Below are 57,671 nucleotides of genomic sequence, written 5' to 3'. Positions count from 1 at the left end.
TCCAGGATTTCGAGACCTGCGTCCTGCGACCGAATGGCAACATCGGCCTGTGGCTGGAGGACTGCCAGTTCGAGGATGCCGCCTATCATATCCGCGGGACCAGCGCCGCATGGAATGGCCAGGTGATGCACGGTGGCGTGCTCATCGCGCGTCAATGCCATTTCCAGCGCGCTACGGCGGCGGTCGTGCGCCTGCGCAGCGAAGTCGCCGGATCGGGGCAGGTGACGTTCGAGGAATGCCTGTTCGAGAACAACCCCGGGTCGGTTATCGTCCTCGAACGTTTCGAGGGTCGTGAAGGTGTTCCCGGCGTCACGTTGCGATCGTGCTGGAACGAAGCCAATGCGACTGGCGCGCGCGATCACCGGCTGGCGATCGATGGTCGGGCATATGATCCGGTATTCCTGTTCGCCCGGGATGTCGCTGCGATCGAACTGCACGACACGCCGCCCGGCAAGACCGTCCTGATCGGTGAAACCAGCCTCACCACCCGCGCCTCGGCGCTCGACCTGTTCGAGGTGGTTCTGGCAGATCGTTCGGCGACGATCGCGCACCATGAGGCGCGCCTTTTCGGAGGTCGCACCATCGAGGGGACGACCCACAGCCTCACCAACGCCAACTTGAAGAACGAGGGGCCGACGGGGGGGGTCTTCCACCTGCTTCCCCGGGCCATGGTATCGCGGACGGCCGTTGCCAGCGCGAACGACACGAATGCCTGTCGCGCGCCGATCCTGTTGCGGGGTACGCGCAACCTGCAGACGCGTCCCGCTGCCGACGCCATCCTTCCGGGAGAGGGACGCAGTCAGGACATCCTGCTGGATGCGAAGGATCACGTCTTCCTCAATGCGCTCGACACGCTGGCACCCGACCAGTTCGTGCTCTGGACCTTCGCCTATCGTCGGCTCGGCGGCGATGCGCCCGAACTTCAGGTAACCGGGGATGCAGCGATTTCCACGGTCACCTCGCTCGACCGTACGGACTGGACTACGCTGGGCGGCATCGCACTTGCACGAAACCGGATCAAGAGCCTCGGCTTCTGGTTACGGGCCGAACGCGCGGGACAGATCCGTATCGGCGGGTACCAGCTGCTTTGTTTCCCGACACGACAGGCCGCAACCGACATGCTGAACGCACGCCTGTTCGTGGAACGGCCCGTCGGTGGTTGATCCTCGAGGATCGAAGGACAGAGGCCGGTGCTTTTGGCGGGTTTCGTTCGGTGGACCAATCGCGTAGTCCGCAACCGCTATGATATCCCGTGCCCGCCCCGCCGCTTTCCCCCGACCAGGGATCGGCTTTGTCCTGCTGGCGATCCTGCTCGGCTTCCTATGGTTGGCGGGCGGGGCATCGCGTGCGGATGCGTTGGGCCAGATCGTCGTCCGCACCGTCGCATGGCTGTCGCTCATCGTACTGGCGTTGTTCGGACCTCGTCCCGCCTTGCGGGACGTCAAACCCGTCGCGCTGCTGTTGTCGGCAGCCCTGCTACTCGTTCTGGTCCAGCTCGTCCCCTTGCCTCCTGCGATCTGGCAGTCATTACCGGGCCGCGCGATGCTGAGCGGCGCGACGGACATCGTCGGGGAGGCGCAGCCTTGGCGGCCATGGTCGATGGTGCCCGGAGCGACATGGAACGCCGCGGGGTCGCTGATCGTGCCGATCGCGGTGCTGCTGCTGATCGCGGCTAGCTCTCCCCAAGAGCGCAAATGGCTGCCATCCATCCTGCTCGTCTTCGTCACACTATCCGCCCTGACGGGGTTGATCCAGTTCTCCGGGGCCAGCTTTAACAATCCCTTCGTCAACGACACGCCGGGACAGGTGAGCGGGAATTTTGCGAACCGGAACCACCTCTCGCTGTTCCTGGCGATAGGATGCGTGCTGGCGCCGGCATGGGTGTTCCTGGATGGAAGGCGACCGCATTGGCGTGGTCCGGTCGCGATCGGCTTGTTGCTGCTGTTCATCCTGACAATCCTGGCGACCGGATCGCGGGCGGGTATGATCGTCGGGATGTCCGGGACGCTGCTGGGGCTGCTGATCGCCAACGTGCCCTTGCGGCGCGAACTACAGCGGTATCCACGCTGGGTCTTGCCGGTGCTGCTGGCCGGTATCCTTGTCGCGATCGGCGGCATGGTCCTTCTCAGCGTCGCCGCGGACCGTGCCGAAAGCATCAACCGGGCCATTGTCACCGAAGGTGACGCGGAGATACGCGCCCGGGCGTTGCCCGTCGTTCTCTCGATGGAACGGACCTACTGGCCCGCAGGAACGGGATTTGGGAGTTTCGATCCGGTATTCCGGATCAACGAGCCGCTGGACCTGTTGAAGCCTACTTATTTCAACCACGCCCATAACGACTTCCTCGAGATCGCGCTCGATGGCGGTGTCGCTGGACTGGCACTGATGATCGCCGCCCTTCTGTGGTGGGCAGGCGTCAGCCTGCGTGCATGGCGCCAGGGGAAAGATATGGTGCGGTCGCGCCTGGGGTCGGCGATCCTGCTGCTGACACTGATCGCCAGCGCGTTCGACTATCCCGCGCGGACTCCCATGATGATGGCGACCATCGTCGTCGCGGCGATCTGGCTCGCGGAGGTCCGCAAGGGATCACGGTCGTCGGCTTTACCCAACTCCGACCAGCAACTATAGGCTGCTGTCTCTTCCTGTACCCATCGCGGATTTCCTATCGCATGCGCAAGCTTTGTATCGCCTTCCTGATGGCAAGCGCCCTTGCTGGCTGCGCGCGCCAGGCGCCGTTGCAGACGACAGCGGGACTGACGGTGGTCGAGGGAAGTTCGGTACTGCCGCCCCCCAATCGTGGCGATCTGACCGCTGCCGACCGTCCCGCGCTGATCGGTCCGCTGGATACGATCCAGGTCGATGTCTTCACCGTTCCCGAACTCAGCCGGGAGATGCAGGTAGACGCCAGCGGTCGCATCGCGATGCCGCTTGCCGGCACGATCGATGCGCGCGGCAAGACGGCGGAGGAACTGGCGAGCGCAATCGATACGGCACTCAGGGCGCGGTACGTCCGCAACCCCGGGGTGACGGTCAACATCAAGAGTTCGGTCAGCCAGGTCGTGACCATCGACGGGCAAGTCGTCGAACCGGGCTTGTATCCGGTGACGAACCAGATGACGCTCATGCGCGTGATCGCGTCCGCCAAGGGTCTGTCGGAATTCGCAAGGCAGGAAGACGTCGTGATCCTGCGGACCGTGGGCAACCAGCGAATGGCGGGACTGTACAACGTCGCGGCCATCCGGCGCGGCAGCTACGACGATCCCCCCGTGTTCGCGAACGATGTCATCGTCGTCGGTGATTCGCCGCAGCGCCGTCTGTTCCGCGATTTCGTATCGCTCTCACCGCTACTCGCCGGCCCGTTGATCGCGGTACTGCAATAAGGCTCCTGCACGACATGAATTCCATCGTCTCCAGCCCGTCCAGCAGCGGTATCGCTCCGGTCGCGCCGTCATCGAACGCCGTCGGCATGTCGGCTATTCGCCAGTATCTGCGGATCGCGGTGCGCTGGCGCTATGTCATCCTCGGCACCGTGGCAGTCTGTATTCTGCTCAGTCTGATCGTGACGTTGCTGATGACGCCAAAGTACACGGCGAGTGCGACGATCGAGATTTCCCGCGAAGCCAACCAGGTAACGAACTTCCAGGGGGTCGAGCGTGAAACCAGCGTTGCGGACCAGGAATTCTACCAGACCCAATATGGACTGCTGCAATCGCGCTCGTTGTCCGAGCGCGTCGCTACGCAGCTGCGTCTGGTCGACGACCCCAAATTCTACGAGCGCTTCGGGGTTTCGTCCGACGAGCCCGCGTTCCAGTTGATGAACGGTCGCTATCCCGCAGCGGGGCGTGCCACTCGACAACGGATCGCCGGCGAGGTCCTGCGCGAACATCTGAGTGTCGTTCCGACCCGCCTGTCGCGTCTGGTCAATATCCGCTTCACCAGTTCGGATGCCGAATTCTCGGCAAAGGTCGTGAATGCCTGGTCGGATGCGTTCATCCAGACCAATCTCGAACGCAAGGTGCAGGCGACGTCCTATGGGCGCAACCTGTTGCAACGCCAGCTGGCGCAACAGAAGGAACGTCTGGATGAAAGCCAGCGTCAGCTGGTCGCCTATGCCTCGCAGGAACGCATCATCAACCTTCCCGCGCAACAGAACGGCGACGGTTCGACGTCCGAACGTTCAATCGTCGCGGACGAGCTCGCATCGCTCAATGCCGCGCTCAGCCAGGCGACCGCCGAACGCATTGCCGCCGAAGCACGGTATCGCGAAGGTGGCGCCCGCGGCGCGTCTTCCGAAGCACTGCGTAATCAGGCGATCAATACGCTGCGTCAGCGGCGTGCGGAACTGGCGGCCGAATATCAGAAGTTGATGACCCAGTTCGAGCCGCAATATCCCGCGGCACGGGCGCTGAAGTCGCAGATCGATCAACTGGATCGCAGTATCTCCAGCGAAGAGCGTCGCGTGTCCGGTTCGATCGAGACGGATTATCGTGGCGCGGTAGAGCGCGAGCGGGCGCTCAAGGAACGTGTCGAACAACTGAAGGGCAGCTACCTCGACCTGCGTCGTCGATCGATCCAGTACAATATCTTCCAGCAGGAAGTGGATACCAACCGCGCGCTGTACGAAGGCCTTCTGCAACGCTTCAAGGAAATAGGCGTCGCGGGCGGTGTCGGCGTGAACAACGTGTCGGTCGTCGATCAGGCCGACGTGCCGCAGCGGCCGTCCTCGCCGCGACTGATACTGAACCTCGCGATCGCCCTTCTGGCGGGTCTTGGTCTGGGCGCCGCGCTGGCTCTCGCACTGGAGCAGATGGACGAAGCCATCGCCGATCCGGACGAGATCGAACGCCGTCTCGGTCTGCCGTTGCTGGGATCGGTTCCCAAGGTCGAGGGTGTCACGCCGCGTGCGGCGTTGCTCGATCGCAAGTCGGAACTGGTCGATGCCTATCTGGCGATTCAGACCAACCTGGCGTTCACCACCGAACATGGCGTGCCACGTTCTCTGTCGGTCACGTCGACACGTCCTGCAGAGGGCAAGTCCACGACGTCGCTCGCACTGGCGACGATGCTGGCACGCAGCGGAAAGCGCGTGATCCTGATCGACGGCGACATGCGGTCGCCTTCGGTCCATCATCTGGGCGGCGTCGCCAATGATCGCGGATTGAGCAATTTCCTTGCCGGACAGGATGATATCCATTCGCTCATCTTCGAAATGGACGATCTCAAACTGGCGGCGATGGCGGCGGGTCCCGTTCCCCCCAATGCCGCTGAATTGTTGACCGGCCATCGGTTGTCGCTGTTGATCGAGCGGTTACACGAACATTTCGACCACATCGTGATCGACAGCCCGCCGGTTATGGGGCTGGCCGACGCGCCGCTGATCGCGAGCCGGGTCGAAGGGATTGTCTATACAGTCGAATCCCATGGTATTCGCTCGACGCTGGTCAAGACGGCACTGGCCCGACTGGCCGCAGCGAACGCACATATCTTCGGCGGCGTCTTGACCAAGTTCGAAGCACGCAAGTCCCATTTCGGCTACGGCTATGATTATGGATACGGCTATGGCCGTGATGGTGGTGCCGAGTCCAAGGGACAGCGGTAATGGCCAAGCGTGGTGCCCTCGCCCGGCGCCCGGTCGGTGAATGGGGTGTGCGCCTGGCGTTGGCGGCTGTCGCTACCGGGATCGCTTACGGGTCGATCAGCCGTTCGACGGCGTATATGCTGCGTGGCAAGGCACCGGAACAGGCTTATGCCCTTGCGCCGGAGGATGGCCGGATCGGTGCGATACTGTCGGAAAAGCTGTCCGGTGCCGAAGCCGATAGCGCGGAACGGAACCGCAGCGACATGTTGGCGCGCCAGGCGTTGCGTCATGATCCGACGGCGGTATCGGCCGTAGCGACGCTTGGAATAAACGCCCAGATCCGTGAAAATACGGCCGCCGCCCGCCGTATCTTCGCCTATGCTGACAAATTGTCGCGCCGTGATCTTCGTACCCGGCTCTGGGCGATCGAGGACGCGGTCGCGCGCAACGACATCGCCGGGGCGTTACGCAATTACGATACGGCATTGCGGACCTCTCGCGTTGCCGCTGACTTGCTCTTCCCGGTGCTGGCGTCGGCCATCACCAACAGCGATATCCGTAGCGATCTGATCCGTCTGCTGGGAACCCGACCGATCTGGGGTGACCATTTCGTCACCTATCTGGCGGTGAACGGTCCGGATACGCGAGCGACGGCCAGCGTTCTGGCGACGCTGCGATCGCGGGGAATGAACCTTCCCGAAGGTACGGAAGCCTTGTTGATCCCGCGTCTGCTTGCCGCGGGGCAGACCGATGACGCATGGACCTACTACAGGTCCATGCGGCGCGGCGTCGATCGACAGATGTCGCGCGATGCGAACTTCGAGGCGAATCTGACGTTGCCTTCGCCGTTCGACTGGACGCCGATTACCGACAGCGGCATCTCGACTACGATTCAGCATGGCGAGAACAGCGGTCTGGTCGATATCTCGGTGCCACCCAATCTGGGTGGGCCGCTGTTGCGTCAGACCCAGGTTCTGTCGCCCGGAAACTACGTGATCGAAGGCCATAGCATCGCCGTTGAAGGGCCGAATAGCGATTATTTCTACTGGACGCTGACCTGCGGCGATGGTCGTGAACTGGGAAGAGTGCCCGTTCCGGCTTCTTCGAGACAGGGTGGTCGCTTCACGGGGCAAATCACCGTGCCAACGGCATGCCCCGTCCAGCAGTTCATGCTCGTCGCCAAGCCGACCGATCAGATGTCGGGCCTGACCGGACAGATCGATTTCGTCCGGTTGCGTCCAGCAGGTCGTTGATGCCTATCGACGGCAGGTCTTTGGAAGGTATGAACAGAACATGCGTTTTCTGCTATTCCTAATGCTGCTGTCGTCTGTCGCCTCCGAAGCGGCAGCCCAGGACCGTGCCGATCCGGAGGCGCAGGACGTCGCGGTCCCCTCGCCCACGCCGGCACCTGGCATCGTTGCCCGCTCGGTGGTCGGTCAGGCGGGACAGCGTCAGAACCGGGATCAGGTGGAGCAGGACACGGGTATCGCGCCGATGGCGCGCATCGCGAACCGCATACAAAATCGAGCGCAAACGCGGATTCGTAACCGGATCGATCGTTATTATGATCCGCAAGCCAATGCGGCGTCACCGTTCGTAGTGGCAGGTGAACAGGCGCGTGTCGCCGGACGTCGACGGCGCTGATCCGTCGCAGCTATATACCCCCCCCCGGCACGGTCCTTCCATTCCGTAACGCTATTGTTGCTAATCGCACCGCTGCCGCTATCGAGCGAAGCGAGCGGAAGGATACGATCGTGTCCTTCGCAGAGCGGATCGGGAAGCGCCTCGGATCGCGCGGATACGAAGGGAAAGAACGTTGAGCGGTAAGAAGGTCGCGTTGATCACGGGCATTACGGGCCAGGATGGTTCGTATCTGGCGGAGTTGCTGCTGGAGAAGGGCTATGAGGTGCACGGGATCAAGCGGCGTGCGTCGCTGTTCAACACCCAGCGCATCGACCATATCTACCAAGACCCGCACGCGCCTTCGCCCGACCTGAAGCTGCACTATGGCGATCTGTCGGACACGTCGAACCTGACGCGGATCATCCAAGAGATCCAGCCCGACGAGGTCTACAACCTCGGCGCGCAGAGCCATGTCGCGGTGAGCTTCGAGGCACCCGAATATACCGCCGACGTCGATGGGCTGGGCACGCTGCGCCTGCTCGAGGCGATCCGCTTCCTCGGGCTCGAGAAGAAGACACGCTTCTACCAGGCGTCGACCTCGGAACTCTACGGGCTGGTGCAGGAGATCCCGCAGCGCGAGACGACGCCCTTCTACCCGCGCTCGCCCTATGCGGTGGCCAAGCTCTATGCCTACTGGATCACGGTAAACTACCGCGAGGCGTATGGCATGTATGCCTGCAACGGCGTGCTCTTCAACCATGAGAGCCCGCGGCGCGGCGAGACGTTCGTGACCCGCAAGATCACCCGTGGCCTCGCCAACATCGCGCAGGGGCTCGAGCCCTGCCTGTACATGGGCAACATCGATTCCCTGCGCGACTGGGGCCACGCCAAGGACTATGTCCGCATGCAGTGGATGATGCTGCAGCAGGAGACGGCGGAAGACTTCGTCATCGCCACCGGCGTGCAATATTCGGTGCGCGAGTTCATCAGCTGGTCGGCGGCACACCTCGGCATCAGCTTGCGCTTCGAGGGCGAAGGTGTCGACGAGATCGGTATCGTCGACAAGGTCGAGGGCGAGGATGCGCCGTCGGTGAAGGCAGGCGACGTAATCGTGCGGATCGACCCGCGCTATTTCCGCCCGGCAGAAGTCGACACGCTGCTCGGCGACCCGACACGCGCCAAGGACAAGCTTGGCTGGGTGCCCGAGATCAGCGTGCAGGAGATGTGCGAGGAAATGGTTGCCGAGGACCTGAAGTCGGCCAAGCGCCATGCGCTGCTGAAGCAGCACGGCTATGCGCTGCCCGTGTCGCTTGAATCGTAAGGACGGCCAGATGCGGATCTTCGTGGCAGGGCACCGCGGCATGGTGGGCGGCGCGATCGCGCGCAAGCTTGCGACACGTGGTGCCGAGGTGGTGACGCGCACCCGCGCTGAGCTCGACCTGACCGACCAGCAGGCGGTGCGCGGCTTCTTCGCCGAGGCCGGGGTCGACGGTGTGGTGCTGGCGGCGGCCAAGGTGGGGGGCATCCACGCCAACAACACCTATCCGGCCGACTTCATCTACGAAAACCTGATGATCGAATGTAACGTCATCCATCAGGCGTTCGCGAGCGGGGTCCGCCGGCTGCTGTTCCTGGGGTCATCGTGCATCTATCCGCGTGCGGTCGCGCAGCCGATGCGCGAGGATGCGTTGCTGACGGGTGTGCTCGAGCCGACCAACGAGCCATACGCGGTCGCCAAGATCGCAGGGATCAAGCTGTGCGAGAGCTACAACCGGCAGCACGGCACCGACTATCGCAGCGTCATGCCGACCAACCTCTATGGTCCGGGGGACAATTTCCACCCCGAGAACAGCCATGTGATGCCCGCCCTCATCCGCCGTTTCCACGAGGCGGTCCAGTCGAGTGCGGACCAGGTGGTAATCTGGGGTACGGGTACGCCCAAGCGCGAGTTCCTCCATGTCGACGATATGGCGGAGGCGTCACTGTTCGTGTTCGACCTCGACAAGGCGACCTATGACGCCAACACCGAGCCGATGCTGAGCCATATCAACGTGGGCTACGGCGAGGACGTGACCATCGGTGAACTCGCGCATCTGGTGGCACAGGTGACGGGCTTTGGCGGCGAGATCGTGTTCGACACGAGTAAGCCCGATGGGACGATGCGCAAGCTGATGGATTCGAGCCGGCTCGGCGCGATGGGCTTCAAGCCGTCAGTCGCGCTGGCCGATGGCGTGCGCGAAACCTACCAGTGGTTCCTCGAACAACACTCCGTCGCCGAACGGTGAACCATAGGACGTCGCCTGCCTGTTTGAGCAGGCGACGCCATACTGCTAGCCTGACGGATATGATCCAGTCACAGCAGTCTTCCTTGACGATCCACCATCATCCGCGAAAGCACGAATTGACGGTGTCCGGGACGCTCCGATCGCCGCTTTCCGCCCCCCCGCCCCAGTGGATTCGTGCTTTCGCGGATGATGGTCGCTCCACAACTCGTGCTTTCGCGGATGATGCCGTACCCGAGGTTCGAGCATGACCCCGCCTCGGACTCAGCGCGATCTGTTCGTGCTCGACAGCCCGCTTCTGGCCGATGTGCGCGGTGAGCGGTCGCTGATGGCGTTTCCGTTCTTTGCGCTCAGCAAGGGCAAGTGGACGCGGCCGCTGTCGTACGACAACGGCACCGTCTCGATCGAGATCGTGCCGACCGCCAAGGGGGCCGCCACGATCTACGACAAGGAGATCGTGCTCTATATCGCCAGCCTGATGATCGCGCGGCTCGAAGCCGGGGAAGAGGTGAACCAGGAATTCCACTTCACCGCGCACGACCTGTTCTGCGTGACCGGCAACAACCCCTCGGCGCGCTCCTATGGCCGGTTGTCGCAGGCGCTGGAGCGATTGCAGGGTACGCAGATCAAGACCAATATCGAGGCGGGCGGCGAAGGCGAGGAAGGCTATTTCTCGTGGCTGTCCGAAGCGAAGCTCTACTATACCCGGTCGAAGGACGCCGGCGGTGACGCACGGCGACTGAAGGCGATCCGGGTTCGACTGTGCGACTGGCTGTACCGCGCGATCCTGCACGACGGACAGATCCTCGATTACGCCAGCGGCTATTTCCAGCTGGGGCCGGTCGAGCGGCGATTGTACGAGATCGCGCGCTCGTCGTGCAGCGAGGGGCCGTGCGAAATGGAGCTCGACGAGCTGCGCCGGCAATTGGGCTATCAGAATTCGCTGCCGCACTTCCGCCATGCGCTCAAAGCCATCGTCGAGGCGGATGCGATCCCCGATTTCCGCCTCGTGCTGATCGGCGCGACCACCCCGGCCAAGGGCACGCGGACGCCGGGGTACAGCCGGGTACGGATCGAACCGCGCCTGCCCGAACTCGAGCACGACGGCGAATCGGACGATATCGAACCCGCCGAATCGGTAACCGACTGATCCGACTCGACCGCGCGGTGCATCCGCTAAAGCACGAATCCAGCGCGGTTTCGCGTCCGCGAAAGCACGAACCGGGCCCGCTTCATCCGCGATAGCACGAACGATTTTCGAGCATCATCCGCGAAAGCACGAACCGGGAACACTTTCGTTGTTGGAAATCATCTGCGACAGTCGGCGCATTCAAGCCGGCAATGGGGTCGGCAGAGGAGGAAGCGGCCGTGACCACATAAAGGAAAGCCCGGCACGAAGGCCGGGCGTCCCAGGGGTATTTGGAGTGACGTCGCCAAACGTCGAACTCAGCATCACAGTGCGTTCCAGATACCCCCGATCGCTTGCCGGTTCAAGGACGCGCGTTTCGCGCCACGCCTCTTTTTTGCAAAAATGGTCCCGGCCCCCAACAAGGGGACGATGATGGCGCTCATCCTGAGCGAAGCAATCGCACGCATGCTGGATCCAGCGCGCGCACATCCGGCGCGGGCGGCACGGCCACGCAGTAGCGGGGTGCATCGCACCGGCGCCCCGGTACGCCGCGGCAGCGTCGAGGCGGGCAGCGTCGAGGACAGTTTCTTCGCGGTTCCGGCCAAGGGCGAGACCGACCGGCTGCTGCGCACCGCGCGCGCCGCGCTCGATGCCGGGCGGCGGGTGCGCCGCGATGCACGTGCCGAAGGGCGGATGCTGCGTGCCGACGAGGCGGTGCTGGCAGGCCTCACCGCCGGCGCCGTGCGCGTGTTCGAGGAGATTTGCACCCTCGCCCGGCTGAATACCGGTCGGGTGTTCCCGACTTATGACCATCTGGCGAAGGCGACCGCGCTTGGCCGCGCCACCGTCGCCCGTGCGCTCGCCACACTGGAGGCGGCGGGGTTTCTAGTCCGCCAGCGGCGCTTCTGCCGCACCACCGGCGCGGGCCCCCGCTATCGGCAGACGTCGAATATCTATCGCCCGCTGCTGCCGGCTAAGCTGCTGCGCTTCCTGCCGCGGCGGTTCCGCCCGGCGCCGCTGCCGTGCGACGCCATCGTCCACCACGCCGAACAGTCCGCCGAGCTGGTGGCGATGCGCGCGACGCTCAGCTGTCGCGAGCTGGCTGAGGTGACGCTGGGCGGCGCGCTCGGCCAGGTCCTCGCCTCGCTGGGCGCAGCGATCGATAATGCCGCGTGCGAGTCTCATGACGATCCGCAACCGTTCCTAGAATCATTTGAACACACAACGGATGTCGCTGGCCTAGCCGGCCGACGGCATCCAACCTGACGGCTAGCCTCGAGGAAACCGGAACCACACTCATCACCACCACCCCCGCCGCCCCTGCGGGACGCACCGGCTCACGCCGGCGCGATGCTCTCCGACGAGAGCAGGCGGAACCGTGGGTGGCAGATGCGACGGCAGCATGGGGGAAAGCACGGATTTGCCTCGGATTACCGCTTCGTATAACGCGTACAACAAGAGGATTCGCTGCGCAGGCCGAACCGAAACGGCGTATCCGCGCACCCATCTTCATGACGGATATCTCCATGCAACCTCCCTCCGCACCGCGTCCGCAGCGCCGACGCAAGACCAAGATCGTGCTCGGCATCCTCGGTCTGCTGCTGTTCTGTATCGTCGCTTTCCTGTTCCGCCCGATGGCCTCGTCGCCCGGCCCCGCGCCGGCGCAGGATCAACCGCTCGACATGGCGGTGATCGGCGGCGGGGTGATGAGCGTCACGCTCGCCACCTACCTCCAGGAGCTGGAGCCCAATTGGCGCGTCGCGATGTTCGAACGCCTGGGCGGAGTAGCCGAGGAAAGCTCGAACGGGTGGAACAATGCCGGCACCGGCCATTCGGGCTTTGCCGAGCTGGAACTACACGCCCGAGAACGCGGACGGATCGATCGACACGACCAAGGCGGTGCAGATCGCCGAACAGTTCGAGGTCGCGCGCCAGTTCTGGGCGCATGAGGTGAAGACCGGGCGCCTCGGCGCGCCGAACGGCTTCATCAACCCGACGCCGCATATGAGCTTTGTCTGGGGCGATGCGAACATCGACTATCTGCGCAAGCGGCAGGCGGCGCTGGTCCGGAACCCGCTGTTCTACGGCATGGAGTTCACCCAGGACCGGTCGCGCATCGCCGCATGGGCGCCGCTGGTGATGGAGGGCCGCGATCCGGCACAGAAGGTCGCTGCGACCTATATGCCGATTGGCACCGACGTGAACTGGGGGGTGATCACCAACCAGCTCGCCAACGCACTGACCAAAAACCCCAATTTCAGCCTGCAGCTGCGCCACGAGGTGCGGGGCATCCGCCGCGGCGACGACGGCATCTGGAACGTGACCGTCCGCAACCTCTCCGACAATAAAGACCGCACGGTGCGCGCGCGCTTCGTGTTCATCGGCGCCGGCGGCGCGGCGCTGAAGCTGCTGCAAATGTCAGGCATCCCCGAGGCCCGCGACTATGGCGGCTTCCCGGTCGGCGGCCAGTTCCTCGCCTTTCAGAATCCCGCGATCACCGCGCGCCACGACGTGAAGGTCTATGGCAAGGCCGAGGCCGGATCGCCGCCGATGTCGGTGCCGCATCTCGACGCGCGCAAGCTCGACGGCAAATCGGTGATCCTGTTCGGGCCGTTCGCGCTGCAAAGCACGAAGTTCCTGAAGAACGGGTCGTGGCAGGACCTGTTCAACAGCGTGTACAAGGACAATGTCGGGCCGATGATGGCGGTCGGCGCGGAAAATGCCGAACTGGTGAAGTATCTGGTCAGCCAGGCGATGCTGACCGACAAGGATCGCCACTCCGAACTGGTGAAGTATTTCCCGAACGCCAAACAGGGCGACTGGAAGCTGGTCACCGCCGGACAGCGGGTGCAGATCATCAAGCGCGACCCGAAAAAGGGTCCGGTGCTGCAATTCGGGACCGAGATCGTCACCGACAAGCAGGGCAGCATCGCCGCGCTGCTGGGTGCCTCGCCCGGTGCCTCGACCTCGCCCGCCATCATGCTCGACGTGCTGAAAAAGGCGTTCCCACAACGCTTCGCGAGCATCTGGACCCCGAAGATCGAGACGATGATCCCGTCCTATGGTCGCACGCTCAACGACGATCCGGGCTTCACCAACCAAATCCGGCGGATGACCAGCGAGACGCTGAAACTACCGTTCGTCGAGGTACCGGCCGATATCCGTGCCACCCCGGCGGGCGCGCCGGCACCGGCCGCGACCCAGCCCGGTCGCAGCCTGAACCGCGAACAGCAGGCGATGTGAGGGCTGCGGGGCGTGGGGGAAGTCCTGGCGCCCCGCAAAACCGTACCCCGGCGAAGGCCGGGGCCCAGTAGGGGGGGACGTCGGTAACTCACGGAAAAGGCGTCACAACCGGACCATGGTCTTTGCGAGACCTCTGCGAACGTCGCACCTTTCCCCCGAGTTCGCCGTACCCCCGCCTGCGCGGGGGCACGTTACGGAACCCGCACAGCGGTTTCACTCGGGGGGAGACTCCCCCTCAATGCGGCACGACGCCCAACTCGACCCCGGTCTTGTCGTGCAACGCAAACCGGTCGACCAGATCGGCACTCGCCCGGTTATAGCCGATGACGGTCACCACCGCGCCGCCCTGGCGCAGCCGCGCGACGATCTTGTCGAGCGCGTCAACGCCGGAAATGTCCCAGAAATGCGCCGCGGCGACGTCGATCGTCACCGGCGCCGCCTCAAGCGCGAAGGCGCGGCGGAAGCGGTCGACCGAAGCGAAGAAGATCTGACCCGTAACCCGGTAGGTGACGCCGCCGTCGTCCACGATCCGATCGACCGCGAACATCCGCTGGACTTTCCCTGCGAAGAACACGCCCGACAGCAGCACGCCGGCGAGGACGCCCAGCGACAGGTCGTGCGTCGCGACGACCACGACGACGGTCGTCAGCATGACGATCGAGGAGGTCGGCGGGTGGCGCCGCAGATTGGCGATCGAGTTCCAGCTGAACGTGCCGATCGACACCATGATCATCACCGCGACCAGCGCCGGCATCGGCACCCGACCGACCCACGGGCCGAGCACGGCGAGCAGGAACAGCAGGAAGGCGCCGGCGACGAACGTCGACAACCGCCCGCGTCCGCCCGAGGTGACGTTGATGACCGACTGGCCGATCATCGCGCAGCCGCCCATGCCGCCGAATAGCGCGGCGACGATGTTCGCGCCGCCTTGCCCGGCGCATTCCTGCGCCTTGTCGCTGTCGGTATCGGTCATGTCGTCTACGATCTGCGCGGTCAGCAGCGATTCCAGCAGGCCGACGGCGGCCATGGTCAGCGACGTCGGCAGGATGATCCGGAGCGTCTCCAGCGTCAGCGGTACCTGCGGCAGCGCGAAGCTCGGCAGGCCCTCGGGCAGTTGCCCCATGTCGCCGACGGTGTTGACCGGCAGGCCCATCGCGATGCTGATGATGCTCAGCACGAGGATCGCGACCAAGGGCGACGGCACCGCCCTGGTGACGCGCGGCAACAGGTAGATGATGGCGAGGCCGAGCGCGATCAGCGCATAGCTGTGCCAGCTGACCCCGGTCAGCTGCGGCAGCTGCGCCATGAAGATCAGGATGGCGAGCGCGTTGACGAAGCCGGTGATGACCGACCGCGACACGAACTGCATCACCCGGTCGAGCCGGAGCAGCCCGGCGGCGATCTGGATCAGCCCCATCAGGATGGTGGCGGCGAACAGATACTCGACGCCGTGGTCGCGGACCAGCGGCCCCACCAGCACCGCGACGGCGGCGGTCGCGGCGGAGACCATGCCCGGCCGCCCGCCCAGAAACGCGATCGTCATCGCGATCGCGACCGAGGCGTACAGGCCGATGCGCGGGTCGACCCCGGCAATGATCGAAAAGCCGATCGCTTCGGGGATCAGCGCCAGCGCGACGACGATCCCGGCGAGGACGTCGCGGCGGATCTGGACGGCGCCGCCGAACCATTGGCGGCGGTAGGTTGCAAAATCGAACGTCATGGAAATTCCACATCGGGCCGCAGCGCGCATCTCTTGGGCGCGGATCATGGCTGCGGGGATGTTGTCCGGCGGATCGGCGGCCGGAATAGCCACCCGGAATTGCACCGGGTCCTTGCGAATGCTGCGGCCCATAGCCGCAAGCGGGCGGTCGGGGCAAGCTGTCCCGTTGGTCCGCCGCTATCCGCAACCCGCGCGGGCTCCACACGTTCTGCGGAGCGGTCGACCTTATACGCCCCGCCGCCGTGGTCCCACGGTCCGGGTCGCCCCCTATCCGACAAGCGCCCGCGACCATGGCGAGAACGAGGCCCAAGATGCAGGATTACAAGACGGTGCTGGCTGGCAAATGCCCCTTTGGCGGCGACCGCATCGGCGGCACGATGGGCACGCCGCCGACGCTGGCCGACTGGTATCCCGACCGGCTGCGGGTCGAGCTGCTGGCGCGCAGCGCGCCGTCGGCCAACCCGCTGGGCGCCGATTTCGATTATCCGGCGGCGTTCGCCAAGATCGACCTTGCGACGCTGAAGGACGAGATCAAGGGCTTCCTGACCAGCTCGGTCGACTGGTGGCCGTCCGATTACGGCAATTACGGGCCGCAGATGATCCGCATGGCGTGGCATTCGGCCGGCAGCTACCGCATCGCCGACGGGCGTGGCGGCGCGGGCGAGGCATTGCAGCGTTTCGCCCCGATCGAAAGCTGGTGGGACAACGGCAATATCGACAAGTCGCGCCGCCTGCTGTGGCCGATCAAGGCCAAGTATGGCGCGTCGCTGTCCTGGGCCGACCTGATCGTGCTGACCGGCACCTGCGCGCTCGAAATCATGGGCTTTCCGACCTACGGCTTTGCCGGCGGGCGCGAGGATGCGTGGATCGCCGACGACGCGACCTATTGGGGGCCGGAGGTGTGGGACCCGCACCATATCGAATCGTTCGATTCGATGACGATGCGCGACAAGCGCTGGCGGGGCCAGAACGGCGATGCGGACTATGACCTCGAACAGCCGCTGGCCGCGTCGAACCAGTCGCTGATCTACGTCAATCCCGAAGGGCCGTACGGCAAGGGCGATCCGGCGGCATCGGCGCGCGACATCCGCATCACCTTCACCCGGATGGCGATGAACGATGAGGAGACGGTGGCGTTGATCGCCGGCGGCCATGCGTTCGGCAAGAGCCACGGCATGGTCCCGCCCGACCGCATCGGCGCGCCGCCCGAAATGGCCCCGGTCGAAGCGATGGGGTTGGGCTGGCACAACCCCGAAGGCACCGGCAACGCCGAATTCACCATGACCAACGGCATCGAGGGCAGCTGGACCCAGGACCCGACGCGGTGGGACAACAGCTATCTCGAAAACCTGTTCGGCCATGAATGGGAACAGACGCGCAGCCCGGCGGGCTCGCTGCAATGGACCCCGGTCGACAGGCAAGCCCCCCGCACCCCCGACGCGCATATTCCGGGCAAGACGCACGCGCTGATGATGATGACCAGCGACATCGCGCTGAAGGTCGATCCGGTCTATCGCCCGATTTGCGAGCGGTTCCTGACCGACTTCGATTACTTCACCGAACAGTTTTCGAAGGCGTGGTACAAGCTGACCCACCGCGACATGGGGCCGCGCGAGCGCTATATCGGGCCGGAGGCGACGATCGCCCCCGACCTGTTGTGGCAGGACCCGATCCCCGAGCGTGACCATGCGCTGATCGATGCGGGCGATGTCGCCGCGCTGAAGCAGGCCATCGGTGCCACCGGCCTGTCGGTGTCCGACCTTTCCTATACCGCGTTGTCGGCCGCGCTCCCCTACCGCGACAGCGACAAGCGTGGTGGCGCGAACGGCGCGCGCCTCGCGCTCGCCCCGCAAAAGGACTGGGAGATCAACGCGCGCACCCGCCCGGTGATCGACGCGTTGCAGGGCGTGAAGGCGGAGTTCGACGGCAAGGCGGCGGGTGGCAAGCGCGTGTCGCTCGCCGACCTGATCGTGCTGGGCGGCGTGGTCGCTGTCGAGCGGGCGGCGGCGGACGCCGGCCATGCGGTCGACGTGCCGTTCACCGCCGGGCGGCGCGACACGACCGACGCACTGACCGACGCCGACAGCTTCGAATGGCTGCGCCCGGTGGTCGACGGCTTCCGCAACTATACCGACCCGCATTTCGCCGAGGTGACGGCGGGCCGCGTCGCGCCGGAACAGCTGTTTCTGGACAAGGCGGCGTTGCTGCGCCTGAGCGTGCCCGAATGGGCGGCGCTGACCGGCGGCCTGCGCGTGCTGGGCGCGAACTGGGACGGCGGCGATGCCGGCGTGTTCACGGATCGCCGCGAAACGCTGACCAACGACTTCTTCGTGCACGTCACCAGCATGGATCATGTGTGGGCGAAGACCGACGAGGCCGGGCATCGTTTCGCGGTCAACGACCGGGCGTCGGGGGAAAAGCGGTTCGACGCGACCCGCTACGACCTGATCTTCGGCGCGAACAACCAGCTGCGCGCGGTGAGCGAGGTCTATGCGGCGGTGGACGGGCAGGAACGCTTCGTGCGCGACTTCGTGGCCGCATGGGACAAGCTGATGACCGCCGACCTGTTCGGCGAGGCACGGGCGCACCGCATCGGGTGAGGACGCCGGTCGCGTCCGTTATTCGAGGTCCTGGACCCCCGCCTGCGCGGGGGTACGCTCTAGCAATGCTCGCAACGCAAAACGGCGGCCCTTCCCTGTCGGGAAGGACCGCCGTTTCGCTGTCGTGTGAAGTCTGATGACTTCAAAGCCACCCGTTCGTGCTGAGTAGGGGCTGAGCTTGTCGAAGACCCGTATCGAAGCACCATTGGCGGTCCTTCGATACGCCCCTTCGACAAGCTCAGTGGCTACTCAGGACGAACGGATCAGCCTGAAATCAAGAGGTTCAGAGCCAGACCGATCAGAAGCGGAAGCTGGCGCCTGCGCGGAACTGACGGCCGATCAGGCCGGCATAATGCCACGTCGTCAGGAAGTTCGGCGCGCTGGCATAGGCGGCCGGGGCCAGCGGAGCCTTCACGTCGAACAGGTTCTTCACGTTCAGGAAGAACGAGAAATTGTCGTTCACCTTGGCCGTGCCGTTCAGGTCGACGTTGATGAACGATTTGACGTAGCAGAACTGTTCGTTCTGCGGGGCCGAGCGGGTGTAGAGATTGCCCTTGGCGCAATCGCGCGGCAGGTTCTGGTCCTCCGACACCGCCTTGATCCGGCTGACATAATAGGTCGTCGCCGACAGGGCATAGGGTCCCACCTGCAACGTGTTCTGCCAGTTGCCGCGCCATGCCGGCGTGCCGTTGCCCGACGACAGGTTGTACGGCCCCATCGTCCCGGCATAGTTCTGGACGTTGCCGTTCGCCTCACCCGCATTCAGGTTGTATTCGAGGATGTGGGTCACCTCGACGCGGCTCGTGAAGGTCGCGTCGTCCGCGATCGGCGCGGTCAGCGTCGCCGCGAAATCGATGCCCGAGGTCGTCGAATAGTTCGCGTTCACATAGGGCACGTTGATGATGAGCACGCGCGGCAGCGCGTTCGGGAAGTTCGGATCGACCGCATCGACGCTGTTGACCGAATAGCCCTGCCCGATCGCCGCGACCGCGGCCTGTGCGGCGGCGAGGTTGGCCGAGTTGTAATAGGCCCGTACCGCATCGCCGACCAACGGGCCGCTGACGATCAGGTCCTTCTTGCGCACATTGTAGTAATCGACGGTGAAGCTGAACCAGCGCACGGGCTGGAAGATCATGCCGGCGGTGAAGCTGCGCGAGATTTCCGGCTTCAGGTCGGGATTGCCCGCCGACCCGCGACCCAGCGAATATTGCAGGTTGTACGGGTTGCCGTTGGCCGAACACGACGTGGTGGTGCCGGTCCCGCCATGCTGCAGGATGAAGTTGCACGGCGGCGTGGTGGTGACGAAGCCGGCATATTGGCTGCGCGCGCCCGATTCCGCAAAGGTCGGCGCGCGGAAGCCCTCGCTATAGGTGCCGCGGAACGCCAGTTCGCGGATCGGCGTGAACTTCACCCCGACCTTGGGCGAGAAGTGGCTGAACCCTTCCGAATAATGGTCGTAGCGGCCCGATGCGTTCACTTCGAGCTGCTTGACGATCGGGGCGCCCAGTTCGAAATACGCCGCCGACACGGTGTGCGCGCCGAACGCCGAGGCGGTCGTCAGGCCATAGGTGTCGAGGTTCACGTTCTGGTTGTTGTTTTCCAGCGTCTCGCGCCGCACCTGTCCGCCGATGGCGAGCTGGAGCGGGCCGCCCGGCAGGTCGAGCAGGCGCGCGCTGAGCGACGCATCGGCCGATGCCATGGTCGAGAAGGACGGCGTAACCTTGTCCGGGGCGATCAGGTCGCGCACCGCCTGGCTGTTCGCCTGCGGATTGACGAAATTGTACGAGCCGGTGTTGATCGCGCGCAGCAGCTGCTGGATGTTCAGCAGGCCGTGCTGGGTGATCTGCATCTCGTCACGGGCGTACACGCCGTCGACGCGCCAGGCGAAGCGGTCTTCGTCGAACGATCCGCTCAGGCCGGCGGCGGCGCGATACACCTCGTTCTTGCGATCGCTGCCACCGGCGATGTCGCCGAACATGTAATAGATGCGCGCGGCGCTGGCCGTCGGGTCGGCGCCGGCCACCGCGAACGGGTTGTTCGGGTTCAGCTGGCGATCGGCGGCGGTGGCGCAGTTGGTGCCGGCCGAGCAGATGTACATCGGCAGGACGATGCCGGGGTTCGCCGATGCGACCGACGGCGCGGCGCCGAAGGGCTGCGTCGCGCGGATGACCGACGGCGTGCCGTTGATGCTGACGTCGCTGCGGCTGTAGCTGGCGGTGACATAGCCTTCGGTCGTGTCGCTCAGGCGGACGCTGAGCCGCGCGTTCAGCGCATAGCGTTCCTGCAGCGGCTGAATCTGGCGATACAGGTCGACCAGATCGTACTTGCAGCCGGTGCCCTGGACCGCGGTCGTGTTCAGGGTGAAGGTGTCGCGGGCGCAGTTGCCGAGACCCAGCGCGCGATACTGGCTGGTCAGCGGCGAACCGGCCGCCCCGCTCAGCGGGTTGTTCAGGTCGCTCTGGCGAACGCGGGTGACATAGGCGGTGGGGACGTTGACCGTCAGCGAGTTGTCCGACGGGTTGTTGTCGAGACCGCCGATCGAGGTCAGGTCCTGCGTGTTGTACGGGAAGCCGCGGCTGTGGTTCGATACCCGGCCGTCGCGCTGATATTCGCCGTTGATGAAGACGTTCCAGCCATGGGCGTCGTAATCGCCGGTGCCGACCGTCAGGTGCGCGCGCTGGTGCGAGGCATCGCCGCGTTCCGCCACGCCGCCTTCGACCAGGCCGTCGATGCCGGTGAAGTGCTTCTTCAGGATCACGTTGACCACGCCGCCGATCGCATCGGCGCCATAGGTCGACGATGCGCCGTCCTTCAGCACTTCAACCTTGTCGACCAGGCTGAACGGGATCGAGTTCAGGTCGACATAGGCGTTGCGGCCGTCATCGTTCAGCGGGAAATTGGCCGAACGCAGCCCGTCGATCAGCACCAGCGTCGACGAAACGCCCAGGCCACGCAGCGAGACCGCCGAACCGCCGGCCGAAAAGCCGCTCTGGAAGCCGGTGCCGATCGACCCCGCGCCATCGGCCGAGATCGAGCGGATCGCGTCCGACACGTTGGTGATGCCGGCCTTCGCCAGCGTGTCCGACGTCAGCACGGTGACCGGCGACGGGGTTTCGCTGTCGGTGCGGCGCAGCAGCGATCCGGTGACGACGATGCTGTCGTCGGCGCCCTGATCGGCAGTGCCTTCGGTCGTCGTCGGGTTCGTCGCCTGGTCGCGCGCATCGAGGGTGCCGGGCGTGGCGGGCGTGGTCTGCGCGGCGACGGGGCCGGCGATCAACGCGGTGGCAAGCGCACAGGTGGCGGCACCCGCGACGAAGCGCGAGCGACCGAAAACGATCTTCATAGGTTGTGTTCCCTCCGGTCGAGGCGAACGATGCCCCCGCATCGCCGCGTCATGCGCGACAGATGTTCGAGTGTGCCACCCGAGTAAAGCAGGGCTATTCAGGTATTGCCATATTGTAACGATATGTTGCCCGAACGACACACCATTGTAATACATCGCGTATCGGGAGGGGGTATGGAGACACGAAGGGCAGCGATCGCGGACGCGGAAGCCATGCACCGCGTGCTGCGCGCGATCATCGCGCAGACCGGCCGCGAACGGCCGAACGACGTGGCGTTCGTCACCCGCCACTATATCGCCAACCCGGCGAGCATCGCCTGCACGGTGGCGGTCGATGCGACGGGCGCGGTCATGGGGTTCCAGTCGCTGGTCCGGGCGGAGGCGGGCAATCGCTACGCCGTGCCGCCGGGCTGGGGCATCATCGGCACCCATATCGCCCCGTCCGCGCACCGGCGGGGCGTGGGCGCCGAACTGTTCCACGCCACCCGCGCGGCGGCACAGGCGGCGGGGCTGACCAAGATCGACGCCTATATCGCGGCCGATAACGCCGGCGCGCTACGCTATTACGAGGCGATGGGCTTTCGGACGTATCGGGAGCCGGAGGGCATCGTGCAGAAGGTCTGCACGCTGGGGTAACGGCCGGGCGCTAATAATCCCGCGCGGCATCGAACCATTGCAGCGCCAGCGCGTCGGTGGTGCCCAGCGCCGTCGCCGCATCGGCACGGCCCAGCTGCCACACCGCGTCCGCCAGCGCCTCGCGCTCGGTGGTTTCGATCCCCTTCACCGTGTTGAAATGCGCGGCAAAGGCGGTGATCGCCGCCTGAACTTCAGCCAGCGACGTCGCCGCCGCGATCGCGGCCTGTGCGGTGTCGAACGCGGCATTGGCGATCTTCGCCCGGCGCGGCGGCCATGCGGCGAACGGCCGACCATATTCGCGCGCCCACCATTCGGGCTTACGCAGTTGCGCGATCCGGGTGTGATGGGCGAACGGCCGTTGCCTGGCGCGGGCGTTCAGTTCGCGGCGCAGGCGCTTGCCGACGCCATCGTCGATATCGGTCGCGACGAAGCCGTCCAGATCGGGCCAGGTGGTGAGCGGCGGCAGGCCACTGAGGTCGGGCATGTCGCGAAGCTCAAGGCCCGTCAGCCGCGGATGATCGACAAGCCGGTCGAGATCGGCGATCTCGCCCCTGAGCGTCAGCGAGCGCAGGTTCGGGAAGCGGGCAAGGCCGCGCAACGACACCGGCTGCACCAGCGGGTCGTTCCACAGCGTCAGGCGCTCGACCTGTTCCAGCGCTCCCAGAGCGGGCAGTTCGAGCGGTGGGTCGGCCGCGCGTCGCCGGGTGGCGGGGGCCAGGGTCAGATATTTCGGCGGCACCCCCTCGCACGACAACCGCGAAAGATCGCCTTCCACCCGCAGTTCGAAATGCGGCGATGCCGACCGGTCGGGCAGGATCAGGTGCAGCCGACCGCCCGGTTCGGTCAGGCGCAGCCTTAGCTTGTGGAGCCGGGAATCGCGCGCATCGATCGTCCGGTCCCCGGTCAGCAGCGGGACCCATGTCGCATCCTCGATTCTGCGGGTGCATGCCCGGTCGAACAGTCCGCCATCGCTGCCGGCATAGGTGATGAAGCGCGGCCACGGATAATCGGAGAGCGTGCGAAATGGGTCGAAGACGTGCCAGTCGATCCGATCGTCCGCCGCGACCACCAGGTCGACCCGCCGGCCGGGCGATGCCGGCCCGATCGACAGCGACCCGACCCCCGGTTCCATCACCAGCACATGGCTCTGCGGCCCGGTCAGGTCGATTACGTGGCGTTCCCAGCCCGATTGTCGCTTGCCCATTCCACCCCACTACGGTTGCCGCAGGCGCTGAACCGTCGAGGCGGGGAAGGCGTTGCGTTGGTTTCGCAACCGATCTTGCACACTTCGCACGAAGCCAATCGCGTCGTCGCCGGTTTCCCCTCCCGAACCCGTTTCGCGAAGGACCACCCATGCAGATCGCCGACCTCATCACCGACACGCTGATCGCCGCCGGCGTCGAGCGCATCTGGGGCGTGACCGGGGACAGTTTGAACGCGATCAACGACAGTCTGCGCCGCTCGGGCCAGATCGACTGGATGCACGTCCGCCACGAAGAGGTCGCCGCCTTTTCGGCGGGCGCGGAGGCCGCCGCGACGGGCAAGCTGGCGGTATGCGCGGGGAGCTGCGGGCCGGGCAATCTGCACCTCATCAACGGGCTGTTCGATTGCCAGCGCAACCGCGTGCCGGTGCTGGCCATCGCCGCGCATATCCCGTCGAGCGAGATCGGCCTGAACTATTTCCAGGAGACGCACCCGACCGAGCTGTTCCGCGAATGCAGCCATTTCTGCGAGATGGTGCAGACCCCCGAACAACTGCCCGAACTGCTCCACCGGGCGCTGCGCACCGCGATCGGGCAGCAGGGCGTGGCGGTGCTGGTGATCCCGGGCGATGTGGCGCTGAAGGACGCGCCGAAGACCGCGCGCGCCGACTTCGCCGCCCCCCTCCCCCCGCGCATCGTGCCGCAGGCCGGCGAAATCGAGCGTCTGGCCGAATTGCTGAACGGATCGCAGGCGGTGACCCTGCTGTGCGGCGCGGGGGTGGCGGGGGCGCATGACGCGGTGGTCGCGCTGGCGGCGAAGCTGAAGGCGCCGATCGTCCACGCCTATCGGGGCAAGGAATGGATCGAGTGGGACAATCCGTACGATGTCGGCATGACCGGGCTGATCGGCTTTTCGTCGGGCTATCACGCGATGATGGAGTGCGACACGCTGCTGATGCTCGGCACCGATTTCCCCTATCGCAACTTCTATCCGGACAAGGCGAAGGTCGCGCAGGTCGACCGTGACCCCTCGGCGCTGGGGCGGCGGGTGCAGATCGACATCGGCATCGTCGGCGATGTGGGCGAAGCGGCGGCGGCGCTCACCCCGCTGATCGCGCCCGGCCGCGACGAGGGTTTTCTGACCAAGGCGCGGGCGCATTATGCCGATGCGCGCAAGGGCCTCGACGACCTCGCCACCCCGCGCGACGGGGACAAGCCGCTCCACCCGCAATATGTCGCGCGGGTGATCGATGCGGTCGCGGCCGACGATGCGGCGTTCACCGTCGATGTCGGCACCCCGGCGGTATGGGCGGCGCGCTACCTGACGATGAATGGCCAGCGGCGGCTGATCGGATCGTTCAACCACGGGTCGATGGCGAACGCGATGCCGCAGGCGATGGGCGTGCAGGCGGCGTTTCCGGGGCGGCAGGTCGTGTCGCTGTCGGGCGATGGCGGGCTGACGATGTTGATGGGCGACATGCTGACCGCGGTGCAGATGGCGCTGCCGATCAAGATCGTCGTGTTCAACAATTCGACCTTGGGCTTTGTCGAGCTGGAGCAGAAGGCGGCGGGCTATGTCGACACCAATGTCGCGCTGAAAAACCCCGATTTCGGCGCGATCGCGGCGCAGATGGGCTTTTTCGGCGCCCGCGTGACGCGATCGGACGAACTGGAGGACGTGCTGCGGCAGGCTTTTGCCCATGACGGCCCGGCGCTTGTCGATGTCGTGACCGAGACGATGGAACTGGCCATGCCACCCAAGATCAAGGCGGAACAGGTCAAGGGCTTCAGCCTCTACACGCTGCGCGCGATCATGAGCGGGCGCGGGGACGAGGTGATCGAGCTGGCGCGGGCGAATTTGCTGCGATGAGGGTGGCGGGATGGCGAGGTCGGATTGGTCGACCCTAGCCGAACCGGGAAATAAAGGCCTGGGCGACGTCCGGTGCGTTGAGGTCGGCGGCAGATCGGTTCTCGATTGCCTCCGTCTCGTCGCTATCGGTTATGGTGACGAAGAGCGTAACGCCTTTCAACGCATGACCCCGCGCGTCACGCAGGTGGCGAAGTGCCTCAATCATGGCGTCGATCAATTTTTCGAAGCTGATTTCTTGCTGTTCGTCACGCAATAGAGCTTCAGTAAGCTCATTGTTCAAAGGTTGAAAAAATTCGTTGCCGACCCCTTCGAAACGCCATTCTGCCGAAGACCAGCGAAAGTAGCTTTCGTCCTGCAGCGTTATTTCCTCAATTGCCCGTTCCTCAGATATTTTTTGATTGAGGAAGGGATCGGTATTTGCATTCAGACCGATACCCATCCCATCTTCGGATACGGAGAGGCAAAGAGCATATAGTTGTTCGTGAACCGTTAGAATTCGCAAACGGTCGAATGCCTGTTGTACGGCTTGGATGAGCTCGTTTTCGATTGCGTCCCAATCCATTGATCGTCCTTCCCCAACGCCCGTTCGATCAGGAACAGGGGGCAATCACGCCTGCCGCCAATGCGTCATTATCCCAGCAGAAAGGCAAGTGCTGCACGTCGAAAATGGCACGATCAATTGTATGTTCGGGGAGAGACAAGTCGATCGCCACGCCTGCCTCCGCGCCTGCGCGGAAGAAGTTCCGGGCTACTTCGGCGTAGATCATCAGGTCGTGCCGGGTTAATGCACCATTATTGCGCTATCATATTTCATATATGATGAATTTTCCACTTGCCAGATTCATCATCTAATATTTCTCGCTTATAAAGCTTCCAGCACTCATTTTTATTGGTAAATGTGTACCGAAATGTGTCTCTGAATCCCGCATGCGTTTGAATCCTTATTGTTGCCTTGCTCCCTGATAATTCGATATCTTCGATTGTGTTGCTTTCCGGGTCGTAATCGCAGGGTTTGTGGGTGGATGGTTTATTCAACCGCTCATCCCTCCGCTTTGCGTCTTCCCAAACGTAGGTATCGAAGATCGGACTCAGTTCGCCGATCGCCTGATCCATAACAGATGCAGCATTTTCCTTCATCAGAAGATAAAATTTGTCATTCCACTCCTTCATTTCTGAAGAAAACTTGCGGTAGAGCAGGGATATTTCTTGTTCTGTCATAATTTTTCCTAATTAGGAAATATTCCTGAAAATAATGGTGATCCCTGAGTATCGTAAATATTATATTCTACAGCTGTTGGCCTGGTTCCTCCATTGCCATATTGATAATTTTGTTCGAAGTTAACCGGCTGATTAGTTTTTCTGACGTAATTAGCAATTCTTGACTCAAAGTCTCTGAACTGGCCCCGATTGTAATGGGGATCTTGCGGCCAGACATAATCCTTGCCGCCGCTGCCGCCTAAATTGCTACCGCGCGAATGTCCGGCATCATCCGTTGCGTTTCCGAGCGAGCGTGCCCAAGCGCGCGAGGAGGCATTGGTGTTGGTGCCCGTCCCGATATCTGACGGATGGATCGTTCCCTTGACGCTGGTGATCTCGTTGTTCGGCCCGCGCGTGATGACGTCGCGGGTGCTTGCGGTGCAGCGCGCCAAGCCATCGGGGTCCATCCACCGCAACGGATCATGGACATAGGCATGGGTGCGCAGCCCGCCGTCCACGCCGATCGGGTCGGGCGAGAGATACTGGCCGGTGTCGGGGTCGTAATAGCGGTTGAGGTTATAATGCAGCCCGCTTTCCGCGTCCTCCCATTGCCCCGGAAAGCGCAGCGCGCAGGGTGTCGCCTCGTCCGCATCGCCCCCCTCCCGCCGGTCGCGCAGCAGGGCGCGGGCGGTGCGGGTGCGACCCCATAATTCCGGCTCGGCGCGCCAGCGGCACGCGCCATCCTCGCCGAACAGCGCGTGCGGCGCGCCCAGCTGGTCGGCGACGATCGGGAGCCATTCGCCTTCGGCGGCAAGCGGTTGCGCATCGGCCCCGGCAGGCACCAGCTCCTTGGCGAGCGGGCGCAGGCCACCGGGTTCGAAGTGCCAGCGTTCGATCGACAGGCGGTCCTGCCCATCCTCGCCGCCCGCATGGTGCCATGCCTCGGCTAGCGAAATGCCCTGCCACACATAGTCGACCCGCCGCGTGCCCGGAGCGTCACCGCCGCCGACCAGCGCCTTGCCCACGCGCCGGCCGAACGCGTCGTAGCTGTAGCGCCAGCGCGCGCCGTCGGGCGTCTCCAGCCCGACCAACCGGTCGAACCCGTCCCAGCGATAGCGCCAGCAGCGCGGGCGAAAGCCATGTTCGGACAGGATGCGTTCGACCATCCGCCCGCGCGCGTCGTAGCGGAAGCGATTGGCGCCCGCCTCGACCACGCAATCGTGCCAGTAGCGGTGCTCGCCGGCCAATCCTTCGGCAAGGTTCATCAGCGCGTCGTAGCGATACGCCTCGCGCATCCCGCCGCGCTCGACGCCGACCGCCTGGTCGCGCAGGTCGTAGTGGAAGCGGGTCTCGCCCGTGCCCGCCACCGATCCGCCATCGGCGATCCCGGTCAGCCGCCCGGTGCGATCCCAGTCATAGCGGCGCAGCAGCGCGTCCGGCGCCGCGCGCGTGCCCGAAAAGACCGCGACGCCCCCGGCGCGCTGTTCAGCGAGGCGACCGGCCGGGTCATAGGACTGCGCCAGCTGAAACGCGGTGCGGGTGCCCAGCGCCGCCGTCTCGCGCAGCGTTTCCAGTCCACTGGGGTCATGGGCGAAGCGCAGCGTGTGGCCGTTGCTGTCGTACCGGCGCAGCAGCCCGGCATCGTCGAACTGCAGCGCGGTTTCGCCGCTGGGGCTGGTCCGGCCGATGCAGCGCCCGGCATCGTCATAGCGATAGGTGACGGCGATGCCGTTCTGCTCTTCGGCGATCAGCCGGCCCTTGCCGTCATAGCGGAGCGTGACGTCGGCGATCCGGCGGGGCGTGCCGTCCAGCTGCCATGTCGTGGCGCCGGTCAGCCGGTCGGCATCGTCATAGCGATAGGTGATCGCATCGCTGCCGGCGATCACGCGGACGATGCGGTCGCGGTCGTCCCATTCGAAATGCTGTTCGGTCGCATCCGGCATCCGCTTGGCCAGCACCCGGCCGATCGCGTCGCGGCTATACTGCGTCTCGCGCCCGGCCCAGTCGATCTGCGCCGCTAGCCGTCCGGCGGCATCGTAGCGGAAGCGCCACGCCTGCCCGGTCGCATCGGTGATCGTCGTCAGGCGGCCGGTGCCGTCATAGCCGAAGCGGGTGGTGGCCCCCATCGGATCGATCGTCTGGCGCAGCGTATCGAACGCGCCATGGACGAAGCGCGTCGTCTGTCCGTCGCCCCGGATGCGCGCGGCGAGCAGTCCTTCGCCGTCATAGGCGAAGCGGATTTCGCCGCCATCGGGCATGCGCGTGCGGCTGACCGCGCCGCGCGGATTGTCGGGCGAACGGTCATAGGACCAGCTGCTGGTGCGCCCGGCCGGATCGCTATGGTCGAGCAGCCGCCCGAACCGGTCCCAGCGATAGCGGGTGACCCGCGCCGCGCCGGTGGCGGACGGCGGGTCGTGGCGGGCGACCGGGCGACCGGCCGCATCGTTTTCATAGCGGGTGGTGCCCGCGCCGGCGACGCTCTCCTCGACCAGCGCGCCGCGTTCGTCGTAGCGGGCGGTGCCCCTGGTACCGTCGGTGCCGGTCCATGCCGTGATGTTGCCGGCGGCGTCACGGATATAGTGCGCGCTACCGTCCGGCCCGGCGAACGCCACCAGCGCCCCCCACCTATCATAGCGCCACGCCGCGCTGCGCCCGGCCCAGTCGGTCTGCGCGATCAGCCGGCCGTCGCCGTCATAGGCGAAGCGGGTTTCGCGGCCGGCGGGGTCGAGGCGGCGCTGCAGCCGCTCCAGCGCGTCCCATTCGCTGATCGTGCGCGCGCCGAGCGGATCGACCTCCTCGACCACCAGGTTGTTCGCGTCGTAACGGAAGCTGGTGACCGCGCCGGTCGCATCGACATAGCGCGAGAGGCGCTGTTCCGGGAAATAGAGGAACCGGTCGTCGAACATGCCGTCGCCGGTACGCGTGCCGGTCACCCGCCCGGCCGCGTCGTACAGGATCTCGACCCTGGTCGGGCCGCTGTCCTGCCACGCGTTCAGCCAGCCTTCGCGCGAATAGCGATAATGAAACTCGCCGGTGAACGCGCCCAGCACGTCGAGCAGTTGCCCGCCTGCGTCATAGCGATAGCGGACGACGGGTTCGCGCTCGCCCTCCATCCACAGCGCGGTGATCCAGCCCTGCGGCGTGGTGTCGATGCGAAAGCTGGTGCCGTCGGGCGCGCGCACCTCGCGCAGCCGCCCCTCGGCATCGCGGGAAAAGGCGATGCGGTTGCCGTTGCGATCCTCGATTCCGGCCAGCAACAGCATCGCGGGATCGCGGGTCGGCGCGAACCACAGGAAGTGCTGGCTGCGGCTGTCATAGAGGCGCAAGGCATCGCGCGTGCCGGTCAGGTGGTAATAGGGCGCCTTCAGGTGGCGGGCGTCGACATGGGCGTCGTTGCCGATCGCGAACAGCAGCCGCTGTCCCCCGGCATCCTCCAGCAGCGCGGTCCCCGCCGCCATGTCGAGCAGCAGCCGCTGCGACCAGTTGCAGATCCAGCGCGGGCCCAGCGCCCCTTCGACCCGCATCCTGCCGGGATAGGTGCGATCGAGGCGCAGCGGCAGCAGCCCCGGATATTCGAAATCGGTGCGCGCATCGGCATAGTCGCCGGTGACGACATCGACCGGCTCGCCGAACAGCCGGCGCAGCGGGCCATCGAGCAGCCCGCCCTTGCGCGTCGCCGACCGCATGCCCGCGACCTCGGCGACCGACAGCAGCAGCTGTTCGGCGACCGACAGCGCGGCATCGGGCGTGCCATAGCTGCCAGTGGTGTTGTCGGCGAAGATCGTCGTGCACCCTTCCTGCACCACGGCGTCGCACGACAGCTTGTGGCCGATCCGCGCCATGGGCAGGCTGTTGATGTAGATCGTCTCGCTACCCTCGATGATCGCGGAGGGCGGGGTGCCGGGATGCTTGGTACAGGCGGCGGTGTCGGTGACGCGCGCGGCCTTCTTCCCCTCGAGGAACACGTTGGGGGACCCGGTGTTGATCGGGCCGGACAGGGTGGCGGTCTTGGCACCGGCGCCGGCGATGGCGGAGGTGACGAAGCCGCCCGCCGCGCCCGCGCCGAACGCGACCGCCGCGCCCACCAGTGGCGCCGCCATGCCCGCCGTGCCGATGATCGCCGCCGCGCTGACCGCCACCACCGCGCCGACGACGATGCCGGCCGCGATCCCGGCAAGCAGGCCGTTGAAGGTGTTGTCGTGCGCGATCTGGTGTTCGATATGCGCGGGCTGTGGTCCGGGCGATGCGATGCGTTTCGCGCCGAACTGCTGCGCGACCCAGAACGCCCCTTCGTCCGCATGGACCGCTTCGGCCAGCCATGCCCCGGCCATCGCCCCCGCGATCGGTGCGGCGACGCGCCCGGCGAAGCATTTCAGCGCCGTCACGCCGCCCGATGCACCGGCCGAATAGGCACCGGCTGCAAGGATGCCGGCCGAGGCGACATGGCCGGTGGTGGCGATCGCCGAAACGGTGCCGGCGTTGCTCGACGCCGCCGTCCGGTCGCGCAGGTCGCTGAGCTTCGCGTCGGCGATGGGCGTCGGGGCGGGGGTCGCGGGTCCCGTCACGCCATCGCGTCCGTTATGCGGCGGTGAAGCTGAACGAGGTGATCGCCGCGACCAGCGCGTCGCGCGTTTCGACCTCCAGCCCACCCGGAATCGACCCGGTGAAGTTCAGGATCGCATTGTCGCTGTGCAATACCATGGCCATCACCTGATGGATCGGTTTCCCGTCGGTCTTCCAGGCAAGTTCGATGAAATGTGCCTCATGCCCGTCGATGCGACCGGGGGCGTCGGCGATCGCTTCGAACCCGGCAAGCTGCGACGCGAAATTCTGTCGCTGCTGGATCACATAGTCCTGGAACGTCATCCCCATCGGCAACCGGTCGCGGGCGATGACCAGGCTGGTGCCCATGACCTTCGCGTCGCGGGGCAGCAGCACGTTGATGCTCTGATCCTGCCACGCCATCGGCGCGGCGAGCGATCCTTCGGCAATCCGATACGCCATGCGTGGTCTCTCTCCGCTGTCGATCGTTACGCGTCTAGGTAGCGGCTCGGATCGGCTGCGCCTACCCTTGTTGCAAATAACCGCCTGATTTGGACTGGATGAACGCGCATGGAGGTTGCGGATGAGCGGTAGGGACCGGCCGGTCGTGGGGCAGATTTTCTACGTCCCCCTGTACGAAGGGGGCTATGCGTTCGGCTATGTCAGCCTGATCGACAAGCAGGCAGGGACGCTGTGCAACTTCTTCAGCCTTGTTTCAGAAAAAACCGATGTACCCGATACTATAGCAGACCATAGTATTGCCTTGTACGATCTGCTGATCGGTGTCGACCGTGCCGAAGGAACGGTGCACTGACGCGCTATTCTGGCTGACCGTTGATGAGCCGAACCCGCAACTGCCGGTAATAGCGGGCCGACGCGGCATTGCCGGCGCGGCGATGGGCCTCGGCGGCGGCGGTGGCGCCGGCTAGGCTGTTCTGGAAGGCATGTTCGAACGTATCGGCCGCCTGGTCGAGATGGGGCCGCTCCGGTTCGGGCGTCGTTGCGACCATCATCCATCCGTCCTTGTCCATCACGACGATGCCGTAGTCGGCCTGCCCGGCCCGTGCGCGCCCGGCGAACACGCCCGTTCTCAGCTCCGCCCGCACCCGGCCCGCGCCCAGTCCGTCGGCCAGCCCGGCGCGGCAGCCTCCGGCCCAACCCCCCATCACCGGCCCGCCCTCCACCGCGATGCGGCAGCGGACGCCGGTCGCCGGGGCGGGGGCCGCCGCGATCAGGGGCAGGAGGAGAAGGGCCAGGATGCGCACGCTGCCTGCCATATCGTCACCTCGATCGTTAGACATGTCGACACATCGACACCCTTCGCCCGCACGATGCTATAGCGCGAGGCGCACCGTCGCCAGCACCGATCGCGGACTGCCAGGCAGCAGCTCGCAACACTCCGCCGGCTTCGCACCCGGATAGTTTGGCGATCATGTCTGCAACCGACTTCAAACCGGCAGTCTCGACCACCCGCACCAAACGCAATAACCGTTCGCATTAGCATTGACTCTGCGATTAACTCGCAATAGCTGGCGCCGCAAAGGGGACCAGCATGACCGATCGAATGAGCTTTCTGGCGATGACCTGCATCGGGTTCATCGCATCGGCACCCGCCGTCGCTGCCGACCGCGATGTGGTGCCGGCGGTGCCGACCGGGCCGACGCAGGATCGGGTCGAGGAACGCGACGTGATCGTCGTCAACGGTCAGAAGGCGGCCGAGGCGAAGCTGGAAAGCCCCAAGGCGACCGGGCCGCTGATCGACACCCCGCAGACGATCACCGTCCTGAACGACCAGACGATCCGCAAGCAGAACCTCCAGACGCTGCGCGACGCATTGCAGACCATTCCCGGCATCACCTTCGGCGCGGGCGAAGGCGGCGGCGGTTATGGCGACACGATCAACCTGCGCGGCTATTCGGCGGCCAACGACATCACCGTCGACGGGGTGCGGGATTCGGCGCAGTACAGCCGCACCGACCCGTTCAACCTGCAGCAGATCGAGGTCTATAACGGCGCGAACACCGTCTTCAACGGATCGGGGTCGGTCGGCGGCACGATCAACCTGGTGTCTAAGGTGCCGGGGGTCGAGGACCTGTCGATCGCGCAGGCCTCGGTCGGCACCGACGACTATTATCGTGCCTCGATCGACGCCAACAAGCGCGTGTCCGATCTGGTCGCGGTGCGGCTGACCGGGGCCTATCACCATAACGGCGTGCCCGGCCGTGATGTCGAAAAGTTCGAACGCTGGGGCATCGCGCCGTCGGTGACGATCGGGATCGATGGTCCGACCAGCCTGACGCTCGCCTATGTCCATCAGGAGGATCGCAACACGCCACTCTATGGCGTGCCCTATTTCCAGAGCGCGATCGGCGGGGGCGTGCTGCCCGGCGTCGACCGATCGGACTATTACGGTATCGCCAATCTCGACCGGCAGGACCAGACCGTCGACCGTTTCACCGCGACGTTCCGCCATGCGATCGACGACCATCTGTCGGTGCGCAACCTGACCCGTTGGCAGCGGGTCGAGCAGGCCAGCATCACTAGCGCGCCGCAGGGCACCTATTGCCTCGGCACCACCGGATTGCAGCCGGTCGGCGCGAATGCGGCGGCGACCGTCGGCATCGCCTGCCCCGCGGGCCTCGCGGCCGGCAACTGGCGTCCGTCCGGCCCGCGCGGCCTGTCGCGCGACCAAGTGAACGAGCTGCTCTACGATCAGGTCGACCTGCGCCATGAGACGGGGACGAAGGGGGCGTTACGCAACGTCGCCAATATCGGCGTGTCAGGCACGCTCGAAAATTACCACATCACCAGCGGCAGCCTGGTCCGCACCGCCGCCGGGGTCGCGGTGACCGCGCCGGATCTGGCGATCAGCAACCCCGACACGCGCTGGACCGGCCCGGTCAACCTGACCGTGACCTCCCGCGCGCGGTCGGAAACGCAGAATCTGGCGGTCTATGCGTTCGATACGCTGGAGCTGGGCCGTTATGTCGAGCTGAACGGCGGCGTCCGCTGGGAAGTGCAGGACGCCGCGTTCCGCAACCTCCCGCTGGCGGTCGTGCCGCCGGGCACCACCGCGCTGACCGACCTGCAACAGCGGGTGCAGCGTTCGACCGAGCGGCTGTTCTCCTATCGCGGCGGGGTGGTGGTCCACCCGGTCGAGGCGGTCAGCCTCTATGCCGGCTATGGCAAGGCAAAGATGCCCTCGTCGCAGACGGTGCGTCTGGGCTGCGGTGTGCCGACCGCCATCGGCGCGGCCGATCCGTGCGCGGTGGCGCCGGAAACCGCCGAGAATATCGAAGCGGGGGTGAAGGCCGCGCTGTTCGGGCGCAAGCTGGAACTGACCGCTGCGGTGTTCCGCAACGAACGGACCAATTACCGCGTGCCGTCGAACGATCCGGCGCTGCCCGCCGGGTTGCAGGTGCTCGACGGACGCGCACGGGTCGACGGCATTGCGCTCGGCCTGTCGGGATCGATCGTCCCGGCATGGACGATCTTCGCCAACTACACCTATCTCGATGCGAAGGTCCGCCAGTCGATTTCCGACCGCGATCTGGGCCTGGGGGTCCGCGACCCGCAGGCCGGCGCGCAACTGGTGCAGACGCCCGAACATTCGGGGTCGCTGTTCACCACCTACAAGCTGCCCTTCGGTCTCGAAGTCGGCTATGGCCTGACCTATCAGGGATCGATCGCGCTGAACGTGCCGACGGCGCTGCAACCGGCGCAGTTCCGCGCCGACGATTACCTGATCCACCGGGCCTATCTGGCCTATACGATCGGGAAACGGGCGACGGTGCAGCTGAACGTGCAGAACTTCACCGACGAACGCTATCTGACCGGCATCCGCAGCAACGTGAACGCCACGACCGGCGCGGTCAGCGGCGGGTGGGCGATGCCCGGCGACCGGCGTCAGGCGGTGCTCAGCCTCTATTACAACTTCTGATTTGAAAATGCGTCGAAACGCATTTTGCGGCACCGGTCCGCTCCCCCACCCGACCACCCACAGCGTATCCTTGATGGGTGGCCGGGTGGGGGAGCGGGCCGGCGCCGTCGCGAAAATCGCTCTTTCGCGATTTTTCGAACCGACATCGAAAGGCGGCGTCCGATGCTGATCGCGATACCCGATGTGCTGGACGCCGCCGCCCTCGCCCGCGTCCGGGCGCTGGTCGACGGCGGCGACTGGGTGGACGGCAACGTGACGTCGGGCGCGCAATCGGCGCTGGCCAAGCGCAACCGGCAGCTGCCCGAGGACAGCGCGGCGGCACGCGAGGCGGGGGCGATGGTGCTCGACGCGCTGGGCCGGTCGCCGCTGTTCATCGCCGCCGCGCTGCCGCTGAAGGTCTTTCCGCCGCTGTTCAACCGGTATGAAGGGGGCGAGGCGTTCGCCCTGCATGTCGACAACGCCATCCGCATGAAGCGCGGCACCGATTTCCGCATCCGCAGCGACTTGTCGGCGACGCTGTTCCTCGAAGACCCCGACCGCTATGACGGCGGAGAACTGGTGATCGAGGACCGGTTCGGGCCGCAGACGGTGAAGCTGCCCGCCGGGCACATGGTCCTGTATCCCGCATCCAGCCTGCACCGCGTCACGCCGGTCACGCGCGGTACGCGGACCGCCGCGTTTTTCTGGATCCAGTCGATGGTGCGCGACGACGGCGAACGCCGGCTGCTGTTCGACCTCGACCGGTCGGTGCAGGCGCTGGCCGCCGATCGCGGACAGGGCGACGGCGAGGTCGTGGCGCTGACCGGGCTGTACCACAACCTGCTGCGCCGCTGGGCCGACGCATGACCGCCGCCGTCAAACGCCGCCGCAACTGGCGCGCCTGGTGGGCGAAGCAGCTGATCGCGTGGCACTGGATCAGCGCCGGCATCTCGCTGGCGGCGATGCTGCTGTTCGCGGTGACCGGCATCACGCTGAACCACGCGGCGACGATCGCCGCCGAACCGGTCGTCGCCGAACGATCCGGACAATTGCCGGCCTCGCTGCTGCGTCCGCTCACCCGCGCGGCGGCGACGAAAGGCCCCCTGCCCGATGCAGTTGCCACTGCCGTTGAACAGGCGGTCGGGCTGACGGTCGCGGGCCACGGCGTCGAATGGTCGGAGGGCGAGGCCTATGTCGCGCTGCCGCGCCCCGGCGGCGATGCGTGGGTCAGCATCGATACCGCCAGCGGCGCGATCCGGGCCGAGACGACCGACCGGGGCTGGATCAGCTACCTCAACGACTTGCACAAAGGGCGCAATGCCGGGTCGGCGTGGTTCTGGTTCATCGACGTGTTCGCCATCGCCTGCGTCCTGTTTTCCATCACCGGGCTGTTGCTGTTGCAGCTCCATGCGAAGCGCCGCCCGTCCACCTGGCCGCTGGTCGCCGGCGGCATCGCGCTGCCGGTCGTGCTGGCCGTGTTTCTGATCCACTGAAGGGGAAGTCCCGATGCGTATCCTGTCACTCGCGGTTCTGGGCGGTGCCACCGTCGCCGCCGCACCCGCGCCGCCCGCCGGAACGGTCAGCGTCACCATCCCGCGCCTGTCGGTCGCCGAATATCACCGCCCCTATGTCGCGGTGTGGATCGAACCGGCGGGCGGCGGCGCGGCGCGCACGCTGGCGCTGTGGTATGATGTCCGCAAGGCCGGGGCCGAGCCGGGGACGAAATGGCTGTCCGACCTGCGCGCGTGGTGGCGCAAGGGCGGGCGCAGCATGGCATTGCCCGCCGATGGCGTCAGCGGCGCGACCCGCGCGCCCGGCACCCACAATATTGCGCTGCCTGCGGGCCTGCGCCCCGGCGCCTATGTCCTGAACGTCGAGGCCGCGCGCGAAACCGGCGGGCGCGAGCTGGTGCAGGTGCCGCTGACCATCCCCGCGCGTGCCGCCCGCGCGTCCGGGTCGCACGAACTGGGCGCGGTCACGATCGCCGCCCGCTGATCCCTACCCTGTCGAGGACTTCGCCCATGCCCCGTTTCGCCCGGCACCTGCTTGCCGCCGCCGCCCTGTTGTCGCTGCCCGCCGCCGTGTCCGCGCACCGGTTGTGGCTGCTGCCCTCGGGTACCGTCTTTTCCGGCACCGACAGCTGGGTGACGGTCGATTTCGCCGCGTCGAACGACCTGTTCTACGCCGATCACCAGCCCGGCCGCCTGGAGGGGGTGAAGGTGTGGCAGCCCGACGGCACACCGGGACAGGTGCAGAACGGCGCGACCGGGCGCTATCGCTCGGTCTTCGACGTGAAGCTGGACAAGCCGGGCACGTGGAAGATCGGCACCGCGATGGCGGGCGTGATGGGCAGTTTCAAGGTGAACGGCGTCGAACAGCGCGTCGGCGGACGCGGTGGCCCGCCGGGGCCGGACGGGGTGCGTCGCCCGCCGCTGACCGTGGCCGACATTCCCGCCGATGCGACCGATGTGCAGCTGGTCGAGACCGGCAACCGCAACGAGATTTTCGTGACCTCGGGCGAACCGACCCGCACCGTGCTGAAACCCGTGGGCAAGGGGCTGGAGATCGATTTCGTCACCCATCCCGACGAACTGGTCGCGGGCGAACCGGCGAAGTTCCGGCTGCTGGTCGACGGGCGGCCGGCGCCGGGCGTGAAGGTGACGGTCGTTCCCGGTGGCAAACGCTATCGCAATGCCGAGGGTGCACGCGAGCTGACCACCGGTGCCGACGGGATGCTGTCGATCGACTGGCCGGCGGCAGGAATGTACTGGCTGAGCGCAGGCTATGAGGACGCGAAGCCCAGCGCCCCCCGCGCGACGGGGCGGCGGCTTTCCTATGTCACCACGCTGGAGGTGATGACCCCCTGATGCGGATCGCGCTGCCGACCGATCCGCAGGCGGCGGCGCTGGCCAGCCACGACCCCGCCGCACCGGTGGTGACGTGGACCGGGGAGACGATGGGGACCAGCTGGACGGTGCTCGCCGCGCTGCCGCCGCCGTTGGCAGGCGCGGCGGGGTCGTTGCGACACGCGATCGTGGCGCGTCTGATCAATCTGGTCGCGCAGACGAGCCATTGGGACCCGGCCTCGGCGCTTTGCCGGTTCAACGCGCTGCCTCCCGGGGGCGTCGCGACGCTGCCGGACGATCTGGCGCGGGTGATCGACCTGTCGCTGCGTATCGCCCATGCGAGCGACGGCGCGTTCGATCCCGCGATCGGTCGTCTGGTCGATCTATGGGGCTATGGTCCGCCGGGGCCGTGCCCGCCTCCCGCAGCGGCGGCGATCGATGCGGCGCGCGGGGTGTCGGGCTGGCAACGGTTGCGCTTCGATCCGGCCACCGCGCGATTGCGCCAGCCCGGCGGCCTCGCGCTCGACCTGTCGGGCGTGGCCAAGGGCCATGCGGTCGATGCCGTCGCCGACCTGCTGGCGATGCAGGGCGTGCGGCATTGCCTGGTCGAGATCGGTGGCGAGCTGGTCGGACGCGGCATGCGGCCCGATGGCGACCCGTGGTGGGTCGACCTCGAAGACCCGCCGGGCGCGGCCTTCGCCCCGTTGCGCCTTGCGCTGCACGAAATGGCGGTCGCGACGTCGGGCAATTATCGCCGGGGCGACCACTCGATCGACCCGCGCACCGGCTGTCCGGCCGATACCGGCGTGCTGTCAGTCAGCGTTATCGCCCCCTCCGCGATGCTGGCCGATGCGCTGGCGACGGCGATCGCGGTCGCCGGGCCGGACTGCGGGGTCATCGCGGCGCTGGACGTTGCCGCCCGGATCGTGGTGCAGAGCGACGGCGGGGTGCGCGAGATCCTGACCCCCCGCCTGCGGACGATGCTGGCCTGATCTACCTGTCGACGTGTCGACAGGTAGATCCCTCGTTCAGCGCGCGACCGGCACCTCCGCGATATTCCACCCGCGCAGCGTCACGCCGGGCGCGGCGGTCACGCTGGCCGGATAGCGGATGGTGATCGTCCGTTTCTCGCCCGGCAACAGTGCCACGTAATTGTCGCTGTAGAAGGCGGGCAGGATGCGCTTGCCGTCCGGCCCCAGCAGCGTCAGCTTGGCGTTGAGCGCCGGCACCTGGCCGTCATTGGCGAGGTCGACGGTGACCATGTGGTCGCTGCCATCGACCACTGGCGGCGCCATCCGCGCGGTGAGGGTCGCCGGGGCGAGGCCGTTCAGCGCCTGATACGAAGCGGCATCGCGCCCGCGCCAGTAGAAATTGTCCGACACCCGCCGGCCCGCCGCATCATCGAGCGTCAGGCGGACCAGCACCACCGGATGCTGCGCATACAGGCCGTCGAGCGGCACGGCGGCCAGCGGCGTCGCGCGGTTGGCCAGCGCGTCGACACGATCGCTACGCGTGAACAGCTCGGCATTGTCCAGCCCGACGACGCGTACCGTGGCGCGCAGCCCCTTCGCATCGGCCTGCGTCGTGTTCAGCACGACCAGTTCGTTGCCGGGCAGGTTCAGCTGGACGTGCAGCGGCTCGGCGGCTTTCTTCGCGCCATAATAGGCGGCGTGGGTGTCGTAATCCCACGAATAGATCTGCCACGCGTTCGACGGCCATGCCGGATGCGTCATCCACAGCAGCCGCCCGCTATTCTTCGTCCACAGATGGCCCAGGAACCCTTCGTACATCGCCTTGTGCGTTTCGAGGTTCATCATCTGCGCCTTACGCTCGAAATCGGCGAAATCCTTGCCGGGACCGAACATGGTGGCCAGCGTCTGCATGAAGGTTTTCGTGTCGCCATTCCCGGCGAAATGCCAGTCGTGATAGGCCAGCACATCGCCCAGCGGCCAGCGATCCGCCGCCGGTACGTACGACGCGATGGACTCGGCGGTCGAGAAGGACGGCGTGCCCGTCTCGACCGAGAACCCGGTGGCGAGGTCGGTGAAATAGCCGACCGGCGCGCGGTAGTTGTACGGTCCCGACCCCTGCAAATTCACGACGTTCGAGCTGCCGGTGAACCAGCGGGTGCCGTCCAGCTGGAACACGGCATCGTCCAGCCCCTCGTTCAGCGTCGGATAGGGCACGCCTTCGTTGCGGCCGAACCACAGGATGATCGACGGGTGGTTGCGATAGCGGGCGATGGTGTCGCGCGCGTTGGACAGGAACAGCGCGGCGTCGTCGGGTTCGATCTGGAAATTCTGGGTCGATTGCCAGAAATCGTTCAGGACCATCATGCCGTTTTCATCGGCGAGGTCGTAAAACTCCTCCTCGGTATTCGTCCCCATCCAGTTGCGGATGACGTTCATGTGCGCCTCGCGCTGGAGGCGGAAGAAGGGGCTGAGCCAGGCATAGCTGACCCGCTTCATCGCGTCGTCCATGCCCCAGTTGCCGCCGCGCGCGGCGATCTTCACGCCGTTCACCCGGATCGCCAGATGCGGTTCGGGCAGGGTGTCGGCGATCGGGGTGACCGCCTTCGACACTTCCCCTGCGGCGGTGAGCGATTCCGCCCAACCGGTCGGCGACTGCTTGATCGCACCATGGCGGACATCGATCAGCTTCTGCCCCAACAGCCCGCCATCGGTGGTCTGCACGTTGACGCGGCGCAGTGCCCCGGCGGCATCGAACAGCGACAGGTCGTAGCTGACCTCGCGAATACCGAAGCGCTGCGCCTTGCTGTCCGACACGCCGCTGGCATCGCTGACCTGAAAGGTCGCGTGATAGAGATGCGGTTCGCCATAGCCGTTGGGCCACCACAGCTTCGGGTTGGCGACGCGCAGCGCGGGGAAGTCGGCGGGGGTGAAGCGCACCTCGCTGCGCCCGGTCGGCGCGGTCACGGTGCGTTCGACCGACACGCCCTCGAACGCGACCTTCACCGTCACCTGGGTCGCGGGGCCGCTGTTTTCGATCGGCACGGTCACCAGCACGTCGGCGCGGTCGGTGCGCGGCAGCGGCAGGTCGGTGACGACATGCGGGTCGAGGATGCGGATGTTGCCGTGCGCCACCAGCTCGACCGGCCGCCACAGCCCGGTGTTGCGGTCGCGGATGCCGGGAATCCAGTCCCACCCCTCGGTCGCGACGAAGGTCGGGCCGTCGATCGCCAGCTGCCCGCCATTTTCGCCGACGCCGCCCGCCACCGATTGTTCGTGCGGGATGCCCGGATGCGGCGGGGGCGATACCTTGACCGCGATGACGTTCTCGCCGGCTTGCGGTACGATATCGAACTGGCCCCGGATGAACGCGCCGCGTGTGGTGCCGAGCTTCGCACCGTTGACCCAGATATCGGCAGCATAGTTGATGCCGCCGAACACGAGGGTCAGCTTCTTGCCCGCCGCTTCCGCCGGCACGGTGAAGCGGGTGCGGTACCAATAGTCCTGCCGTGCGAGCTTTTCGGGGATTTTGAGGTTGTTGAGGCCGTAATAGGGGTCGGGATAGACGCCGCGATCGACCAGGGTCTGCAACACCGTGCCCGGCACCGTCGCCGCGCGCCAGTCGCCCTTGGGCGTGCCCGGCCGCGACAGCGCGGCGCCGTCGCCCGCCACGTCGGGCGCGGCGGCGAGTTGCCAGCCATTGATCTGCCACCGGCCCGGCGCGGTCGGTTGCAGCGCGGGCGCGCTCGGCAGCGGTTTGGCGACGGGGGCGCTATACGCATCGCCCTTGGTCTGCGGCAGGGTCCATGGGTCCTGCTGCTGGGTCAGGCCGATATTCGCCTGTTTCTGGAACGGCCAGCTGACGCCGACCTCCCACAGCTGGACATTGGCGAAGTCGGGGCGCGGCATCGCGGCGATGTCGGCGACCGACAGCGCGCGGTCGTGCAGCGTCACGCCGACCAGCGTGCCCCCGAAATGGGGCTGGCCCGGCACCGCGCGCGCGACATGCAGCACGCCGTTCGTCGCGGCCGACCGCGCCGCCCCGGTCGCGACGCGGCGGCCATCGACATACAGCGTCGCGCGGGTGCCGTCGGACACGGCGGCGACCTGCGTCCAGCGGCCGGGCGTGAGCGCAGGCCCGGCCAGCGTCGCGGCGCCATCGGTCAGCGTCAGTCGTCCGTCCTTCAGCGCCAGCACCCGCGCATCGCCCAGCGCGACCAGCGGCACCATGCCCGCCTGCCGCGCATCGCCCTTGATCCACAGCGTCACGCTGTACGGCGCACCGGCCTGCGTCACCGGCCCCTCGACCGGGCGTTCGATGCCGATCCCGCCGGGCAGGAAGCTGGCATTGTACGGCCCGCCATTCACCGGCACCTGCGCGCCGGCAACCCCCGCGACACCGGCCAGCAGCGCGGCGATCATGCCCAGTTTCATGCGGAAGTCCTTTTCGTCAGGTCGGCGCTGATCGCTTCGAGATTGCGGCCACGGGTTTCGGGGAAGAAGCGCCAGACCAGCAGCGCCTGCAGTAGCATCGCGGCGGCAAAGCCCCAGAAGGGCAGCGCACGGTCCCAGTGCGCCACCAGCGGAAAGGCGAAGGACAGCACGGCATTGGCGACCCAATGCGTCGCGCTGCCGATCGCCTGTCCGCGTGCGCGTACGTCGGTCGGAAAGATTTCGCTGAGATACACCCAGATCACCGCGCCCTGCGACATGGCGAAGGCGGCGATGAACAGGATCAGCAGCGGTAGCAGCAACGCGGGCGACGCCGCCCCCATATAGACCAACGCGACGCCGCCCAGCGCGAGCGCGGTGACGATGCCGCCACCGATCAGCAGCGGCTTGCGCCCCACCCGGTCGATCACCCCCATGCCGATGACGGTCGCGATCAGGTTGGCGACGCCGATCGCGATCGCCTGCACATCGCCCGACACGCCGGTAAAGCCCGCCGCGGCAAAGATGTCGTTGAGATAATAGAGGATCGCGTTGATGCCCGACAGCTGGTTGAACAGCCCGATGGCGAGCAGGATCGGGGTCGCGTGGAGCCGCCAGTCGAGCCGCCCGGTGCCGCCGCCCTCCCCCGCCGGAATGGCATCGAGGCCGAGCCGTGCGGCGGCGCGGTTCGCATCGTCGCTGCGCCCACGCGCGGAGAGCCAGCGCGGGCTTTGCGGCAGGCCGGTCAGCAGGATCAGGAACAGTGCGGCGGGCACCGCCGCCACGCCCAGCTTCCACCGCCACGCGATGTCGGCGGCAACCGCCTGCGCGACCAGGTAGTTGCTCAGATAGGCGATCAGGATGCCGGCGACGATGTTGAACTGGAACAGCCCGACCAGCAGCCCGCGCCGCTTCGCCGAACTGATCTCGGCGATATAGACCGGGACCAGCACCGACGACGCGCCGATGGCGAGGCCGCCCAGCACGCGGAACGCGACGAAGCCGGTCAGTGTCGTGGCGACGGCGCACCCGATCGCCAAGACGACGTACAGGAACCCGATGACGCGCAGCACGGCAAGGCTGCCCCAGCGGTCGCCCGGCGCGCCGCTGAACAACGCGCCGACCAGCGTACCCCACAATGCGGCGGAGACGGCAAGGCCAAGGCCCGCTTCGGACAGGCCGTAGTTGCTACGCAACGCATCGGTGACGCCCGAGATGACGGCGGTGTCGAACCCGAACAACAGCCCGCCAAGGCTCATCGCGACGACGGCGCGGGTGTGGGTGGCGCCGCTCATGCGCCCGCCACCCGCGCAAGGAAGCGCCCATGCGGTTCGGCATGGGCCAGCGTCTTGCCGATCGCTTCGCGCATCCGCGCGAAGCTGTCGGCCAGCGTGTCGTCGGGGATGGCATCGGCCAGCGGCGAATGGCGCTGCGGCAGGTCGCCGAACCCCGCATAGAGGCTCAGCCAGCTCGGGTCCTGGAACGTATCCCACTCGTTGCGCACGAATTCTCCTCCCGAACGCCATGCGTCCAGCTTGATCTGCAAGGGTTCTGGCGGTTCGACCGCGCGGATCGCCTGCCAGAAGGGTTCGTCCCGGTGATTGGCAAGGTAATGGAGGAACAGGAAGTCGCGCAGCCGTTCGAACTCCAGCACCGATTGCCGGTTATAGGTCGCGGCCAGACGCGGGTCGCAGTCCTTGTCGGGGAACAGCGCGACGAAGCGTTCGAGGCCCGACTGAATGAGCGAGATGCTGGTAGATTCGAGCGGTTCGAGAAAGCCGGAGGCGAGGCCCAGCCCGACGACATTGCCGCTCCAGAACCGCTCCCGGTGGCCGGTGACGAAACGCAGCCGGTTGGGATCGGCCAGCGGTTCGCCCTCAAGCGAAGCAATCAGCGCATCCTCGGCATCGCCATCCGACTGGAAGGCGCTGCAATAGACCGATCCGTTGCCGATGCGGTGGCGTAGCGGGATGCGCCATTGCCACCCCGCCGTGCGCGCGGTGGCGACGGTATAGGGGACCGGATCGCCCGCCGCCGCCGTGCACGGGATCGCGACGGCACGGTCGCACGGCAGCCAGTGGCGCCAGTCTACATAGGGCACGCCCAGCGCCTCGCCCAGCAACAGGCTGCGAAACCCCGACGCGTCGATCCACAGGTCGCCGGCGATCTGCCGTCCGTCGTCGAGCGTCACCGCCGTCACATGCCCTCGCGCCGGATCGGTCGCGACCTGCGTGATCCGCCCATCGACATGCGCGACCCGGTTGGCGAGCGCCAGGCGGCGCAGCAGCGCGGCGAACTTCGCCGCATCGAAATGCAGTGCGAAGTTGAACACGCCGAGGTCATTGGCCGGCCGGTCGGCGGGCGGCAGGAACAGCCCGTTGCGCGCCAGCTGCGTCGCGAGGCAATAATCGCCGATCGGCCCGGCGCGGCCGGCGGCGTTGAGCTTCAGCCAGTATTGATGGAACGCCACCCCGCCCGCGCCGACGCCATAGAGGCCGAACGGGTGGAAAAAGCGATGAGCCTCCCCGCCCCAGCCATCGAAGCGGATGCCGTATTTGATCGTTCCGCCGGTCTCGCGCAGCACATCGGGTTCGCCCAACTCGATCGCGGAGAGGAAATCGCGGATCGCGGGCACCGTCGCCTCGCCCACGCCGACCGTGCCGATCGCCGCGCTGTCGACCACGGTGATCGACAGGTTGAGGTAGGTCAGCCGCCGCGCGAGATAGGTCGCCGCCATCCACCCGGCGGTGCCCCCGCCGATAATGACGATCGAGCGAACCGGTTCGTGTGGCATCGTTCCCCCTGTTCGCCCGTATCGTTCGTACCGCTCATCACCGTACCCCGGCGTGGGCCGTGACCTGTAGATCCCACCACCGTACCCCCGCGCAGGCGGGGGTCCAGAGCCACAAAGGCAAACGCTGTCTTGCTTGGCCCTGGACCCCCGCCTGCGCGGGGGTACGGTGGTGGGGCATGGCGACATGTCGACACCTCGACACGTCGCCACCCCGATCAGAACTTCGCCCGCACGCCGGCGATGAAGCGGCGCTCATAGATGTTCTCGTTGAACACCTGATCCTGCCACGTGAGGTAATAGCGCTCGGTCTCGCCGGTCAGGTTCGATGCCTGGCCATAGACGCTGAACTGCGGCGTGATGTCGTAGCTGACCGATGCGTCGAGATAGCTGGTCGGCTCCTGATACTGGGCGAGGCCCTGGATACCGCCATAGTTGGACGAGGCGAGCCGCTTCGACCGGAAGTTATAGGCGACGCGCGCCTGCAACCCGTATTTCTCGAACCACAGCGCCGCGTTGACCTGATGCTTGCTGTTGTCCTGGAACGGCATCTTGTTGCCGGCCAGATCGACCTGGCCCGCATCGCCCAGCGACAGCGTGTAGTTGGCATCGACGCCGAACCCGCCGAGGAAGCCGTTGACGCCGTAATCGGCCAGCGACTGGCGTGCCGATGCCTCAATCCCCTTCAGCGTGCCGCCTTCGCCCTGCGCCAGCGTGTTGGTGATGACCGGACGCCGGATCACGCCGTCATTGTCGGGGATATCGGTGCGGGTTTCGGTCGTGGTCGTGATGAAGCTGTCGACCGAAATGTAGAACGCACCGACCGCGACCAGGCTGGAGCGCCCGGTATAATATTCGAGGCTCGCTTCGGCATTGGTCGCGCGCCACGGGTTCAGGTTCGGGTTGCCGCGCGAATCCGCCGTCCGCGCCTCGAACCGCGCCGGGTTCACCTGCGTATTGATCGCGTAGTTGACGTTCAGACCGCCGCCCCATTGCAGGAAGTCGAGGACCGTCATCGTCTTCGAGAAGGCGGCGCGGGCGCGCAGCTTGTCGGTCACGTCGAACGCCACGTTGAACGCGGGCAGGAAGTCGGTGAACTCGCGCTTGGTCACGACGTCACCGGCATCGACCCCCGACACGCCATAGGGCTGCGGCGCGCCGACGATGTTCTGGCGCACGTTCAGGCGGGTGTTGACCACCTGCAAGCCGCCATTGGCGCGGAATGGCATCCCGAACAGCACGCCTTCGCCCGACACCTGGCCATAGCCCGAAATCTGACTGACATTGACCGTGAAGCTGTCGGCCGGGTTCACCAGGTTCTGGCTGCCCGGATAGAATTTGTTCTGCCACGCCTCGCTGTCGTCCATCGCGTGCGGGTCGAGCGCATAGAGCGCGGGCGCGCCGCCGGCGGGCAGGGCATATTGCTTGATGAGGCCGGCAAAGATCGGGTCGTTCGCCTGCCGGGTATAGCCCGCGGTATAGGCATTGCCCTGCGCATCGCGCACCGCGCACTTGTTGTCGTTCAGGTTGACGTCGAACGCCTTCCACTTGACCAGGCACCCGCCCGCCGGATTGGCGGCATTGTCGGTGTTGCCGGCATAGAAGGGCGACACCCGGTCAAAGGTGAACTGGTCGACGCTGCGTTCGCCATAGCGGCCACCGAACGCCAGCTTGACGCCGTTGTCGGCGGTATATTCGCCATCGGCGCGCACCGCCCACAGGTCGCCATTCTGATACTGGTTCCCCTCCGACGAAATGGTCTTCAGGCCATAGCGCGACGGATCGGACGCCTGCGCCAGGAACGCGGGCGAGAAGCCGAACACCGGCACGCCGCTCGAATAGTCGACGGTCGCGGTCTGGCTGTAGATCTGGTAGCCGGTCGGATTGAACTGGCGATCGCCACCGACCGATGCCGGATAATTGCCAAGGCCGTTATAGGCCCATTGCGTGCCATTGGTCAGGCTGAACTGGGTATAGGCCTGATCGCGCTTGCGCGATGCCTTGCCGTAAATCCCGCGGATCGTGCCCTTGAACTGGTCGCTCGGCTGCCAGTCGAGCTGGACATTGTAATTCTGCGACTCGCTTTTGGTACGGAAGGTTTCCGAATAGCTGTCGAAGCTCGGCAGGCTATAGGTATATTGCTGCACCGTGTTGACGTTGTAGCCGTTCACCACCGCGCCGGTATCGCGCGATTTCGTCGGCAGGAACGGCGACGACAGCCAGTCGACATTCTGGAATTGGAACCCGGCGGTGCGGTCGTACTGGGTCTGGCGGGTGTAGAAGCCGTCGGCGGTCAGCTTCAGCGCATCGTTGATCTCGAACTGCAGCGAGGCGTTCGCGCCGAAGCGCTCGCGGTTGGTGATGCGGTTCCACGCGGTGTGCGACTGCGGCGTGATGAACGCGTCGTTGGCGTCGCCATCGCCGTTCACATCGTACCCGATGATCGTGCCCGCGCCGTTGCGCACCGGCGTCCCCCGGCTGACGCCGTTGTTGCCGGTCGCGAACGCGCCCTGGTTGGTGGCGCTGCCGCCTTCGTTGTTCAGCGCGACGCCGTAATCCTGTAGCCCACGGAAGCTGTTGCCGAGGGTCAGGTCGCTATAGGCCGCCGACACCAGCACGCCGAACCGGTCGCCGTGATAGGCGATCAGCCCGTTGGCCGACGGGCTCCACTTCTCGGTCTTGTCGCCATATTGCCCTTCGGCGGCGGCCGACAGGGTGAAGCCCTGCTTCAAATCCATCGGCCGGCGGGTCAGCAGGTCGACGGTGCCCGACAGGCCGGCCTGTTGCAGCGAAGCGGTCGGCGACTTGAACACGGTCGCGCCCGAGAACAGCTGCGACGGGATGTCGGTGAAGTTCGGCTGCACCGTCGTCACCGAATTGGCGCCGAGGAACTGTTCGCCGTTCATCAGCGTGGTGACCTGCGGCAGCCCGCGGATGTTGACCGCGCCGCCCTCGCCCGCCTCACGCCGGATTTGCACGCCGGGGATGCGCTGCAGCGAATCGGAAATGGTGACGTCGGGCAGCTTGCCGATATCCTGCGCGCTGATCGCCTCGACCACGCTGGCGGCGTTGCGCTTGATTTCGACCGATCGCGCCTGCGACGCGCGGATGCCGGTGACGACGATATCCTCTGGGGGTGCCTCGGCCTGATCGGCGGTGGCGGCGGGATCGCTCTGGGCCAGTGCCGGTGTGGCAAGCCCCAGGACGGACACTGCCCCGAGCAGCATCGAACGGACGATCGACGACGAACCGTTACGCATGAAAACCTCCCCATGCTGCGGTGGTGCGACGTGACACCCCGCTTCTATTTAAGAAAATTGATATTAAATAATGTCCGGCGCTGTCAAATGTTCAATCGCGGCTCGGCGCTGTTTTGACGACGATTACATCGGACCTGTGTCTTTGCGGTTGGCGCGACATGTCGATCATCCGACAGCTTGACCTGTCGGCATGTCGACACGTAGAAGCGCCGACATGCCGACCATCGCCATCATTTCGCAAAAGGGCGGCGCGGGTAAGACCACGCTCGCGCTGCATCTTGCCGCCGCCGCGCAGGCCTCGGGCCGGGTCGCGCTGGTCGTGGATACCGATCCGCAGGCGACCGCCAGCCAATGGGCGGCATGGCGCCAGGAAGCGCCGCCCGAAGTGATCGACAGCCCCCCGCCCCGCCTCGCCGCCAAGATCGCGGCGGCGAAGGAACAGGGCGCGGAGGTGATCGTGATCGACACCCCGCCACACGCCGACAGCGCGGCGCGTGCAGCGGTCGAGGCGGCGGACCTGGTGCTGATCCCGTGCCGGCCCAGCGCCTTCGACCTGTCGGCGATCCAGACGACGGCGAAGCTGGTGCAGCTGCTGCGCCGTCCGGCCTTCGTCGTGTTCACCGCCGGCCCGCCCAACGCACCGCGCATCTATCAGGAGGCGGGCGAGCTGGTCGACGGCTTCGGCACGCCGCCGTGTCCCGTGCTGCTGCCCGATCGCGCCGCCTATCGCCATGCCAGCGCCGAGGGGCGGACGGTCATGGAAAGCGAACCTGCCGGCAAGGCTGCCGAAGAGGTGCGCGAACTCTACAAGTGGACATGTCGACAGCTCGACATGCCTGCCCCCCGTTTCAGAAAGGTCGCGTCATGAGCCGCAAGCCGTCCTTCGCCAATCTGCGCGACCGCACCCCCGCCCCGGCGGCGACGCCCGCGCCGGCGCCGGTGCCCGCCGCACCTGTCGCTGCCGACGCAAAAGGCCCGGCAAGCCGGCAGGGCCGCAAGCAGATCGCCGGCTTCTTCACTCCCGACATGTCGCTGGCGATGCACATGCTTGCACGGCGGCAGGACCGCAGCCTGCAGGCGCTGATGGCGGAGGCGTTCAACGATGTCCTTCGAAAATATGGCGAAAGCCCGATCGGCGATTGAGGCGTAGACCTGTCGGGTTGTCGACATGTCGACAGTCCGTGCGGTGATGTGGCATATTTTGTCGGTGAACGACGCCTGCAAATGAACAAAAGTTCATGTCCGGCATGGACAATCCGGTTACCGGATTGCAAGAAACCGGCATGGACGTCTCCCGCGAACTTATCGCCTATGCCATTATCGGCATCGTGCTGCTGATCGGCGGGCCTGCGCTCGGCGTCGTGCTGCACCGCCGCAAACGCCGCAAGCTGCGCCAGCGCGGGATCAAGCGCTACGGTCACTGACGGGCGCCTTTCCTACATCGCGATACCCTGACAGGCTCGCCCGACGCTCTGTCCCATCGTCGATGCCCACCACGCTCCCCGCGCGCCTTGCAACGAATGGCGTGCGAGTGTGAACTTAGTGACCTTTGGCGGTTTTCCGCCGGTTTTCGGGTAAGCATCCGCTGCTCCGAACGTCCCCAGCCCGTACCCCGGCGAAGGCCGGGGTACGGGCTGGGGACGTTGGCGAGATGCGGATACGCTTTCCCAACTGGATCCCGTCCTTCGCCGGGGTACGGCCCCTACCCGACCGCCGCGAAATAGTGATTGCCGCCACCGTCTTCATACTCGCCGACCAAGCGCAACCCGACCTCCCCCAGCACCACGCGATACCCCGCCTCGCCCAGCGATCGTGACTCCCGCCCGGTCAGCGTATCGGTCCAGCGACAGGCAGCGGCCGGCGCGCTGAACAGGAACCGCCCACCCGGCCGCAGCACCTGCGCAACCCGGCCGACCACCATCGCCTGCGTCGCGGGCGGCAGCAGGAACAGCAGCCCGATCGCCACCGCGCCATCGAAGCGCCGCCCGAAATAGTCGCTCGCCTCCGCCGTCTCGCACGCCGCCGGTGCATCGGGCAGCGCGCGGCGAAACGCGGCGAGCAGGGTAGGGGAGGGGTCGATGCCCGATACCGCGAACCCCGCGTCGGCGAGCGCCAGCGCGATCGGACGTCCGCTGCCGCACCCGATATCGACCACGCTGCCCCTTGGCGGCAGCTCCGCTGCCCCTTGGCGGCAGCTCCGCTGCCCAGCGGCGCACGACGTCCACGCCCACCTCGCTGCGGATCGCGGCGAACTGCCCGGCAACCGCTTCCCAGCCATGGGTGGGATCGCTCATCAACGCTCCGACAGGTAGAGGTGTCGACATGTCGGATGGTCGATTTGCCATGGCGGCATGACCGCCCGACCGGCCGCCCCCATTCCGTGCCCCCGCGCAGGCGGGGGCCCAGGGCCAAACAAAACAAAGGCTTGCGTTCGTGACCCTCGGTTCCCGCTTGCGCAGGAATACGGAGGGGGGACCCTCGACCTGTCGACATGTCGATCACACCGGTACCGTCAGCCGGAACCGCGTCTCGCCGGTGTCGAGCAGCACCAGCTCCCCGCCATGCGCGCGGGCGATGCGGCGGGCCAGCGTCAGGCCGATGCCCGATCCGCCGGCCTTGTCGGTGTGGAAGGGACGAAAAATCCGCGCGCGGTCGGCGGCGGCGATGCCTGTGCCGCTGTCGGCCACCTCGATCGTCAACCGCGCGCCGCCCGTGATCGACAGCGTGACGCGGGGTAGGGCGGGGGCGGTAAGCGCCGCCTCGGCACCGTTCTGCAGCAGCGCCCACACCGCCTGCACGACCTGCCCCCGATCGAGCGTCGCGGTGCCGTCCGCGCGTACCGTGAGCGTTACCGTTTCGCCGAAGCGCCCCCGGAACAGCCGCGCCAGATCGTCGGCCAGTTCGTCCAGCGCGACCGGTGCAACGACCGGATCGGGCAGCCGCGCCAGCGCGCGATAGGCGCGGGTAAAGCCCTCCAGCCCCTCCGCCCGGCGGGCCAGCGTGGCGAGGATGTCGCCCAGCATCGCATCGCCCTGTGCCGCCGCCGTCACCGCGCTGTCGGCCAGCGACACGATCGGCGACAGGCCGTTCAGCAGTTCATGGCCCAGGATATCGATCATCTCGTCCTGCGCGCGCTCCTGCGCGGCATGTTCCTCGGCATCGACATCGATCAGCGCGGCAAGGCGGTGCGCCTCGCCCAGCGTCACCGCATCGATCCGCCAGCGTCGCCCGGCATGGCGCAGGTGGCGCTGGGCGGGATCGGTCAGCGCGCCCGGCGGCGCGGGGATGCGATCGTCGGCGACGAACAGCGCGCGGGCCGCGCGGTTGATCGCGCGGACCCCTTCGCCCTCGATCCGCAGCAGCGGGACCGGTACCTGATCGAGCAGCGCGGCGATCGGCCCATCGCTCCGCGCCGCTGGTGCCGGGGCAGGAGCGCCACCCCGCCGCGCCGCGACCCAGCAGCCGAGCGCCAGCGCCCACGCGACCACGCCGCCCGCGCCGAGCAGCGTGCCCCACATCCCCGCCTGCGCAGCGGCCAGCGCGGCGGCCCCGCCGGCGGTGAGGAGGACGCCCGAACCGAATGCGGTGAGGGTGCGACGACGCTCGGGGGTCAGCATATGGGGCGGCTCGATACGGGTAATAGCGCAGGCAGAGCCGATTGCCCCAAGCCCCCTCGTACCCCGGCGAAGGCCGGGGCCCAGTTGGGGGGCGTTAGCGAAATACCGACAAGCCTTCCCAACTGGACCCCGGCCTTCGCCGGGGTACGGGAGGGGGGATTTGGCCGGTGGCGCTTTATGGAGCGACAGGCCCGCCCAGCCTCCGCCGTACCCCCGCGCAGGCGGGGGGCCAGGGTCCCGAACGCAGGGGATTCCTTGGGGCACTGGATCCCCGCCTGCGTGGGGATACGGGGTGGGGGTGATGGAGCGTGCTCGACCATCCCGCCGCCCCGACACGGGGGCACCCTACAACCCATGGCGCGCCATCCGGCGATACAGCGCGCCCCGGCTCAGCCCCAGCGCGGCCGCCGCGTGGCTGACATTGTGGCGATGTTCGCGCAGCGCCGCCTCGATCACCGCGCGCTCGTTCTCGTCGAGGTCGAAGCGGGCGGCGGGGCTGTCCGGCACCGTCACGACGGGATCGGGGGCGAGCAGGGCGGCATCGATCGCATCGCCCTCGCCCAGCAGGATCGCGCGCTCGACCGCCGCGCCCAGCCCGCGCACCTCGTCCGCCCATGGTCCCGACAGGATGCGCGCCTCCGCCGCCGGGGTAAACCGGGGTACCGGCCGCCCGTACCGCGCCGCCGCTATTCGGCCGAAATGGCGGGCGAGCAGCAACGCATCGCCCGCCCGCGTCGCCAGCGGCGGCACCGCGATCTCGACGGTGGCGACGCGGCGGGCGAGGGCGGGCAGGATGCCGCCCGCGCTGTCGGCAATGGCGATGCAGCGGGTCGCGGGCGGAATCCGCGCGAGCAGCCGGCCTTGCGCCACCTCCCCCAACCGGTCGGGATGGCGCAGCAGCAAGGTTGGCGCAGGGGTGTCGAGCAGCCCCCACGCCGCATCGTCGCGCAGGTCGATGACCGGCATCGCCGTCGCCGCATGGGGCGAAGCGGCGTGGAGCGCGGCGGCGGTCAGGCCGCGCCCCGATCCGGTAGGGCCGGTGACGACCACCCCGGCCTCGGTCGGGCCGATCCGCCGGATCAGCGCGCGCAACCGCTCGATCGCCGGGCTTTCCCCCAGCAGCCGGGCCGGTTCGGCCGCGGTCGGGGCGGTCACCGCCACCGCCCGCGGCGTAGCGGCGGCGGCGATGCGGGCAAGCAGGTCGGCGTTGCGCCACGGCTTCATGATGAAGTCGCGCGCGCCGGCCCGCATCGCCTCCACCGCGATCCGCACCCCGCTATGCGCGGTGATGACCACCACGGCGGCCCCCGGATCGTCCGACAGGATGCGCGCCAGCAGCGCCAGCCCCTCGGCCCCATCGGTGCGGTTCGCGGCGTAATTCATGTCGAGCAGGATCACGTCGTAGCGCGTGGCGGCAAGGCGGGACAGCGCCTCCTCCGGTCCGCGCGCGCAGTCGATCCGGTGCCGGCCGAGTCGCAGCGCCAGCGCGATCGATTCGGCGACGCTGGCATTGTCGTCGATCAGCAGCACCGACAGGCCGCTTGACGGCGCCGGCGACTGTCCATTTCCGGACAGGCTGTCCACGATCGGACGGTCACCCGGCGGACAATCGGTGGAATATGGCGATAGTTCAGGCACTTAGGATTTTCCGCCCCGATCGGTGACACTGGTCCCATGATGACCGAAGCGACACAGGGCGCAAGCACCACCGATACTCCCCCCGGCGCGGCGATGGACAAGCGCATCGCACGGCCCCGTCGCGCATGGTGGCAACGCCGCGTGACATGGATCGCGGTTGCGGCGGTGCTGGCGGCGGTCGCCTTGTGGCGCTGGCTGCCCGCCGCCGGATCGACCGACATCGCCGCCAGCACGATCGAGACGGGCGAGGTGACGCGGGGGCCGTTCGACGATTACCCGCCGGTGCGCGCTACCGTCGCACCGCGTCTGACCACCTTGGTCGGGGTGCTGTCGGGTGGGCAGGTCGAACAATTGCTGGTGCAGGACGGGGCGATGGTCGCCGCCGGCCAACCGCTGGCCATGCTCGCCAATCCCGAACTGCGCCTCGACGTGCTGACCCGCGAGGCGGCGATCGCCAGCCAGCTCGGCAGCATCGCCGGCGAAGGGCTGGGGATCGAGCGCAGCCGGCTCGACCGCTCGGCACAGGTGTCGCAGGCCGAATATGATCTCATCAAGGCGCGGCGCGACCTGGCGATCCGCCAGCAGCTGTTCGACAAGGGGATCGTGACCGAGGCCGGGGTCGCGGGCTATCGCGCCGAGGCGGAATATCAGGCGCGGCGCCTGGCCCAGCTGCGCGCCGGGGCGGGGACCGAGGCACGGATCACCGCGACGCAGGGGCAGCGCCTGGCCGATACGCAGGCGCGGCTGTCGGGCAACCTCGCGGCGGTGCGCGGCGGGCTGTCGGCGCTGACCATCCGTGCCCCGGCGGCCGGGCGGCTGACCAACTTCACGCTGCAACCCGGCCAGACGCTGAAGCCCGGCGACCCGGCGGGGCAGGTCGACAGCGAGGGTTCGTGGAAGCTCATCGCCGATGTCGACGAATATTATCTCGGCCGGGTGGCGGTCGGGCAGAAGGCGAAGGCCGACGGCATGGCGATGACCGTCAGCAAGGTGTTGCCGGCGGTGAAGGACGGTCGGTTCCGCGTGGAGCTGACCTTCGACGCCACGCCGCCCAATCTCAACCGGGGCCAGACCCTCGACATCCGCATCACGCTGGGCGCCGCGTCTAGGGCGGTGGTCGCCCCGGTCGGCGGGTGGCTGGCGGTCGACAATGGCGCGTTCGCCTTCGTCGTCGACAGTGACGGCACCCATGCCACGCGCCGCCCGGTGAAGCTCGGCCGGCGTAACCCGGAAGCGGTCGAAATCCTGTCGGGGCTGAACCCCGGCGACCGCATCGTCACCAGCAATTTGTCGTCCGTGAAGGGCGACGCGATCAACATCCGATAAGGGGGGAAGCCCATGATCCGGCTAGAAAATGTCCAGCGCCGCTATGTTTCCGACGAAGTGGAGACGACCGCGCTGGCCGACATCAACCTGACGGTCGAGGCGGGCGAGTTCGTCGCGATCATGGGGCCGTCGGGCTGCGGCAAGTCGACGTTGCTCAACACGCTCGGCACCGTCGACCGGCCGACCGGGGGCAAATATTGGTTCGGCGACCGCGACCTCGCGACGATGGGCGAAAGCGAGCTGGCGAAGTTTCGGGGATCGACGCTTGGCTTCGTGTTCCAGAGCTTCAACCTGATCGACGAGCTGACCATCGAGGAGAATGTCGCGCTCGGCCTCGCCTATCGCGGCGATGCTGGGGATCGGAAGGGGCGCGTGGCGGCGGCGATGGACAAGGTGGGCATTGCCCATCGCGCCCGCCATTTCCCGCACCAATTGTCGGGCGGGCAGCAGCAGCGCGCGGCGATCGCCCGCGCGATCGTCGGCGATCCGAAACTGATCCTGGCCGACGAACCGACCGGCAACCTCGACACCGCCAATGGCGAGCAGGTGATGAACATCCTGATGGGCCTGAACGCCGAAGGCGCGACGATCGTGATGGTCACCCACTCGCCCGCGCATGCCGACATGGCGCGGCGGCGGATCGACATGCTCGACGGGCGGATCGTCGCGAGCGCCATGCGGGCGATGTGAGCTTTCCCGTGGTCCGCCCCCAACCCGTGCGTACCGCCGCGCAGGCGGGGGGCCAGCGCCACGAACCCAGTCTTCCCAATTTCCTCTTCGGAGACCTCCCCATGAAACTCCTCCCTCTCGCGCTGCTCGCCACGCTCCTGCCGACCCCGGCCATGGCGCAGGACGTTCGCAGCTTCGCCGCCGCCGGGTTCGACCGTATCGCCGTGCAGGGCTGCGATCATGTCGCCATCACCTTCGGCGCAGGGTTTGCCGTCCGGGCACAGGGGCAGGCGGGGTCACTCGCCGCGATCGGCGTCGCGGTGCGCGGCCGGGTGCTGACGCTGCTGCGCGCGAAAGGCAGCTGCGACAGCCGCGCGGGCAAGCCCGCCGCGACGATCGCCATCACCCTGCCACGGCTGCAGGCGATCGAGGCGAGCGGGACCGGATCGGTGCGCATCGCCGCGCTCAACAGCCCGACTTTCGTCGCCAGGATGCACGGCACCAGTGATCTGACCATCGACGGCCTGCGGTCGGATCGCGCGGTCGTCACCCTGTCGGGGACGGGCACGGCAAAGCTGACCGGCGTGCAGGCTGCCCGGCTGTCGCTGGACCTGAGCGGGACCAGCACGATCACCGCCACCGGCCGCGCCGACGCGCTGGCGATCGCCGCTAGCGGCACGGGCAATGTCGACACGTCGACAATTCGAACGCGGGCGCTGTCGATCCGCGCCAGCGGCACCGGATCGGTGCGCGCCGCCGTCGACGGCCCGGCGGGGATCGATGCCAGCGGCATCGCGCGGGTGACCGTCACCGGGCGCCCGGCCTGTTCGGTTTCGAAGAGCGGCATGGCCCGCGTCACCTGCGGCTGACACGGGAAAGAGGGGGAAGGCCATGAACCGCTTCGCGCTGCTGTCGCTCTATCGCTCGCTTGTGCGCCACAAGCTCTATGCCGCGCTCAATATCGGCGGCCTTGCGGTCGGGATCGCGGTGTTCCTGATCCTCGGCCTCTATGTCCGGTTCGAGACCGGCTATGAAAAATGGCTGCCCGATCACGACAAGGCCTATGTCGTGCAGACGGTGTGGACCATCCCCGACAGCCCGGTGAGCGGCCCCATCCCGTGGACGATGGGCGGGCTGATCGACCAGCTGCGCGAGGATTTTCCGGGCGTCGTCGGTGCGCGCATCAATGGCGGCGACCGGGCGGGGACGATCCTGGCCGATGGGCGCGGCACGCGGGTCGACGCGGCGCAGGTCGATGCCAATTTCTTTCAGGTGATGCCGCTGCCGCTGGTTGCGGGCGATGCGGCGACGGCGCTGGCGCAGCCGGGCAATGCCGCGATCGATGAAAAGACCGCGCGCGCCTATTTCGGAACCCGCGATCCGATCGGCCAGACGCTGGTCCTGTCGATGGACAAGGTGCGCACCTACCGCGTCAGTGCGGTGTTCCGCGACCTGCCCAAGAACACCGAGCTTAAAATGTCGGTGCTGGTGCCGCTGACCCGCGAGATGGCGAGCGATTATTGGTATCATTGGGGCAGTTCGGCGCTGCGCACGGTCATGCGGTTCGAAACGCCCGAGGCCGCCCGCGCGTTCGAGGACAAGCTGACCGCGTTCGTCGACCGGCGGGGCAAGGAAATGGCCAATCCGGGCGGCAAGGCGTCGGACATGCAGCATCTGAAACTGCTGCCGATCGCCGACCTGCACCTGGCACCGCAGGGGCAGGACAGCGGCACGGCGAAGATGACGGTCGCCACGCTGGGGCTGGTCGGGGTGCTGACGCTGCTGATCGCGGTCATCAACTATATCAACCTCGCCACCGCCCGGTCGGGGCTGCGCGCGCGTGAAGTGGCGATGCGCAAGGTGCTGGGCGCCGACCGGAGCGTGCTGGTGCGGCAGTTCCTCGGCGAGGCGGTGCTGACCGTCGCCATCGCCGCGCTGGGCGGGCTGATCCTTGCCGAACTGGGGCTGCCGCTGGTCAATGCGGCGGGCGGGCTCTCGCTGACCATTCCCTACGCCGTCGTCGTGCCGGCGCTGGTGTTGCTGTCGCTCTTCGTCGGGGTGCTGGCCGGTGTCTATCCGGCGATCCTGTTGTCGCGTTTTCCCGCCGCCGCCGTGCTGGCGTCGTCGCGCTCACCCGGTGGCGGGCGGGCGGGGACGCGCATCCGCGAGCTGCTGGTGATCGGGCAGTTCGGCCTCGCCATCGCCTTCATGATCGGAACGGCGGTGCTGGTCGCGCAGAC

At 66.7% G+C, this 57,671-nt stretch carries 45 protein-coding genes and 1 other annotated feature (1 of these 46 running past the window's edge); of the genes, 29 read left to right on the top strand and 16 right to left on the bottom strand.

The window, feature by feature from the left end; genetic code table 11:
- From AVT10_RS11100 to mqo, 12 genes are all read left to right on the top strand, one after another.
- A protein-coding gene (locus AVT10_RS11100; protein ID WP_066691065.1) for a hypothetical protein crosses the window boundary here: on the top strand, positions 1–1,163 show its 3' portion. Its footprint begins 397 nt before the window's first position; only the last 1,163 of its 1,560 coding nucleotides appear in the window; its start codon lies beyond the left edge, outside the window; the stop codon is at positions 1,161–1,163.
- 79 nt (positions 1,164–1,242) lie between these two features.
- On the top strand, positions 1,243–2,628 hold the full coding sequence (locus AVT10_RS11095; RefSeq protein WP_066691063.1) for an O-antigen ligase family protein: 1,386 nt from the start codon (positions 1,243–1,245) through the stop codon (positions 2,626–2,628).
- A 68-nt stretch (positions 2,629–2,696) separates the two neighbouring features.
- A complete protein-coding gene (locus AVT10_RS11090) occupies positions 2,697–3,380 on the top strand; it encodes a polysaccharide biosynthesis/export family protein (protein WP_232307984.1) in 684 nt (227 codons plus the stop codon).
- A 14-nt stretch (positions 3,381–3,394) separates the two neighbouring features.
- Complete coding sequence (locus tag AVT10_RS11085) at positions 3,395–5,599, top strand: GumC family protein (RefSeq protein WP_198158560.1); 2,205 nt, start codon at positions 3,395–3,397, stop codon at positions 5,597–5,599.
- Complete coding sequence (locus AVT10_RS11080) at positions 5,599–6,831, top strand: hypothetical protein (protein ID WP_066691059.1); 1,233 nt, start codon at positions 5,599–5,601, stop codon at positions 6,829–6,831. Before AVT10_RS11085 ends, AVT10_RS11080 begins: the two co-directional genes overlap by 1 nt.
- A 40-nt stretch (positions 6,832–6,871) precedes the next feature.
- Positions 6,872–7,222, top strand: coding sequence for a hypothetical protein (locus AVT10_RS11075; RefSeq protein ID WP_157092753.1), 351 nt, complete (start codon positions 6,872–6,874; stop codon positions 7,220–7,222).
- Between the two features lie 172 nt (positions 7,223–7,394).
- Entirely contained in the window at positions 7,395–8,522 is a 1,128-nt protein-coding gene (gene gmd / locus AVT10_RS11070) for a GDP-mannose 4,6-dehydratase (protein ID WP_066691053.1), read from the top strand.
- A gap of 10 nt (positions 8,523–8,532) precedes the next feature.
- Complete coding sequence (gene fcl, locus AVT10_RS11065; protein ID WP_066691050.1) at positions 8,533–9,486, top strand: GDP-L-fucose synthase; 954 nt, start codon at positions 8,533–8,535, stop codon at positions 9,484–9,486.
- A 244-nt stretch (positions 9,487–9,730) separates the two neighbouring features.
- A complete protein-coding gene (locus AVT10_RS11060; RefSeq protein WP_066691042.1) occupies positions 9,731–10,633 on the top strand; it encodes a replication initiator protein A in 903 nt (300 codons plus the stop codon).
- 411 nt (positions 10,634–11,044) lie between these two features.
- Complete coding sequence (locus tag AVT10_RS11055) at positions 11,045–11,878, top strand: helix-turn-helix domain-containing protein (protein WP_232307983.1); 834 nt, start codon at positions 11,045–11,047, stop codon at positions 11,876–11,878.
- Positions 11,879–12,138: 260 nt separating this feature from the next.
- A complete protein-coding gene (locus AVT10_RS18760) occupies positions 12,139–12,561 on the top strand; it encodes a malate:quinone oxidoreductase (protein WP_232307982.1) in 423 nt (140 codons plus the stop codon).
- Entirely contained in the window at positions 12,452–13,855 is a 1,404-nt protein-coding gene (mqo, locus tag AVT10_RS11050) for a malate dehydrogenase (quinone) (protein WP_232307985.1), read from the top strand. The genes AVT10_RS18760 and mqo overlap by 110 nt, the downstream gene beginning before the upstream one ends.
- Positions 13,856–14,090: 235 nt before the next feature.
- Here mqo and AVT10_RS11045 read toward each other — a convergent pair whose 3' ends face one another.
- Positions 14,091–15,575 (bottom strand): SulP family inorganic anion transporter, encoded by a 1,485-nt coding sequence (locus AVT10_RS11045; protein WP_066691039.1) that lies wholly within the window; start codon positions 15,573–15,575, stop codon positions 14,091–14,093.
- Between the two features lie 59 nt (positions 15,576–15,634).
- Positions 15,635–15,690, bottom strand: a sequence feature (sul1 is cis-regulatory element that is thought to sense ions involved in sulfur or methionine metabolism; They are found in Alphaproteobacteria).
- A 175-nt stretch (positions 15,691–15,865) separates the two neighbouring features.
- On the opposite strand from AVT10_RS11045, the gene katG reads away from it, so the two are divergent.
- A complete protein-coding gene (gene katG, locus AVT10_RS11040; RefSeq protein WP_066691036.1) occupies positions 15,866–18,175 on the top strand; it encodes a catalase/peroxidase HPI in 2,310 nt (769 codons plus the stop codon).
- Positions 18,176–18,473: 298 nt separating this feature from the next.
- Here katG and AVT10_RS11035 read toward each other — a convergent pair whose 3' ends face one another.
- Positions 18,474–21,518 (bottom strand): TonB-dependent receptor plug domain-containing protein, encoded by a 3,045-nt coding sequence (locus AVT10_RS11035; RefSeq protein WP_066691027.1) that lies wholly within the window; start codon positions 21,516–21,518, stop codon positions 18,474–18,476.
- Between the two features lie 123 nt (positions 21,519–21,641).
- Here AVT10_RS11035 and AVT10_RS11030 point away from each other — a divergent pair, with 123 nt between their 5' ends.
- Complete coding sequence (locus AVT10_RS11030; RefSeq protein WP_332307342.1) at positions 21,642–22,154, top strand: GNAT family N-acetyltransferase; 513 nt, start codon at positions 21,642–21,644, stop codon at positions 22,152–22,154.
- Positions 22,155–22,164: 10 nt separating this feature from the next.
- On the opposite strand, the gene AVT10_RS11025 is transcribed toward AVT10_RS11030, so the two are convergent.
- Positions 22,165–23,358: a hypothetical protein gene (locus tag AVT10_RS11025; protein WP_066691023.1), complete on the bottom strand. Its 1,194-nt coding sequence runs from the start codon at positions 23,356–23,358 to the stop codon at positions 22,165–22,167.
- A gap of 149 nt (positions 23,359–23,507) precedes the next feature.
- On the opposite strand from AVT10_RS11025, the gene poxB reads away from it, so the two are divergent.
- Positions 23,508–25,226, top strand: coding sequence for a ubiquinone-dependent pyruvate dehydrogenase (poxB, locus tag AVT10_RS11020; RefSeq protein ID WP_066691021.1), 1,719 nt, complete (start codon positions 23,508–23,510; stop codon positions 25,224–25,226).
- A gap of 34 nt (positions 25,227–25,260) precedes the next feature.
- On the opposite strand, the gene AVT10_RS11015 is transcribed toward poxB, so the two are convergent.
- Genes AVT10_RS11015 through AVT10_RS11005 form a run of 5 tightly spaced genes read right to left on the bottom strand, consistent with a single transcriptional unit; the run spans position 25,261 to position 31,427 of the window.
- Positions 25,261–25,788: a DUF4303 domain-containing protein gene (locus AVT10_RS11015; protein ID WP_066691018.1), complete on the bottom strand. Its 528-nt coding sequence runs from the start codon at positions 25,786–25,788 to the stop codon at positions 25,261–25,263.
- 28 nt (positions 25,789–25,816) lie between these two features.
- Positions 25,817–25,993 carry a hypothetical protein gene (locus AVT10_RS18260; RefSeq protein ID WP_157092752.1) on the bottom strand — a complete coding sequence of 59 codons (177 nt, stop codon included), beginning with the start codon at positions 25,991–25,993 and terminating at the stop codon, positions 25,817–25,819.
- A gap of 43 nt (positions 25,994–26,036) precedes the next feature.
- A complete protein-coding gene (locus tag AVT10_RS17830; RefSeq protein WP_084401607.1) occupies positions 26,037–26,444 on the bottom strand; it encodes an NTF2 fold immunity protein in 408 nt (135 codons plus the stop codon).
- Between the two features lie 8 nt (positions 26,445–26,452).
- Positions 26,453–30,988, bottom strand: a complete 4,536-nt coding sequence (locus tag AVT10_RS11010) for an RHS repeat-associated core domain-containing protein (protein WP_066691015.1) — start codon at positions 30,986–30,988, stop codon at positions 26,453–26,455.
- 13 nt (positions 30,989–31,001) lie between these two features.
- A complete protein-coding gene (locus AVT10_RS11005; protein WP_066691013.1) occupies positions 31,002–31,427 on the bottom strand; it encodes a DUF1795 domain-containing protein in 426 nt (141 codons plus the stop codon).
- Between the two features lie 121 nt (positions 31,428–31,548).
- Here AVT10_RS11005 and AVT10_RS11000 point away from each other — a divergent pair, with 121 nt between their 5' ends.
- Entirely contained in the window at positions 31,549–31,779 is a 231-nt protein-coding gene (locus AVT10_RS11000) for a hypothetical protein (RefSeq protein WP_066691012.1), read from the top strand.
- A 4-nt stretch (positions 31,780–31,783) separates the two neighbouring features.
- Here AVT10_RS11000 and AVT10_RS10995 read toward each other — a convergent pair whose 3' ends face one another.
- Positions 31,784–32,266 carry a hypothetical protein gene (locus tag AVT10_RS10995; RefSeq protein ID WP_232307980.1) on the bottom strand — a complete coding sequence of 161 codons (483 nt, stop codon included), beginning with the start codon at positions 32,264–32,266 and terminating at the stop codon, positions 31,784–31,786.
- Between the two features lie 251 nt (positions 32,267–32,517).
- Between AVT10_RS10995 and AVT10_RS10990 the strand changes: the two genes are divergently transcribed.
- From AVT10_RS10990 to AVT10_RS10965, 6 genes are all read left to right on the top strand, one after another.
- Positions 32,518–34,905, top strand: coding sequence for a TonB-dependent receptor (locus AVT10_RS10990; RefSeq protein ID WP_066690994.1), 2,388 nt, complete (start codon positions 32,518–32,520; stop codon positions 34,903–34,905).
- A 162-nt stretch (positions 34,906–35,067) separates the two neighbouring features.
- A complete protein-coding gene (locus tag AVT10_RS10985; protein ID WP_066690992.1) occupies positions 35,068–35,751 on the top strand; it encodes a Fe2+-dependent dioxygenase in 684 nt (227 codons plus the stop codon).
- A complete protein-coding gene (locus AVT10_RS10980; RefSeq protein WP_066690990.1) occupies positions 35,748–36,377 on the top strand; it encodes a PepSY-associated TM helix domain-containing protein in 630 nt (209 codons plus the stop codon). The genes AVT10_RS10985 and AVT10_RS10980 overlap by 4 nt, the downstream gene beginning before the upstream one ends.
- A gap of 13 nt (positions 36,378–36,390) precedes the next feature.
- Positions 36,391–36,879: a DUF2271 domain-containing protein gene (locus AVT10_RS10975; RefSeq protein ID WP_066690983.1), complete on the top strand. Its 489-nt coding sequence runs from the start codon at positions 36,391–36,393 to the stop codon at positions 36,877–36,879.
- A 26-nt stretch (positions 36,880–36,905) separates the two neighbouring features.
- The gene (locus AVT10_RS10970) at positions 36,906–37,751 is read left to right on the top strand and encodes a DUF4198 domain-containing protein (RefSeq protein WP_066690980.1); all 846 of its coding nucleotides are present in this window, start codon (positions 36,906–36,908) and stop codon (positions 37,749–37,751) included.
- Positions 37,751–38,722 (top strand): FAD:protein FMN transferase, encoded by a 972-nt coding sequence (locus AVT10_RS10965; protein WP_232307979.1) that lies wholly within the window; start codon positions 37,751–37,753, stop codon positions 38,720–38,722. The genes AVT10_RS10970 and AVT10_RS10965 overlap by 1 nt, the downstream gene beginning before the upstream one ends.
- A 36-nt stretch (positions 38,723–38,758) precedes the next feature.
- Here the strand turns inward: AVT10_RS10965 and AVT10_RS10960 are convergent, their stop codons facing one another.
- From AVT10_RS10960 to AVT10_RS10945, 4 genes are all read right to left on the bottom strand, one after another.
- Positions 38,759–42,133: a glycoside hydrolase family 2 gene (locus tag AVT10_RS10960; protein WP_066690978.1), complete on the bottom strand. Its 3,375-nt coding sequence runs from the start codon at positions 42,131–42,133 to the stop codon at positions 38,759–38,761.
- Positions 42,130–43,425: an MFS transporter gene (locus AVT10_RS10955; protein WP_066690976.1), complete on the bottom strand. Its 1,296-nt coding sequence runs from the start codon at positions 43,423–43,425 to the stop codon at positions 42,130–42,132. Before AVT10_RS10955 ends, AVT10_RS10960 begins: the two co-directional genes overlap by 4 nt.
- Entirely contained in the window at positions 43,422–44,924 is a 1,503-nt protein-coding gene (locus tag AVT10_RS10950; protein ID WP_066690973.1) for a tryptophan halogenase family protein, read from the bottom strand. Before AVT10_RS10950 ends, AVT10_RS10955 begins: the two co-directional genes overlap by 4 nt.
- A 215-nt stretch (positions 44,925–45,139) precedes the next feature.
- Positions 45,140–48,181 (bottom strand): TonB-dependent receptor, encoded by a 3,042-nt coding sequence (locus AVT10_RS10945; RefSeq protein WP_066690971.1) that lies wholly within the window; start codon positions 48,179–48,181, stop codon positions 45,140–45,142.
- A gap of 214 nt (positions 48,182–48,395) precedes the next feature.
- On the opposite strand from AVT10_RS10945, the gene parA reads away from it, so the two are divergent.
- The 3 genes from parA (at position 48,396) to AVT10_RS18255 (ending at position 49,605) form a co-directional block, all read left to right on the top strand.
- Positions 48,396–49,049 (top strand): ParA family partition ATPase, encoded by a 654-nt coding sequence (gene parA / locus AVT10_RS10940; RefSeq protein ID WP_055764050.1) that lies wholly within the window; start codon positions 48,396–48,398, stop codon positions 49,047–49,049.
- The gene (locus AVT10_RS10935; protein ID WP_066690969.1) at positions 49,046–49,324 is read left to right on the top strand and encodes a ribbon-helix-helix domain-containing protein; all 279 of its coding nucleotides are present in this window, start codon (positions 49,046–49,048) and stop codon (positions 49,322–49,324) included. Before parA ends, AVT10_RS10935 begins: the two co-directional genes overlap by 4 nt.
- Positions 49,325–49,419: 95 nt before the next feature.
- Positions 49,420–49,605, top strand: coding sequence for a hypothetical protein (locus AVT10_RS18255; protein ID WP_157092751.1), 186 nt, complete (start codon positions 49,420–49,422; stop codon positions 49,603–49,605).
- A 278-nt stretch (positions 49,606–49,883) separates the two neighbouring features.
- Here the strand turns inward: AVT10_RS18255 and AVT10_RS10930 are convergent, their stop codons facing one another.
- The 3 genes from AVT10_RS10930 to AVT10_RS10920 form a co-directional block, all read right to left on the bottom strand.
- The gene (locus AVT10_RS10930; protein ID WP_232307978.1) at positions 49,884–50,336 is read right to left on the bottom strand and encodes a class I SAM-dependent methyltransferase; all 453 of its coding nucleotides are present in this window, start codon (positions 50,334–50,336) and stop codon (positions 49,884–49,886) included.
- A gap of 343 nt (positions 50,337–50,679) precedes the next feature.
- Positions 50,680–51,798, bottom strand: coding sequence for a sensor histidine kinase (locus AVT10_RS10925; RefSeq protein ID WP_066690965.1), 1,119 nt, complete (start codon positions 51,796–51,798; stop codon positions 50,680–50,682).
- Positions 51,799–52,143: 345 nt separating this feature from the next.
- Complete coding sequence (locus AVT10_RS10920; RefSeq protein ID WP_232307977.1) at positions 52,144–53,382, bottom strand: sigma-54-dependent transcriptional regulator; 1,239 nt, start codon at positions 53,380–53,382, stop codon at positions 52,144–52,146.
- A 90-nt stretch (positions 53,383–53,472) separates the two neighbouring features.
- Between AVT10_RS10920 and AVT10_RS10915 the strand changes: the two genes are divergently transcribed.
- The 4 genes from AVT10_RS10915 to AVT10_RS10900 form a co-directional block, all read left to right on the top strand.
- Positions 53,473–54,762: an efflux RND transporter periplasmic adaptor subunit gene (locus tag AVT10_RS10915; RefSeq protein ID WP_232307976.1), complete on the top strand. Its 1,290-nt coding sequence runs from the start codon at positions 53,473–53,475 to the stop codon at positions 54,760–54,762.
- 12 nt (positions 54,763–54,774) lie between these two features.
- Positions 54,775–55,452 carry an ABC transporter ATP-binding protein gene (locus AVT10_RS10910; RefSeq protein ID WP_066690962.1) on the top strand — a complete coding sequence of 226 codons (678 nt, stop codon included), beginning with the start codon at positions 54,775–54,777 and terminating at the stop codon, positions 55,450–55,452.
- Between the two features lie 101 nt (positions 55,453–55,553).
- Positions 55,554–56,300, top strand: coding sequence for a GIN domain-containing protein (locus tag AVT10_RS10905; protein WP_066690960.1), 747 nt, complete (start codon positions 55,554–55,556; stop codon positions 56,298–56,300).
- Between the two features lie 22 nt (positions 56,301–56,322).
- Positions 56,323–57,671 (top strand): ABC transporter permease (locus tag AVT10_RS10900; RefSeq protein ID WP_157092750.1); only part of this gene is annotated, 1,349 nt, incomplete at its 3' end.

It is taken from the genome of Sphingomonas hankookensis (assembly GCF_001619955.1).
GTDB classification, from domain to species: Bacteria; Pseudomonadota; Alphaproteobacteria; order Sphingomonadales; family Sphingomonadaceae; genus Sphingomonas; species Sphingomonas hankookensis_A.
Note: the sequence above shows the minus strand (reverse complement) of the source record. Positions and strands in the feature narration are given on the sequence as shown.

Bases quoted from the DNA above. Each gene is read 5' to 3' on its own strand.
- AVT10_RS11005 (WP_066691013.1), bottom strand. From the start codon at position 31,427: ATGGCGTATCGGATTGCCGAAGGATCGCTCGCCGCGCCGATGGCGTGG.
- AVT10_RS11055 (WP_232307983.1), top strand. From the start codon at position 11,045: ATGGCGCTCATCCTGAGCGAAGCAATCGCACGCATGCTGGATCCAGCG.
- AVT10_RS10960 (WP_066690978.1), bottom strand. From the start codon at position 42,133: ATGAAACTGGGCATGATCGCCGCGCTGCTGGCCGGTGTCGCGGGGGTT.
- AVT10_RS10935 (WP_066690969.1), top strand. From the start codon at position 49,046: ATGAGCCGCAAGCCGTCCTTCGCCAATCTGCGCGACCGCACCCCCGCC.
- AVT10_RS11015 (WP_066691018.1), bottom strand. From the start codon at position 25,788: ATGGATTGGGACGCAATCGAAAACGAGCTCATCCAAGCCGTACAACAG.
- AVT10_RS11025 (WP_066691023.1), bottom strand. From the start codon at position 23,358: ATGGGCAAGCGACAATCGGGCTGGGAACGCCACGTAATCGACCTGACC.
- AVT10_RS11000 (WP_066691012.1), top strand. From the start codon at position 31,549: ATGAGCGGTAGGGACCGGCCGGTCGTGGGGCAGATTTTCTACGTCCCC.
- AVT10_RS11035 (WP_066691027.1), bottom strand. From the start codon at position 21,518: ATGAAGATCGTTTTCGGTCGCTCGCGCTTCGTCGCGGGTGCCGCCACC.
- AVT10_RS11095 (WP_066691063.1), top strand. From the start codon at position 1,243: ATGATATCCCGTGCCCGCCCCGCCGCTTTCCCCCGACCAGGGATCGGC.
- fcl (WP_066691050.1), top strand. From the start codon at position 8,533: ATGCGGATCTTCGTGGCAGGGCACCGCGGCATGGTGGGCGGCGCGATC.
- AVT10_RS10985 (WP_066690992.1), top strand. From the start codon at position 35,068: ATGCTGATCGCGATACCCGATGTGCTGGACGCCGCCGCCCTCGCCCGC.
- AVT10_RS11080 (WP_066691059.1), top strand. From the start codon at position 5,599: ATGGCCAAGCGTGGTGCCCTCGCCCGGCGCCCGGTCGGTGAATGGGGT.
- AVT10_RS10965 (WP_232307979.1), top strand. From the start codon at position 37,751: ATGCGGATCGCGCTGCCGACCGATCCGCAGGCGGCGGCGCTGGCCAGC.
- AVT10_RS17830 (WP_084401607.1), bottom strand. From the start codon at position 26,444: ATGACAGAACAAGAAATATCCCTGCTCTACCGCAAGTTTTCTTCAGAA.
- AVT10_RS10990 (WP_066690994.1), top strand. From the start codon at position 32,518: ATGACCGATCGAATGAGCTTTCTGGCGATGACCTGCATCGGGTTCATC.
- AVT10_RS11030 (WP_332307342.1), top strand. From the start codon at position 21,642: ATGTTGCCCGAACGACACACCATTGTAATACATCGCGTATCGGGAGGG.
- AVT10_RS10915 (WP_232307976.1), top strand. From the start codon at position 53,473: ATGATGACCGAAGCGACACAGGGCGCAAGCACCACCGATACTCCCCCC.
- AVT10_RS11085 (WP_198158560.1), top strand. From the start codon at position 3,395: ATGAATTCCATCGTCTCCAGCCCGTCCAGCAGCGGTATCGCTCCGGTC.
- AVT10_RS10925 (WP_066690965.1), bottom strand. From the start codon at position 51,798: ATGCTGACCCCCGAGCGTCGTCGCACCCTCACCGCATTCGGTTCGGGC.
- katG (WP_066691036.1), top strand. From the start codon at position 15,866: ATGGCGAGAACGAGGCCCAAGATGCAGGATTACAAGACGGTGCTGGCT.
- AVT10_RS11060 (WP_066691042.1), top strand. From the start codon at position 9,731: ATGACCCCGCCTCGGACTCAGCGCGATCTGTTCGTGCTCGACAGCCCG.
- AVT10_RS10950 (WP_066690973.1), bottom strand. From the start codon at position 44,924: ATGCCACACGAACCGGTTCGCTCGATCGTCATTATCGGCGGGGGCACC.
- AVT10_RS10980 (WP_066690990.1), top strand. From the start codon at position 35,748: ATGACCGCCGCCGTCAAACGCCGCCGCAACTGGCGCGCCTGGTGGGCG.
- AVT10_RS11090 (WP_232307984.1), top strand. From the start codon at position 2,697: ATGGCAAGCGCCCTTGCTGGCTGCGCGCGCCAGGCGCCGTTGCAGACG.
- AVT10_RS10955 (WP_066690976.1), bottom strand. From the start codon at position 43,425: ATGAGCGGCGCCACCCACACCCGCGCCGTCGTCGCGATGAGCCTTGGC.
- AVT10_RS18760 (WP_232307982.1), top strand. From the start codon at position 12,139: ATGCAACCTCCCTCCGCACCGCGTCCGCAGCGCCGACGCAAGACCAAG.
- AVT10_RS10970 (WP_066690980.1), top strand. From the start codon at position 36,906: ATGCCCCGTTTCGCCCGGCACCTGCTTGCCGCCGCCGCCCTGTTGTCG.
- AVT10_RS18260 (WP_157092752.1), bottom strand. From the start codon at position 25,993: ATGATCTACGCCGAAGTAGCCCGGAACTTCTTCCGCGCAGGCGCGGAG.
- parA (WP_055764050.1), top strand. From the start codon at position 48,396: ATGCCGACCATCGCCATCATTTCGCAAAAGGGCGGCGCGGGTAAGACC.
- AVT10_RS10975 (WP_066690983.1), top strand. From the start codon at position 36,391: ATGCGTATCCTGTCACTCGCGGTTCTGGGCGGTGCCACCGTCGCCGCC.
- AVT10_RS11045 (WP_066691039.1), bottom strand. From the start codon at position 15,575: ATGACGTTCGATTTTGCAACCTACCGCCGCCAATGGTTCGGCGGCGCC.
- AVT10_RS10905 (WP_066690960.1), top strand. From the start codon at position 55,554: ATGAAACTCCTCCCTCTCGCGCTGCTCGCCACGCTCCTGCCGACCCCG.
- AVT10_RS11075 (WP_157092753.1), top strand. From the start codon at position 6,872: ATGCGTTTTCTGCTATTCCTAATGCTGCTGTCGTCTGTCGCCTCCGAA.
- AVT10_RS18255 (WP_157092751.1), top strand. From the start codon at position 49,420: ATGTCCGGCATGGACAATCCGGTTACCGGATTGCAAGAAACCGGCATG.
- AVT10_RS10995 (WP_232307980.1), bottom strand. From the start codon at position 32,266: ATGTCTAACGATCGAGGTGACGATATGGCAGGCAGCGTGCGCATCCTG.
- AVT10_RS10945 (WP_066690971.1), bottom strand. From the start codon at position 48,181: ATGCGTAACGGTTCGTCGTCGATCGTCCGTTCGATGCTGCTCGGGGCA.
- AVT10_RS10910 (WP_066690962.1), top strand. From the start codon at position 54,775: ATGATCCGGCTAGAAAATGTCCAGCGCCGCTATGTTTCCGACGAAGTG.
- poxB (WP_066691021.1), top strand. From the start codon at position 23,508: ATGCAGATCGCCGACCTCATCACCGACACGCTGATCGCCGCCGGCGTC.